The sequence below is a fragment of the Nocardioides sp. P4_G4 genome, from assembly GCF_056401085.1.
On the sequence record NZ_JBFUKA010000005.1, the window covers coordinates 1 to 56,500 of the forward strand.

54 protein-coding genes, 1 tRNA gene and 1 riboswitch (1 of these 56 cut by a window edge) are annotated in these 56,500 nt (G+C 72.6%); of the genes, 35 read left to right on the top strand and 20 right to left on the bottom strand.

The genetic code is table 11. The annotated features are described in order from the left end of the window. From AC1DQF_RS01985 to soxR, 3 genes are all read right to left on the bottom strand, one after another. A partial coding sequence (locus AC1DQF_RS01985) for a 2-C-methyl-D-erythritol 4-phosphate cytidylyltransferase (protein WP_477523532.1) occupies positions 1-328 on the bottom strand: 328 nt, incomplete at its 3' end. A 74-nt stretch (positions 329-402) separates the two neighbouring features. Next, on the bottom strand, positions 403-1,389 hold the full coding sequence (locus AC1DQF_RS01990; protein ID WP_477523533.1) for a cation diffusion facilitator family transporter: 987 nt from the start codon (positions 1,387-1,389) through the stop codon (positions 403-405). A 37-nt stretch (positions 1,390-1,426) separates the two neighbouring features. Continuing rightward, complete coding sequence (gene soxR, locus AC1DQF_RS01995; protein ID WP_477523534.1) at positions 1,427-1,897, bottom strand: redox-sensitive transcriptional activator SoxR; 471 nt, start codon at positions 1,895-1,897, stop codon at positions 1,427-1,429. 49 nt (positions 1,898-1,946) lie between these two features. Between soxR and AC1DQF_RS02000 the strand changes: the two genes are divergently transcribed. The 3 genes from AC1DQF_RS02000 to nirD all read left to right on the top strand — a co-directional run bounded on the left by AC1DQF_RS02000 (position 1,947) and on the right by nirD (position 4,212). Then, positions 1,947-2,633: an SDR family NAD(P)-dependent oxidoreductase gene (locus tag AC1DQF_RS02000; protein WP_477523535.1), complete on the top strand. Its 687-nt coding sequence runs from the start codon at positions 1,947-1,949 to the stop codon at positions 2,631-2,633. Then, the gene (locus AC1DQF_RS02005) at positions 2,630-3,697 is read left to right on the top strand and encodes an S-adenosylmethionine:tRNA ribosyltransferase-isomerase (protein WP_477523536.1); all 1,068 of its coding nucleotides are present in this window, start codon (positions 2,630-2,632) and stop codon (positions 3,695-3,697) included. Before AC1DQF_RS02000 ends, AC1DQF_RS02005 begins: the two co-directional genes overlap by 4 nt. Before the next feature lie 158 nt (positions 3,698-3,855). Beyond that, a complete protein-coding gene (gene nirD, locus AC1DQF_RS02010; RefSeq protein ID WP_477523537.1) occupies positions 3,856-4,212 on the top strand; it encodes a nitrite reductase small subunit NirD in 357 nt (118 codons plus the stop codon). Positions 4,213-4,331: 119 nt separating this feature from the next. Here nirD and ispF read toward each other — a convergent pair whose 3' ends face one another. Further along, entirely contained in the window at positions 4,332-4,811 is a 480-nt protein-coding gene (gene ispF, locus AC1DQF_RS02015; RefSeq protein WP_477523538.1) for a 2-C-methyl-D-erythritol 2,4-cyclodiphosphate synthase, read from the bottom strand. A gap of 66 nt (positions 4,812-4,877) precedes the next feature. Here ispF and AC1DQF_RS02020 point away from each other — a divergent pair, with 66 nt between their 5' ends. After that, positions 4,878-6,404 (top strand): molybdopterin-dependent oxidoreductase, encoded by a 1,527-nt coding sequence (locus AC1DQF_RS02020; RefSeq protein WP_477523539.1) that lies wholly within the window; start codon positions 4,878-4,880, stop codon positions 6,402-6,404. 15 nt (positions 6,405-6,419) lie between these two features. Here AC1DQF_RS02020 and AC1DQF_RS02025 read toward each other — a convergent pair whose 3' ends face one another. Then, the gene (locus AC1DQF_RS02025; RefSeq protein ID WP_477523540.1) at positions 6,420-7,661 is read right to left on the bottom strand and encodes a C39 family peptidase; all 1,242 of its coding nucleotides are present in this window, start codon (positions 7,659-7,661) and stop codon (positions 6,420-6,422) included. 94 nt (positions 7,662-7,755) lie between these two features. Between AC1DQF_RS02025 and cysS the strand changes: the two genes are divergently transcribed. From cysS to AC1DQF_RS02040, 3 genes are read left to right on the top strand one after another with little or no spacing between them, the layout of a single operon-like run. After that, on the top strand, positions 7,756-9,168 hold the full coding sequence (gene cysS / locus AC1DQF_RS02030) for a cysteine--tRNA ligase (protein WP_477523541.1): 1,413 nt from the start codon (positions 7,756-7,758) through the stop codon (positions 9,166-9,168). A gap of 2 nt (positions 9,169-9,170) precedes the next feature. Continuing rightward, positions 9,171-10,124: a 23S rRNA (guanosine(2251)-2'-O)-methyltransferase RlmB gene (gene rlmB / locus AC1DQF_RS02035; protein WP_477523542.1), complete on the top strand. Its 954-nt coding sequence runs from the start codon at positions 9,171-9,173 to the stop codon at positions 10,122-10,124. Next, positions 10,121-11,617, top strand: a complete 1,497-nt coding sequence (locus AC1DQF_RS02040) for a metallophosphoesterase (protein WP_477523543.1) — start codon at positions 10,121-10,123, stop codon at positions 11,615-11,617. Before rlmB ends, AC1DQF_RS02040 begins: the two co-directional genes overlap by 4 nt. 27 nt (positions 11,618-11,644) lie before the next feature. Here AC1DQF_RS02040 and AC1DQF_RS02045 read toward each other — a convergent pair whose 3' ends face one another. Further along, a complete protein-coding gene (locus tag AC1DQF_RS02045; RefSeq protein WP_477523544.1) occupies positions 11,645-12,766 on the bottom strand; it encodes an NPCBM/NEW2 domain-containing protein in 1,122 nt (373 codons plus the stop codon). Positions 12,767-12,923: 157 nt separating this feature from the next. On the opposite strand from AC1DQF_RS02045, the gene AC1DQF_RS02050 reads away from it, so the two are divergent. Further along, entirely contained in the window at positions 12,924-14,429 is a 1,506-nt protein-coding gene (locus AC1DQF_RS02050; protein WP_477523545.1) for a hypothetical protein, read from the top strand. Positions 14,430-14,433: 4 nt separating this feature from the next. On the opposite strand, the gene AC1DQF_RS02055 is transcribed toward AC1DQF_RS02050, so the two are convergent. Then, the gene (locus tag AC1DQF_RS02055) at positions 14,434-15,660 is read right to left on the bottom strand and encodes a GNAT family N-acetyltransferase (RefSeq protein ID WP_477523546.1); all 1,227 of its coding nucleotides are present in this window, start codon (positions 15,658-15,660) and stop codon (positions 14,434-14,436) included. A 94-nt stretch (positions 15,661-15,754) separates the two neighbouring features. Here AC1DQF_RS02055 and AC1DQF_RS02060 point away from each other — a divergent pair, with 94 nt between their 5' ends. Continuing rightward, positions 15,755-16,618 carry a hypothetical protein gene (locus tag AC1DQF_RS02060; protein WP_477523547.1) on the top strand — a complete coding sequence of 288 codons (864 nt, stop codon included), beginning with the start codon at positions 15,755-15,757 and terminating at the stop codon, positions 16,616-16,618. A gap of 7 nt (positions 16,619-16,625) precedes the next feature. On the opposite strand, the gene AC1DQF_RS02065 is transcribed toward AC1DQF_RS02060, so the two are convergent. Together AC1DQF_RS02065 and AC1DQF_RS02070 are read right to left on the bottom strand one after the other, a co-directional pair. Continuing rightward, positions 16,626-17,852: a DUF4032 domain-containing protein gene (locus tag AC1DQF_RS02065; RefSeq protein ID WP_477523548.1), complete on the bottom strand. Its 1,227-nt coding sequence runs from the start codon at positions 17,850-17,852 to the stop codon at positions 16,626-16,628. 40 nt (positions 17,853-17,892) lie between these two features. Then, complete coding sequence (locus AC1DQF_RS02070; protein ID WP_477523549.1) at positions 17,893-19,734, bottom strand: glycoside hydrolase family 13 protein; 1,842 nt, start codon at positions 19,732-19,734, stop codon at positions 17,893-17,895. Positions 19,735-19,793: 59 nt separating this feature from the next. Between AC1DQF_RS02070 and AC1DQF_RS02075 the strand changes: the two genes are divergently transcribed. The 3 genes from AC1DQF_RS02075 (at position 19,794) to AC1DQF_RS02085 (ending at position 21,242) form a co-directional block, all read left to right on the top strand. Next, positions 19,794-19,868, top strand: a tRNA-Thr gene (locus AC1DQF_RS02075). Positions 19,869-19,918: 50 nt separating this feature from the next. Continuing rightward, on the top strand, positions 19,919-20,299 hold the full coding sequence (locus AC1DQF_RS02080; RefSeq protein WP_477523550.1) for an HNH endonuclease signature motif containing protein: 381 nt from the start codon (positions 19,919-19,921) through the stop codon (positions 20,297-20,299). A gap of 46 nt (positions 20,300-20,345) precedes the next feature. After that, the gene (locus AC1DQF_RS02085) at positions 20,346-21,242 is read left to right on the top strand and encodes a class I SAM-dependent methyltransferase (protein ID WP_477523551.1); all 897 of its coding nucleotides are present in this window, start codon (positions 20,346-20,348) and stop codon (positions 21,240-21,242) included. Between the two features lie 28 nt (positions 21,243-21,270). Here AC1DQF_RS02085 and pdxY read toward each other — a convergent pair whose 3' ends face one another. The 6 genes from pdxY to AC1DQF_RS02115 form a co-directional block, all read right to left on the bottom strand. Then, a complete protein-coding gene (pdxY, locus tag AC1DQF_RS02090; protein ID WP_477523552.1) occupies positions 21,271-22,122 on the bottom strand; it encodes a pyridoxal kinase PdxY in 852 nt (283 codons plus the stop codon). A gap of 58 nt (positions 22,123-22,180) precedes the next feature. Further along, the gene (locus AC1DQF_RS02095; RefSeq protein ID WP_477523553.1) at positions 22,181-22,954 is read right to left on the bottom strand and encodes a dioxygenase family protein; all 774 of its coding nucleotides are present in this window, start codon (positions 22,952-22,954) and stop codon (positions 22,181-22,183) included. Positions 22,955-23,067: 113 nt separating this feature from the next. Continuing rightward, complete coding sequence (locus tag AC1DQF_RS02100; RefSeq protein ID WP_477523554.1) at positions 23,068-23,769, bottom strand: uracil-DNA glycosylase; 702 nt, start codon at positions 23,767-23,769, stop codon at positions 23,068-23,070. A gap of 36 nt (positions 23,770-23,805) precedes the next feature. Continuing rightward, the gene (locus AC1DQF_RS02105; protein WP_477523555.1) at positions 23,806-25,239 is read right to left on the bottom strand and encodes a pyridoxal phosphate-dependent decarboxylase family protein; all 1,434 of its coding nucleotides are present in this window, start codon (positions 25,237-25,239) and stop codon (positions 23,806-23,808) included. Next, positions 25,236-26,579, bottom strand: coding sequence for an MFS transporter (locus AC1DQF_RS02110; protein ID WP_477523556.1), 1,344 nt, complete (start codon positions 26,577-26,579; stop codon positions 25,236-25,238). The genes AC1DQF_RS02105 and AC1DQF_RS02110 overlap by 4 nt, the downstream gene beginning before the upstream one ends. 27 nt (positions 26,580-26,606) lie before the next feature. Next, a complete protein-coding gene (locus AC1DQF_RS02115) occupies positions 26,607-27,887 on the bottom strand; it encodes an alpha/beta fold hydrolase (RefSeq protein ID WP_477523557.1) in 1,281 nt (426 codons plus the stop codon). A 75-nt stretch (positions 27,888-27,962) separates the two neighbouring features. Between AC1DQF_RS02115 and AC1DQF_RS02120 the strand changes: the two genes are divergently transcribed. Next, positions 27,963-29,519 carry an FMN-binding glutamate synthase family protein gene (locus AC1DQF_RS02120; RefSeq protein ID WP_477523558.1) on the top strand — a complete coding sequence of 519 codons (1,557 nt, stop codon included), beginning with the start codon at positions 27,963-27,965 and terminating at the stop codon, positions 29,517-29,519. Positions 29,520-29,553: 34 nt separating this feature from the next. On the opposite strand, the gene AC1DQF_RS02125 is transcribed toward AC1DQF_RS02120, so the two are convergent. Then, positions 29,554-30,993, bottom strand: a complete 1,440-nt coding sequence (locus AC1DQF_RS02125) for an alpha,alpha-trehalose-phosphate synthase (UDP-forming) (protein ID WP_477523559.1) — start codon at positions 30,991-30,993, stop codon at positions 29,554-29,556. A gap of 152 nt (positions 30,994-31,145) precedes the next feature. Here AC1DQF_RS02125 and AC1DQF_RS02130 point away from each other — a divergent pair, with 152 nt between their 5' ends. The 6 genes from AC1DQF_RS02130 (at position 31,146) to AC1DQF_RS02155 (ending at position 35,268) form a co-directional block, all read left to right on the top strand. Further along, positions 31,146-31,454: a DUF3263 domain-containing protein gene (locus tag AC1DQF_RS02130; RefSeq protein WP_477523560.1), complete on the top strand. Its 309-nt coding sequence runs from the start codon at positions 31,146-31,148 to the stop codon at positions 31,452-31,454. Between the two features lie 7 nt (positions 31,455-31,461). Next, positions 31,462-32,004: a LytR C-terminal domain-containing protein gene (locus tag AC1DQF_RS02135; protein WP_477523561.1), complete on the top strand. Its 543-nt coding sequence runs from the start codon at positions 31,462-31,464 to the stop codon at positions 32,002-32,004. Positions 32,005-32,074: 70 nt separating this feature from the next. Beyond that, complete coding sequence (gene otsB, locus AC1DQF_RS02140; RefSeq protein ID WP_477523562.1) at positions 32,075-32,920, top strand: trehalose-phosphatase; 846 nt, start codon at positions 32,075-32,077, stop codon at positions 32,918-32,920. A 71-nt stretch (positions 32,921-32,991) separates the two neighbouring features. Further along, a riboswitch (SAM riboswitch) is annotated at positions 32,992-33,124 on the top strand. Between the two features lie 10 nt (positions 33,125-33,134). Then, positions 33,135-34,412 carry a threonine synthase gene (gene thrC / locus AC1DQF_RS02145; RefSeq protein WP_477523563.1) on the top strand — a complete coding sequence of 426 codons (1,278 nt, stop codon included), beginning with the start codon at positions 33,135-33,137 and terminating at the stop codon, positions 34,410-34,412. A 27-nt stretch (positions 34,413-34,439) separates the two neighbouring features. Beyond that, complete coding sequence (locus AC1DQF_RS02150; protein ID WP_477523564.1) at positions 34,440-34,715, top strand: MoaD/ThiS family protein; 276 nt, start codon at positions 34,440-34,442, stop codon at positions 34,713-34,715. Positions 34,716-34,764: 49 nt separating this feature from the next. Continuing rightward, positions 34,765-35,268, top strand: a complete 504-nt coding sequence (locus AC1DQF_RS02155) for a DUF6174 domain-containing protein (RefSeq protein ID WP_477523565.1) — start codon at positions 34,765-34,767, stop codon at positions 35,266-35,268. 1 nt (position 35,269) lies between these two features. Here AC1DQF_RS02155 and AC1DQF_RS02160 read toward each other — a convergent pair whose 3' ends face one another. The 4 genes from AC1DQF_RS02160 to AC1DQF_RS02175 form a co-directional block, all read right to left on the bottom strand. After that, positions 35,270-35,773, bottom strand: a complete 504-nt coding sequence (locus AC1DQF_RS02160) for a GDYXXLXY domain-containing protein (protein ID WP_477523566.1) — start codon at positions 35,771-35,773, stop codon at positions 35,270-35,272. 3 nt (positions 35,774-35,776) lie between these two features. Beyond that, on the bottom strand, positions 35,777-36,979 hold the full coding sequence (locus AC1DQF_RS02165) for a DUF2157 domain-containing protein (protein ID WP_477523567.1): 1,203 nt from the start codon (positions 36,977-36,979) through the stop codon (positions 35,777-35,779). Between the two features lie 107 nt (positions 36,980-37,086). Continuing rightward, entirely contained in the window at positions 37,087-37,626 is a 540-nt protein-coding gene (locus AC1DQF_RS02170; protein ID WP_477523568.1) for a DUF5994 family protein, read from the bottom strand. A 99-nt stretch (positions 37,627-37,725) separates the two neighbouring features. Then, a complete protein-coding gene (locus AC1DQF_RS02175; RefSeq protein ID WP_477523569.1) occupies positions 37,726-39,093 on the bottom strand; it encodes a rhodanese-like domain-containing protein in 1,368 nt (455 codons plus the stop codon). A 162-nt stretch (positions 39,094-39,255) separates the two neighbouring features. Here AC1DQF_RS02175 and AC1DQF_RS02180 point away from each other — a divergent pair, with 162 nt between their 5' ends. The 16 genes from AC1DQF_RS02180 to AC1DQF_RS02255 all read left to right on the top strand — a co-directional run. Beyond that, positions 39,256-39,864: a LysE/ArgO family amino acid transporter gene (locus AC1DQF_RS02180; protein ID WP_477523570.1), complete on the top strand. Its 609-nt coding sequence runs from the start codon at positions 39,256-39,258 to the stop codon at positions 39,862-39,864. 29 nt (positions 39,865-39,893) lie between these two features. After that, positions 39,894-40,748, top strand: a complete 855-nt coding sequence (locus tag AC1DQF_RS02185) for a hypothetical protein (protein WP_477523571.1) — start codon at positions 39,894-39,896, stop codon at positions 40,746-40,748. Further along, entirely contained in the window at positions 40,745-41,605 is an 861-nt protein-coding gene (locus AC1DQF_RS02190) for an ATP-grasp domain-containing protein (protein ID WP_477523572.1), read from the top strand. The genes AC1DQF_RS02185 and AC1DQF_RS02190 overlap by 4 nt, the downstream gene beginning before the upstream one ends. Positions 41,606-41,610: 5 nt before the next feature. Then, entirely contained in the window at positions 41,611-42,075 is a 465-nt protein-coding gene (locus AC1DQF_RS02195) for an OsmC family protein (RefSeq protein ID WP_477523573.1), read from the top strand. 216 nt (positions 42,076-42,291) lie between these two features. After that, positions 42,292-43,929 (top strand): chaperonin GroEL, encoded by a 1,638-nt coding sequence (groL, locus tag AC1DQF_RS02200; protein ID WP_477523574.1) that lies wholly within the window; start codon positions 42,292-42,294, stop codon positions 43,927-43,929. A 140-nt stretch (positions 43,930-44,069) separates the two neighbouring features. After that, positions 44,070-44,465, top strand: a complete 396-nt coding sequence (locus tag AC1DQF_RS02205; RefSeq protein ID WP_477523575.1) for a RidA family protein — start codon at positions 44,070-44,072, stop codon at positions 44,463-44,465. Between the two features lie 126 nt (positions 44,466-44,591). Continuing rightward, positions 44,592-45,821: an MFS transporter gene (locus AC1DQF_RS02210; protein ID WP_477523576.1), complete on the top strand. Its 1,230-nt coding sequence runs from the start codon at positions 44,592-44,594 to the stop codon at positions 45,819-45,821. Next, positions 45,818-49,543 carry a nitrate reductase subunit alpha gene (locus AC1DQF_RS02215; protein ID WP_477523577.1) on the top strand — a complete coding sequence of 1,242 codons (3,726 nt, stop codon included), beginning with the start codon at positions 45,818-45,820 and terminating at the stop codon, positions 49,541-49,543. Before AC1DQF_RS02210 ends, AC1DQF_RS02215 begins: the two co-directional genes overlap by 4 nt. 1 nt (position 49,544) lies before the next feature. After that, on the top strand, positions 49,545-51,191 hold the full coding sequence (gene narH, locus AC1DQF_RS02220) for a nitrate reductase subunit beta (protein WP_477523578.1): 1,647 nt from the start codon (positions 49,545-49,547) through the stop codon (positions 51,189-51,191). Then, positions 51,191-51,868: a nitrate reductase molybdenum cofactor assembly chaperone gene (narJ, locus tag AC1DQF_RS02225; RefSeq protein WP_477523579.1), complete on the top strand. Its 678-nt coding sequence runs from the start codon at positions 51,191-51,193 to the stop codon at positions 51,866-51,868. The genes narH and narJ overlap by 1 nt, the downstream gene beginning before the upstream one ends. Continuing rightward, positions 51,865-52,596, top strand: a complete 732-nt coding sequence (gene narI / locus AC1DQF_RS02230; RefSeq protein ID WP_477523580.1) for a respiratory nitrate reductase subunit gamma — start codon at positions 51,865-51,867, stop codon at positions 52,594-52,596. The genes narJ and narI overlap by 4 nt, the downstream gene beginning before the upstream one ends. 17 nt (positions 52,597-52,613) lie before the next feature. Continuing rightward, positions 52,614-52,946, top strand: coding sequence for a cupin domain-containing protein (locus tag AC1DQF_RS02235; RefSeq protein WP_477523581.1), 333 nt, complete (start codon positions 52,614-52,616; stop codon positions 52,944-52,946). Between the two features lie 13 nt (positions 52,947-52,959). Beyond that, positions 52,960-53,511, top strand: a complete 552-nt coding sequence (locus tag AC1DQF_RS02240; RefSeq protein ID WP_477523582.1) for a nucleotidyltransferase family protein — start codon at positions 52,960-52,962, stop codon at positions 53,509-53,511. 14 nt (positions 53,512-53,525) lie between these two features. Further along, the gene (locus AC1DQF_RS02245) at positions 53,526-54,449 is read left to right on the top strand and encodes an aminoglycoside phosphotransferase family protein (RefSeq protein ID WP_477523583.1); all 924 of its coding nucleotides are present in this window, start codon (positions 53,526-53,528) and stop codon (positions 54,447-54,449) included. Between the two features lie 113 nt (positions 54,450-54,562). Next, the gene (locus AC1DQF_RS02250; RefSeq protein WP_477523584.1) at positions 54,563-55,498 is read left to right on the top strand and encodes an AAA family ATPase; all 936 of its coding nucleotides are present in this window, start codon (positions 54,563-54,565) and stop codon (positions 55,496-55,498) included. Next, positions 55,495-56,500: the 5' portion of a vWA domain-containing protein gene (locus tag AC1DQF_RS02255; RefSeq protein ID WP_477523585.1), read on the top strand. Its footprint extends 137 nt past the window's final position; 1,006 of the gene's 1,143 nt are visible here — the first part of the coding sequence; it begins with the start codon at positions 55,495-55,497; the stop codon falls past the right edge of the window. The genes AC1DQF_RS02250 and AC1DQF_RS02255 overlap by 4 nt, the downstream gene beginning before the upstream one ends.

A 56,500-nucleotide genomic window follows, 5' to 3' on the forward strand; every position in this document is an offset into this window, starting at 1 on the left:
CGTGGACGGCCACCACGTCGACCCGGCCGTCCGCGACCTCCCGGGCGAGGACGCGCAGGGCCATCTCCTCGGACCGGTGGCGGGTGGTGCCGCCCGCGACCACGAGCACCTCGTGCTCCTCCAGGTAGGGCGTGAGTGCCCGCGCGACGGCGTCCTGCTCGCCGTCGCGCACTACCACCACGACGCGGGCCACGTCGTCGAGGGCGAGCGCGTCGCGGACCGACCAGGCCAGCACGGGGACGCCGGCGAGGGGCAGCAGGACCTTGTTGACCTCGGCGCCGACGCGGGTCCCGGACCCGGCGGCGAGGATCACGACGGCGGCGGGCATGGGGGAGATCGTAGGTGCCCCGTGAGGTCGTGAGGACACGTTGACCGTCGGTGGTCCCGGTCCCCGGATGAGGGTCACTCGACGGCGAGCGTCTCGTCCTCGGGGACCGACAGGGTGAGGACAGCACGCTCGACGTGCTCGCGCTCCTCGATCCGCGCGGTGACCGCGTGCAGGCGTTGCGCGACCTCGGGCTCGGGGGCGTCGCCGGTCAGGTCGACGGCCGCCACCAGGAACACCTTCCCGGGTCCGACGAACTCGAGGTGGAGGAACGTCACGCGCTGCACGTCGGGGTCGTCCTGGAGGGCCTGGAGACCGTCGTTGCGCAGGGCCGGGGAGACGGCCTGGCCGATCAGGAAGTCCCGGTTGCGGCTGATGAGGAAGACCGCCACGCAACCGAGGAGCACGCCGACGAGCACCGACCCCGCGGCGTCCCAGCGGGCGTCGCCCGTGACCTGGTGCAGGCCGATGCCGGCCGCGGCCAGCAGGATCCCGACGAGGGCTGCCGCGTCCTCGGCGTAGACGGCTCGCAGGGTGGGGTTGGAGGTGCGCGCGAGGAAGCGCAACGGGTGCAGCCCCGCGCTCCGGGCCGCGGAGTGCGTCTGCCGGCGGGCCTGCATGAAGGAGATGCCCTCGAGGACGAAGGCGAGCGCGAGGACGGCGTACGCCCAGGTGTAGTCGACGTCCTCGCCCCCGGCGCTCCAGCTCGTGATGCCGTGCCAGATCGACACGACCGCCCCGGCCGTGAACAGGCCGAAGGCCGCGAACATGGACCAGACGTAGGCCTCGCGCCCGTACCCGAGCGGGTGGGAGTCGTCGGGGTCCTGGTCCGCCCGCCGCTCGGCGACCAGGAGGAACACCTCGTTGCCGGCGTCGGACCACGAGTGGGCCGCCTCGGCGACCATCGACGCCGACCCGGTCACCACCGCCACCACCGACTTGGCCAGTGCGATGAGGACGTTGGCGCCCAGGGCGACGAGCACGGTCAGCAGGCTCTCGCTCCCGGTGGACGATGCCGTCGCCTCGTCGGCGGCGGGCTCGGGCGTCACGCTGGATTCGGCCATGGGCACAGTCTGTCCCCCGGAGGCGGACGGCGTGCGGTCAGTGTCGGGTCGGGTGCGGCCTGCGGAGCGTGTCGGGGAGCAGGCCGGCCCCGGGACCGCGCCGGTCGAGCACGTCCCCGGGGTTGGAGAAGGCACAGCTGCGCAGGCTCAGGCAGCCACAGCCGATGCACCCGTCGAGCCCGCTCTTGAGCCGCTCGAGCGCGGCGATCTGGTCGTCGAGCCGCTGCCGCCAGTGGCGCGAGATGCGGTGCCAGTCGGCCTTCGTGGGTGTCCGGTTGTCGGGCAGGCGGGAGAGCTCGTCGCGGATCTCGCCGATGGTGAGGCCCACGTTGGACGCGGCGCGGATGAAGGCCAGCCGCCGCAGCACGCTGCGCTCGAACCGTCGCTGGCCGCCGGAGGAGCGGTCGGCCTCGATCAGGCCCTCCGCCTCGTAGTAGCGGATCGCCGACGCCGCGAAGCCGCTGCGGCGGGTGATCTCGCCCATCGGGAGCAGGTCCCTGGAATCCATCCGTCACACCCCTTGAACTCAAGTTCACTTCAACTTTAACCATAGTGTCGTGGACAACGAGACGCATGTACGGGTGGCGCTGGTCACCGGAGGAACGGCAGGGCTCGGCCTCGCCCTGGTCCGCGCCCTGGYGGCCGAGGGCTGGCAGGTGGTCACCGACGGGAGGAGCAGGGAGCGGATCGCCGCGGCCGGGCCGGCGACCGGGGTCACCGTCGTCGCGGGGGACGTCACCGACGACGTGCACCGCTCGGAGCTCGTGGCTGCCGTCGAGAAGGTGGGACGGCTCGACCTGCTCGTGCACAACGCCAGCACCCTGGGACCGTTGCCGATGCGTCCGCTCGCCGAGGCGACGGTCGCGGACCTCCAGCAGGTATGGCGCACCAACATCGGCGCACCGCTGGTGCTGACCGGCGCCCTGCTGCCGTGGCTGCGCGAGGCCGGCGGGGTGATCCTCTCGCTGAGCTCGGACGCGGCGGTGCAGCACTACGAGACCTGGGGCCTGTACGGCGCGAGCAAGGCCGCCCTGGACCACGTCACCCTCACCTACGGCGCGGAGACGGGGCTGGCGGCGTACGCCGTGGACCCCGGCGACATGCGCACCGGGATGCACCAGGACGCCTTCCCCGGCGAGGACATCTCCGACCGCCCGCTGCCCGGGACGGTGGTGCCGCGCCTGCTGCGCCTGCTGGCGCAGCGTCCGGAGTCCGGACGCTACCGGGCGGAGGACCTCGGATGACGCTGCTGACCGAGACCTCGTCCATCACCTTCGCCGCGTCGAAGCTCGCGCCGCGACCGGCCGAGGCCCGTGGGCTGGCCCGCGACGAGGTGCGCCTGCTGGTCGGGACCCCGGACGGCATCGACCACGTGCGGTTCCGGGACCTGCCCGACCACCTGCGCGCCGGGGACGTGCTGGTCGTCAACGACACGGCGACCGTCGCCGGCGAGGTCGACGCGACCCTGCGCGGCGCGGCGGTCGTCCTGCACGTGGCGGCCCGGCTCGACGACGGCGAACGGGTGGTCGAGGTGCGGTCGGCCCCCGACGCGGCCCGTGCCCTCCTCGATGCCGAGGCCGGGGACGTGGTCCACGTGGGCGGCGCTCGCCTCACCCTCGCGGCGCCCTGGCCCACGGGCGAGGCGTCGTCCCCGACGGGCCGGGGCAACAGGCTGTGGCGGGCCCGCGTCCGGGGTCCCCTCGACGGTGTCCTCGCCCGGCGAGGCCGTCCGATCGCCTACGGCCACCTCGACCGCCGCTACCCGCTGGCGGCGTACCAGACTGTCTTCGCCCGGCGTCCGGGCAGCGCGGAGATGGCCTCCGCCGGCCGACCGTTCACCGACGCGCTGGTGACCCGGCTGGTCTCCTCCGGCGTGCTGGTCGCCCCGATCACCCTGCACACGGGGGTCTCCTCCCAGGAGGCGGGCGAGGCCCCCGGACCGGAGTGGTTCGAGGTGTCGGCCACCACGGCTCGGCTCGTCGAGGCGGCCCGGACCGGCGGCGGACGCGTCATCGCGGTGGGGACCACGGCCACTCGGGCGATCGAGTCGGCGGTGGTCGACGGCGTCCTGACCCCGTCGAGCGGCTGGACGACGCGCGTGGTCACCCCGGGCGACCCGCCCCGGGTGGTCGACGGCCTCGTCACGGGGTGGCACGACCCCCACGCCTCCCACCTGCTGCTCGTGGAGGCGGTGGCCGGGCGCGACCTCACCCAGGCGGCGTACGACGCGGCGGTGACCCGCGGCTACCTCTGGCACGAGTTCGGGGACGCGGCGCTCCTGCTGCGGCGGCCCGCACCGGGGTTGTGAGGGACGTGAGTGAGGGTTTTCCTCCCCGAAACATGACGTAACACCCACCACAACATCGCGAACCTAGCGTGCGTGGGCATGACGTACCTGCGATGCACTCTCGTCGTCCTCCGCGCCCCGATCCCGGTGGGCGCGCCGGACGTCGCGGGAGCGGCCCGATGACCACCCAGGAGGGAGCCCAGTGGGAGCGGGTCTGCCCGGTCGGTGACCTGGAGGTCGAGCGCGGGGTGACGGCCCTGGTCCACGGGCAGGCGATCGCCATCTTCCGAACCCACGACGACGAGATCCACGCGCTGGGCAACTACGACCCGTTCGCCCGCGCCTCGGTGCTGGCTCGCGGCATCGTCGGCACGCGCGCCGGGGTCCCGTTCGTGGCCAGCCCGATRCACAAGCACGCCTTCGACCTGCGCACGGGGCGCTGCCTCGACGACGAGACCCACAGCGTCCCGGTGTACGACGTCGTGGTCGAGGACGGCATGGTCCTGGTCGGCCGGCGCAGGCAGGACGTCGCGTGACGGTGRCTGCCGCGGAGAACGCAGGACCCCGACCAGGTCGACGACGCCGAGCCGCGGGCGGCCCGTGACCTCGTCGTGACCTCCGGGTGACCCTTCCGTGACGGTCGTGGTCCGCCGCGTCAGCCTCGGGCGACGACCAGCGCGGTCGCGATCGCCGCGACGCCCTCGCCCCGACCCGTGAGCCCGAGGCCGTCGGTGGTGGTCGCCGACACCGACACCGGTGCCCCGGCCGCCCCGGTGAGGGCGGCCTCGGCCTCCGCGCGGCGCGGACCGAGCCGCGGGGCGTTGCCGACGACCTGGACGGCGACGTTGCCGATCTCGAAGCCGGCCTCGCGCACGCGCCGGGCCGCCTCCGCGAGCAGGGTGGTCCCGGACGCCCCGGACCACTCGGGCTCGGACGTCCCGAAGTGCGAGCCGAGGTCCCCGATGCCGGCCGCGGAGAAGAGGGCGTCGCACGCGGCGTGCGCGGCCACGTCGGCGTCGGAGTGGCCCTCGAGCCCGCGCGGCTCGTCCGGCCAGGCCAGCCCGGCGAGGTGCATCGGGACGCCCTCGAGAAGTCGGTGGACGTCGGTGCCGATGCCGGTGCGGGGGAGGATCACGGCGCCCATCATGCCGGTTCGGCGACCAGCGGGGGTCCGTGCGGTGGCGTCGGTCAGAATGGCTGCATGCGTCCCTCGTCCCGCCTGCCCTGGGCGATCGCCGGCATCGTCACGGGTGTCGCCGGCCTGGCGACGAGCTATGCGCTGGCGATGATGCTCACCATCCGCGAGTCGCCCGTGGTGGCGGTCGCCGAGCTGGTCATCCGGCTCACCCCGGGCGCGGTCGCCGAGCGGATCATCGGCGTCGTCGGTCAGCGCGACAAGCCGCTGCTGGTCGCCGGGATCCTGCTCTTCCTGCTGGCGATGTTCGCCCTGGCCGGACTGCTGGCGCGTACGTCGTGGGTCCGGTCGCAGCTGGTCTGGCTCGGCCTCGCGACGGTCGGCGTGGTGGCCGTCCTGACGCAGCGCGGTGCCGGTGCCGTCGACGTGCTGCCCGTCCTCGTCGGGCTCCTCACCTGGGTCGCGCTGCTGCCCGCCCTGACCGCGCCGCTGCGGATGGGGATCGACCACCCCGAGCTGGAGTCGCGCGAGCGCCGCGTCTTCCTGATGGTGGCCGGGGTGCTCGGTCTGGCCGCCGTCGGGGTGGGCGTCGCGGGTCGCGTGGTCGGCGCGGGTCGCCGCCACGTGGTGGAGAGCCGGCGGCTGCTGCGCCTCGACGAGGTCACCCTCCCCGACCCGCCGCCCGCCGCCTCGGTGGGGCTCGCCGACGTCAGCCCCTGGCAGACGCCCAACGACGACTTCTACCTGATCGACACCGCCATCGCGGTCCCCGCGGTCGAGCCCAAGGACTGGCGGCTGCGGATCCACGGCATGGTCGACCGCGAGCTGGTGCTCACCTACGACAACCTCATCGCCCGGGGGCTCAGCGAGGCGTGGGTGACGCTCAACTGCGTGAGCAACGAGGTCGGCGGCGGACTCGTCGGCAACGCCTGGTGGAGCGGCGTGCGGATCGCCGACCTGCTGGCCGAGGTGGGGGTCGGCGCCGACGCCGACTGCGTGCTGCAGACCTCCGAGGACGGCTGGACCTGCGCCACCCCGCTCACCGCGCTCACCGACGACCGGGACGCGATGCTGGCGGTCGCCATGAACGGCCGGCCGCTGCCCCTCGAGCACGGCTTCCCGGTCCGCTCCATCGTCCCGGGGCTCTACGGCTACGTGTCGGCGACCAAGTGGGTCGTGGACTACGAGGTGACCCGTTTCGCCGACGTCGCCGCCTTCTGGACCCAGCGGGGCTGGTCCGAGCAGGGACCGGTCAAGATCGCGTCCCGCATCGACGTGCCCCGCTCGGGGGCCGACGTCGACCCCGGCACCCTCGACGTCGGCGGCCTGGCCTGGAAGCAGCACACCGGCATCTCCGCCGTCGAGATCGCGCTCGACGGCGGAGCCTGGGAGCGGGTCCGGCTCGCCGGGACGCCCTCCGACGACACCTGGGTGCAGTGGGCGGGCACCCTCGACGTCACCCCCGGCGACCACACCCTGCGGGTGCGGGCGATCGGCCGCGACGGCGACGTGCAGACCGGCGCGATCGCGGACGTCGTACCGGACGGGGCGACGGGGTGGCACACCGTGGAGTTCAGCGTCCGCGACGCCTGAGCCGGCCGGAGGGCGTCAGCGGTTGATGACGTACGCCGTGCCCCCGCTGGCGTTGATCCACACGTCCTCGAGCTCGTCGCGGTCGTAGACGCGGCGCACGGCGCCGTTGCTCGCGCCCGCCGGGTCGTTGACGACCACGTCGCCGTCGGCCTCGAAGCCCACGATCACCAGGAGGTGGCCGTTGCTCGCCGAGATGGGCGCCCCGGTGAGCTGGCGGGCGCCGAAGGCCACCGAGATGACCAGCGGGACGCCGGCCACGATGTAGTCCTCGGCCTCGCGCAGGCTGCGCAGCCGCGTCACGTAGGCGTCGCCCGAGGTGAGCGTCGAGGCGTAGGCGGTGTTGAAGGCCCAGTTGCCGGTGCCGCCGTAGCGGTGGTCGTAGACCATCCGCGCGGTGTGGTCGACCTGGGCGTCCGCGTGCCCGGCGGTGATGTCGGTGAAGGGACCGGGCTGGAGGCCGTAGTAGCCCAGCACCATCGCCGTCGAGGTGGGCGAGCACCAGGCCTCGCCGCCGCCGCCCCACTGCGGGTAGTGCCCGCCGTGGGTCATCTGGGAGTACGTCGGGACGTCGAGCACGGTGCCCGCCGCCGGGCCGGGGGTCGAGGTCGGCGTGGTGCCGCGCGGGACGATCGCGCTGGCCACCGCCCCGATCCGGTCGACGCGCACGAGCGGCCTGGTGGCGGCGCTGCGGTAGAGCGTCACGCGGACCTGCCACTCGGTGACGGGGGCGGCCGCGACCCAGGTGTCGACGTTGACGCGACCCAGGTCGTCGGACTGCGAGGCCAGCGACTGGCGGCGGACGGCGGGGTTGTCGAGCGCCCACTCGGCCATCGAGTCCCAGCTGGAGGTGCGGCCGTCGGCGGTCCGGGCCCGGACGGCGACCTTGACGACGCTGTCGCCGGTCGTCACGGCCTCCCAGGACGGGATCAGCTCGGTGGCGCCGAAGCCGGGTGCCGCCCACGGTGAGGTCCAGCTGCCGGCCTGGTACGTGCGGCCGTGGAGCTTGCCGGTGCGCGGCTTCTTGAGCAGCAGCGAGCCCTTCGCGGTGCGGACGCCGCTCATGGTGCCGGCGCGCCAGTCACGTCCCCGGCTCCACGAGGTGTGCTGGATGCCGGACGTCGCGCGCCGCTCCGAGGCCGCCGGTGCGCCCGGATCGGCGAGCGCCGTCGCCGGCGCGAGGGCGGCCACGACCAGCCCCACGGACAGGGCGAGCGCCGGGAGGGCGGTGAGCGGGCGTCGTACGAGGGAGGCGGCCACCCGACCACGCTAACCCGCAGACACCCCACCTGTCCCACGAGTCACAGCGCTCGGTCGAATCGTTGTGCGGCCCGCCCGCCCCTAGACTTGCCGGGTGAATCTGAGGCTCCACGACACTGCGACCCGCGAGGTCCGTGACTTCGTTCCCCTCGAGGAGGGGAAGGCGGGTATCTACGTCTGTGGGCTCACCGTGCAGTCGGAGCCCCACGTGGGCCACGTGCGTTCGGCCGTCAACTTCGACGTGCTGCGCCGCTGGCTCACCGCGAGCGGCTACGACGTGCACTTCATCCGCAACGTCACGGACATCGACGACAAGATCCTCACCAAGTCGGCCGAGCAGGGCCGGCCCTGGTACAACCTCGCCTACGCCATGCACGCCGAGCTGACCCGGGCGCTGGCCAGCATCAACGTGCTGCCCCCGACGTACGAGCCCTCCGCGACCGGCACCGTCCCGGAGATGGTCGAGCTCATCGAGACGCTCATCGAGCGTGGCCACGCGTACGCCGCCGAGGACGGGTCCGGGGACGTCTACTTCGACGTGCGCTCCTGGCCGTCGTACGGCGAGCTGACCCGGCAGGGCATCGACGACATGGAGCCCGCGGGCGACGCGGACCCGCGCGGCAAGCGCGACCCGCGCGACTTCGCCCTGTGGAAGGGCTGGAAGACCTCCGAGCCCGAGTCCGCCGCGTGGCCGGCCCCGTGGGGTCGTGGACGCCCCGGCTGGCACATCGAGTGCTCGGCCATGGCCGGCAAGTACCTCGGCCCGGCCTTCGACATCCACGGCGGCGGCGTCGACCTGCGGTTCCCGCACCACGAGAACGAGCTCGCCCAGTCCCGGGCGGCGGGCCAGCCGTTCGCGTCGTACTGGCTGCACAACGCCTGGATCACCACGGCCGGCGAGAAGATGAGCAAGTCTCTCGGCAACTCGCTGCTGGTGCCGTCCGTGCTCGAGAGGGTCCGCGGGATCGAGCTGCGCTTCTACATGGTCAGCGCGCACTACCGCTCGCACGTGGAGTTCAGCTTCGAGGCGCTCGACGAGGCCGCCGTCGGCTTCCGGCGGATCGAGTCGTTCCTCGAGCGGGCGGCCGGCGTCCTGGGGGACCAGGTGCCGGACGGCGGCATGTACTGCGCCGAGTTCGTGGCCGCGATGGACGACGACCTCGGCACGCCCGCCGCCGTCGCCGCGATCCACGACGCGGTCCGCGAGGGCAACAAGCTGCTGGCCGACGGGGCGTCCGACGCGCTCCGCGGCAACGCCGCGTCCGTGCGCGCCATGCTGGGCGTCCTCGGTCTCGACCCCGTCGACCCCGGCTGGGCGGACGGCGGCGACGCCGAGGCCGAGCAGCTGCGTGGCGCCGTCGACGTACTCATCACCGCACTGCTCGAGGACCGGGCCCAGGCGCGAGCCGACAAGGACTGGGGTCGCGCCGACGCGATCCGGGACCGGATCAAGGCCGCCGGCATCGAGATCGAAGACACGCCCTCCGGGCCGAAGTGGAGCATCTGAACATGCCAGGTAACAGCCAGCGCAAGGGCGCGATCCGCAAGACCGGCAAGGGGCCGACCGCCGGGTCGGGCGGCCGCGTCAAGCGGGGTCTCGAGGGCAAGGGCCCCACGCCCAAGGCCAAGGACCGTCCCTACCACCAGGCGCACAAGGCCGCGAAGCGCGCCGAGCGCGCCGACACGACCCGCCCCAAGCGCCGGACGGTCAAGTCGACCGAGGCCGAGTGGGTCGCCGGGCGCAACTCGGTCGTGGAGGCGCTGCGCGCCGGCATCCCGATCACGGCGGTGTACGTCGCCGAGGGCGCCGAGCGCGACGGCCGGTTGCGCGAGGCCTTCAAGATCGCCGCCGAGCAGGGCTACTCCATGATGGAGGTGACCCGCGGCGAGATGGACCGGATGACCGGTGGCGCGGTGCACCAGGGTCTCGCGGCCCGCCTGCCCTCCTACGAGTACGCCCACCCGGACGACCTGCTCGACCGGGCCGCCGAGATGGGGGAGAAGCCCCTCATCGTGGCCCTCGACTCGGTCACCGACCCGCGCAACCTCGGTGCGGTCATCCGTTCCGCCGCCGGCTTCGGCGCGCACGGCGTGCTGATCCCGGAGCGTCGCGCGGCCGGCATGACCGCGTCGGCCTGGAAGACCAGCGCCGGCGCCGCGGCCCGGATCCCCGTCGCGCAGACGGTCAACCTCACTCGCCAGCTCAAGGCCTACCAGGACGCGGGCTGCATGGTGATCGGCCTCGCCGCCGACGGTGACGTCGCGCTGCCGGACCTCGCGCTCGCCGACGGCCCGCTCGTGGTCGTCGTCGGCTCCGAAGGCAAGGGTCTCGGCCGCCTCGTCACCGAGACCTGCGACCAGCTCGTCTCGATCCCGATGGGCAACCAGCTCGAGTCCCTCAACGCCGGGGTGGCCGCCTCGGTGACGCTCTACTCGATCGCGCAGGCACGCGCCCGGGCGTGAGTCGCGTCCCGCGGTTCTCCACCGTCGCGGTGGCGGTGGGTTGCCTCGCCGTCGCCGTGGTGGCCACGATCGCCCTGTTCCTCTCCGGGAGCAGGACGATCGTCCTGGCCAGCCACGACGCCACCGTGCGGCCGACCCTCGACGGGGACGTGGTGGTCCGCACCGGGCCGCTGCTGCCCGACGTACGCCGTCGCGGTGGCGGACCGATCGGCGTCGACATCGTCCTGGGCAAGACCGAGGCCGGGTCGGCCGACGAGCTGATCTCCCGCTACGCCTTCATCGCCAGCCAGCCCGAGGCGCAGGTCGCCAAGGTGGAGGAGGCGGTGCGCGACATCGCGGTCTCGGCCGCCGTGCGCGGCGTCGCCCTCGGACTGGTGCCGCTCGCCGTGTGGCTGCTGCTCGGCCCGCACCGCCGCGGTGAGCTGTTCCGCGGCCTGCGCACCCGCCGGGGTGCGGTGGGCGGCGTGCTGCTCGTCGCCCTGCCGCTCGCGCTGTGGCAGCCGTGGGACCGCGAGGCGGAGACCCAGGAGGCCGAGCAGGACTGGATCACGCTGGGCACCTTCCTCGGCGGGGCGGTGCCGCTGCCCGCGGAGGCCGACGGGATCGAGGTCCGCACGGGGCCGACGACCACCGAGACGCGCCGCCTCATCGCCAGCGCGGTGAGCACCTACGACAAGAGCAAGGCGTTCTACGCCGCTGCCGTGGAGGCGGCGGCGGGGCTGCCGCTGCGCGAGCCCGAGGAGGGCGAGACGGTCGCCCTGCTGGTGAGCGACCGCCACGACAACATCGGCATGGACCCGGTCGCGCGGGCGATCGGCGACGCGGCCGGGGCCACCGTGGTGCTGGACGCGGGGGACGACACGTCGACCGGCCAGCCGTGGGAGGCCTTCAGCCTCGACTCGCTGGACCGCGCCTTCGACGACCTCGACCGCTACGCCATCGCTGGCAACCACGACAACGGCACCTTCGTCACCGGCTACCTCCACGACCTGGGCTGGACGACCCTCGTCGGTGAGCCGGTCGAGGGGCCCGGCGGCGGGCTGGTCCTCGGCGTGGACGACCCCCGCGCCAGCGGGCTCGGCGACTGGCGCGACGAGACCGGCCTGAGCTTCACCGAGGTGGGGCAGCGGCTCGCCGACGCGGCCTGCGACTCCGACGAGCGGATCGCCACCCTGCTCGTCCACGACGCCAACCTGGGCCGCGAGGCCCTCGCCCGCGGCTGCGTCGACCTGGTGGTCGGCGGCCACACCCACGTGCAGAGCGGCCCAGAGGCGGTCATCGGCGAGGACGGGCGGACCGGGTGGACCTACACCAACGGCACGACCGGCGGCGCGGCCTACGCCATCGCGGTCGGCAGCAAGCCGCGGCGCGACGCCGGCGTCAGCCTGGTGACGTACGACGAGCAGGGTCGGCCGGTCGGCGTCCAGGCCGTCCGGTTGCAGACCGACGGCTCCTTCGTCGTCAGTGGCTACGCCTCGCTCGACCCGGGCTGAGCCCCCTGTGCCCAGCCCGGGTCGACGTCAGAAGGCGCAGAGCACCCGCGCGTCGCCGAAGACGAGGGCGCCGCTGCCCGAGGTCGTCTCGGTGTTCTCCAGCCGCAGGCGGAGGCCGCCGGAGATGTCGAGCGTGGTCGGGTAGGCGCCGCCGAGCTGGATGCCGGACTGGGTCCACTTCGTCACGCTGTCGACGATGATCCGCGCCGTCGTCCGGGTGACCGTGTTCGACTCGTCCTGGAGGCCGTTGACCGACGCGAACCGGATGCAGCCTCGTCCGAGGTTGTACTCCACGTAGGTCGTGTAGCTCGTGTATCCGTCCAGGCTGACCGACTTGGAGTACCCGACGCCGTTGACGGTGAAGGGGCCGTAGTCCTCGTCGTAGGAGCTGGCGACCTCGGTGACCGGCCCGTCGTACTCCGTGTCGTAGAGGTAGTACCAGCCGAAGACGGTGATCGGCGTCTCGTTGCTGGCCGCGGCCGCGAGCCCCGCGCCGCCGGGGAAGAACGCCCGGACCGGCACCGCGCGGCCGGCCGTGCTGACGGACGCGGTGGCGACCCATTGCCCGTTGCTGACCACGGCGGACCCGATCGAGCCCCACGACGTCGAGCCGGCGTCGTACGCCTGGACCTGCACGGTCTGGCCGTCGAGACGGACCGCCGTGCCGGCCACCGTGAACGGCGCCCCGGCCTCGACGCTGCTGGCGCTCGTGGTCGACAGCCCGATCGAGGTGGGCTGCGCCGGCGGCGGGGGCGGTGTCCCCATGCGCACCGTCACCTCCTGGCTGCAGCGTCCCTTCGCGCAGGCCTTGTACATGCGGTGGCCGGTGAGGATGTCCTCCGAGTGCCGGAACGCTCCCTTGCGGGTGGTCCGCTTGCGGGCCTCGACGTTCCAGCCAGAACCCGGCCGGAGCTTCTTCTGGAAGATCGTCACGGTGGTCCGGCCGCGCGTCCCGCGCACCTTCCCGGTCAGCGTGACGTCGTCGCCCTTGCGGACCCACGCGGCGCTCGCGCTGAGCGAGATCCGGACGCGCTGCTCGCGAGCCTGGGCTCCCGCGGGTGCGTCCGCGGGGTCGGGGGCGGCGGTCGCGGTCGCGGTGAGTGCCGCCGGCAACAGGGCCAGCGAGAGCAGGAAGGGGGCCAGGCGCATGATCGATCTCCTCGAGGGCAGTCCGCCGTTTCGCCGATCGTCGCTCGCGCGGAGCCGGTTGCGGCCGTGTTTCACGATGTCGTCCCGCTGAAAACTTTGCCGACACCTTGCCGACACCTGGTGGCCGTGCTCGACCGCCCGTGGCGATACTCGGACCGTGGCCGGCACTCGGATGATCACCGTCGACGACGCGACGGCCCTCGACGGGGTCGAGATCGACGTCGCCGCGCGGGTGGCCTGGGTGCTCCGGATGGCCCGCACGACCACCGGCGGCCCGCCCGGCACCGGCACGAGGCTGCGGGCACTGGCCGAGCGGATGGGCTCCAGCGCCGCCCGGCTCTCGCGCATCGAGACCGGTCAGCTCCGCGACGGCCGGATCGTCGACGGCTACGAGGCCACCCTCGGCCTCCCCGAGGGCTCGCTGCGCGCGCCGATCGACGTCCTGTGCCGCACCTTCCCCGGCAACAGCCCCCGTGACGCCGACCCCGGCAGCCGGATCGAGGACGTGCGCGAGCTGTCCCTGCTCACCGAGAGGCTGCAGGAGGGGGCACCCGTCACGGGTGGGCAGTGGCTGCGCTGGGCGCGCGCGACGGCGGCGCCGGGCAACATCGGCCTGCCCGAGCAGCAGTGCCGCGACCTCCTCGTCCGACTCGTCTCCGAGCTCGCCCGCGCGGTGTCCCACGGGTACCCGTCGCGCTACGAGGCGCTGGCACTCCTCCGCTGCAGCCCGTACGGGCACCTGGTGCTGTCGGTGGCCCAGGAGGAGCTGCGCCGACCCCACGCCCAGGGCCTCGGGGACCTGATGAGCGCCGTCGGTGAGGCCGTCACCGATGATGCCCTGGACTGGTGCCTGGACCTGCTGCTCGACGAGCGGGAGTACGCCGCGCGGTGCGGTGCACTGGCGCTCGAGAACATGGGCCAGATCAGCGGCGGTGACTTCTGGGCGGCGGTGGCACCGCGGCTCCTCACGGCCCTCGACGCGACGACGGTCGGCTCCACCCAGGAGGAGTGGGTCACCCACCTCGTCCGGCTCGTGCCCCGTCAGGTCTGGCGCGACACCGGCCTGCTCCCGTCCCGTCCGCTACCGCCTGCAGCGCAGCTGCCCACCACGAGCCGGGACGCCTCCAACGTGCTCTGGCAGCGGTGCGTGGTCGCCGCACGGGAGGTCGGCGACGAGACGGGGGTGGGGGAGCAGCCCATGCTCGCCCGGCTGGTCTACGACATCTGCTTCGGGCACTGGGAGACCCGCGCCGTCACGGGGTACATGCTCCTGAGCGGGCTCCCGGTGATCGCCCGGGCGGCCGGGCCCCGCGTGGCCGGGCTCGTCGAGGGCGCCGAGGATCCTCGCATCCGCGCGCGCGGCGCACGACGTCTCCTGGGCGTGCTCCACGGGCACGACATCCCGCCGGTGCAGCGTTGGCTCACCGACCCCGACCCGGCCCTGCGCGGATCCGCGCTGGCCGTCACGGGGGCGGCCGGTCGCCGGGTCCCGGCGGACGTCCTGCGCGCCGGCCTCGACGATTCGGAGACGAGCCGTCTCGCGATCTACTCGGCGGGCATGAGCGCCCACCCCGCGCTCGAGGAGATCGCCGATGCGGCGGACCCGGACGTCCGCAACGCCGCCCTGTGGTGGCTCGACCACGGCGGACGGGTCGCGGAGTGAGGGCTCAGAAGTAGTCGCGCACGTGCACGCGGCGCCCGCCGAACAGCGTGTCGAGCGTGGCGTCGGACGAGAGGTCCCCGCCCATCAGGCCTGCGGCGCGGATGTCGGAGCACGACTGGGCACCCGACACCAGGAGCGCGAGGCCGCGCGGCGCCAGCACCGGGGCGGCGTGGACGTCCCGGGGCCCGGCCGGGACGCAGGTCGAGACGCCGTCGGTGGTGGTGAGCAGCCAGCGGCCGTTGCTCGTGCCCAGCAGGTCGCCCTCGACGGCGAGCCGCACCTCGGCGTCCAGCGGGCCGAGGCGGAGCCCGGTCAGCGCACCGGCCACGTCGTGCACGCGCAGCATGTACGGCACCTGCTTGGTCACCGTCCACTCGGCGAAGGGCAGCGCGAACCGCACCGGATCCTCCCCGGACGTGCTCAGCCGGACCCGGCCGGTGACGGAGGCGTGGCTGCCGAGCATCGCCCACAGGGACCGGGTGGCGCCCGCGTGCAGGGAGACCAGGTCGTCGACCGTGATGGTCGCGCTGTCGTCGTACCCGGTGCCGCGGTGCCAGCTGGCGAAGCCGACGACCTCGCCCGCGGCGAAGCCGTCGACCGCGTCGGTGAGCACGGCGAGGGTGACGGCCGTGAAGGACGAGATCAGCTCGTCGTCGCCGGTGGGGAAGGAGGGACCGGTACGGGTCAGCGGGCCGTTGTGGGTCGCGGCCCAGGTCGTGTAGACGCGGCGTACGTCGTCCGCGTCGGCGGCCGTGGCCCGGCGGAGGGTGACGCCGGGGTCGGCGGTGACCCGGGCGAGGCGCGCGGTCGCCAGCTCGACCTCGAGGAGGCTGGTCACGACCTCGAAGCCGTAGCGGCGGTAGATGCCGGGCGCGGTCGGGTAGAGCGTGGAGAGCACCTCGCCCCGCTCGCGCAGTCCCTCGTCGAGGACGGCCGCCATCAGGTCGTCGAGGAGGCCCGAGCCGCGGTGCTCGGCGGCCACCGCGACCCCGGCGATGCCGCAGGTCGGCACCTGCCGGCCGTGCCACCAGGAGTGGTACTCCCGGCCCATCACGCGGGCCGCCAGACGGTCGCCGTCCCAGGTGCCCCAGGAATGACGGCCGGGCGGCGGCCACGACTCCGGGGTCGGCGGGGTGAAGCCGGCGGGCAGGTCTCCGAAGGCCTCCGCGCTGAGGGTGACCGAGGCGGCGATGTCGTCGGGCCCGAGGGGGCGCGGGGCGGGGCTCGTCATGCGAGCAGGGTAGGTCCGTGCAACCGATCCGCGGTCCGCAGGCGTCCCAGCAGCAGGACCACCCGCCGGTGGTCGAGCCGACCCAGGGGGAACCATGACCACTCGCTCGTCGATCGCCTCACTCGCACTGGCGTGCTCTGCCGTCCTGGTGGTCGCCCCGGCTCCGACCGGCGCCGCGGCGCCGGATGCCGGCGAGCGGCCCGCCACCCGCATCGACTACCCGGGGCACGGCGTCGAGGTCAGGCGCGGCAGTGGCGACGAGCGGCGCCTCCGGGGCACGCCGGTCGACCTCCGCAGGTTCGTGCGGGCCCGGCTCGACGTGCTCTTCCGCGACGCCGGGAGCCGGCCCCGCTGCGCCACGTCCCCGACCGTGGTCGTGCAGCGGTTCCAGGGCTCCCGCTCCGGCGCGGGCTCGGGCTGGGCGTCGGCCGGCGAGGGCTGGTACAGCCCCTGCCCGGGTGGTGGCTACGCGGTGCTCTACGAGAAGGTCGGATCGCACTGGCGGGCGATCCTCGGCACCCAGGAGGCCCGCTTCTGCCAGGACCTCGCGTGGTACGGCGTCCCCGGCTTCGTCGCGGGCGCCCGCTGCCTCACCGAGGACCTCCGGGAGGTCGGCTACCGCACGCACGACGACGTCGGCGCGAGCGCCGAGGCCACCGCCAGGCGGGCCGTCTCGGCCGCGGGGGGCAACCGCATCGTGCCGTCGAGCCACGTGACCACACCCGCCGTCCGCGAGCGGCTGCGGGGGCTCGTGGACCACGGCGCCTACCTCGCCGTCGACCGGTGCGTGAGTGCCGGCGACGACGACCCGCTGGCGGCGCACCTCGGGGACGCACCGTACGGGTGCGGTGTGACGGCGACGCACCGGCGGCGACCGGACGCGCCGTTCCTGCTGCGGATGGAGCCCGCCGGCGGCGACGTCGTGGCCACCGAGGTGGTCCCGGTCGGCGGCCAGTGACCTCCGGTCAGGCCTCGCCGGCCACGTCGGTGTCCGCGGCGATGAGCTCGTCGGGCTTCTTGGTCAGCACGTTGTCGATGTAGTCGCGGGCGGTCTCGAAGATGCCGATCTCGTGCCCGGCGCGCTCCGAGAGGTACCAGCGGTGCACGAGGATCTCGTGGTAGATCTCGGCCGGCTCGAGCTTGCCGCGTGCCTCGCGGGGGATCATCTCCATGATCGGCTCGTAGATCTGGGTCATCCAGCGACCGGCCACGAGGTGCCGGTCCTCTCGCCCGAGGTCGTAGTGGGCGGTGAAGGACGCCAGGTCGTTGAGCAGCCGCCTGGCCTGGTTGTCCTCCACGTTCATGCCGGTGAGGGACTGCAGCTCGCGGCGGTGGTGGCCGAGCTCGACGACCTTGGGCTGGATCCGCACCCGGTCGCCGTCGAAGTCGGTGATGATGTCCAGCTCGTCGACGTCGAAGCCCATGTCGTTGAGCCGCCCGATCCGGCTCTCGATGCGCCACATCTCGTCGGCGGTGAACTCCTCCTCGCTGGTCAGCTCGCCCCAGAGGTTGTCGTACTGCTCGCGGAGGCGGGAGATGATCGCGAAGCCGTCGATCTCCTCGCCCACCGTTCCGCTGGCCTGGAGGTCCATGAGCTCGGCGAAGATGTTCTCGGAACCGATGGTGAGGTCGTGGTCGCGCATCCGGGCGCTCACGTCGTCGTGCAGCTCGCCGGTCTCGGCGTCCACGAGGTACGCCGCGAAGTCGCCCGCGGCGCGCCGGAACAGCACGTTGGAGAGCGAGACGTCGCCCCAGTAGAAGCCCGACAGGTGCAGCCGGACCAGCAGCACCACGATCGCGTCGATGAGGCTGGGCAGGTTGTCGGCGGTCATGCCGTGCGAGAAGAGGCTGCGGTAGGGGAGCGAGAAGCGCAGGTGCTCGGTCATCAGGGCCGCCGGCAGCTCCTCGCCGTCCTCGTCCACCCGGCCGGCGACGACGCCCTGCGGCATCACCGCGGGCAGTCCCTCCCGCTGGAGGTCGCGCAGCAGGCGGTACTCGCGGAAGGCGATGGCCTCCTGGGTCTCCTTCACCGCGTAGGTGCGCGCCCCGAGGCGGACGATGCGGACGACGTGGCGGCTCAGGCCGCGCGGCAGGGGGACGACGTACTCGTCGGTCCACTCCTCCAGGGGTGTCGACCACGGCAGCTTCACGATCGCCGGGTCGGGACGACTCGCCACGATGCGCAGGGCCATGGACCCACAACCTACTCCCCGCGGGCCGTGTCGCACCCGGTCAGCTGTCGAGCAGCCAGACGTCCACCCGCGCCGTGGCGGCCTCGGGCACCGTGATCCCTCCGGTGCCCGCCTCGAGGTCGGACCCGCCGGGCTCGCTGCCGAGCAAGTGGGTACCGCGGGCGGCTCCGGGGAGTGAGAAGGCCGGACCGGCGGCACGCCGGGCGACGACCAGCAGCCGCTGGTCGGCCAGCTCGCGCACGTAGGCGATCGTGTCGTCGTCGACGTGCGCCCAGCGCAGGCTGCCGCGACGCAGGGCGGCGTACGAACGGCGGATGCGGGCCAGCTCGGAGTACGTCGTCAGCGTCGCGGTGTCCCACTCGGCCCGGCGGTCCCACGGCATGGTGCGGCGCGCGTCCTCGCCGTTGACGCCCTCGAGCCCGATCTCGTCACCCGCGAACACCATCGGCACGCCGGGCAGCGTGAACTGGAGCCCGGCCGCGACGCGGTGCACCTCCGGCGACCCGACCAGGGTGCGGATCCGGGCCGAGTCGTGGGAGCCGAGGATGTTCCACGACTGGTTGGTGGCCCGCCAGCCGAAGGAGGCGTGCCAGGCCCGGAAGGTGGCCACGACCGTGCCGCCGTCGCGGCGGGGGACCTGCACCGGGCGCCCGAAGGCGCGCGCCGGGGAGGCCGGGTCGCGCAGCCAGGACCAGACCGGCCAGGAGAAGCCGGAGTAGTTCATGGTCCCGTGCCAGCCGTCGCCGTCCAGGTCACCGGTGGCGTCGTGGTTGTGCTCGCCGATGACCAGCGGGTCGTCGCGGAGGCCGGCGGCCGTGCGCCGGGTGGCGCGGGCCACCTCGTGCGCCACGTCGAGGGCGCCGAGCCGCCCGGTCATGTTGGCCACGTCGATGCGCCAGCCGTCGACGTCGTACGGCGGACGCAGCCAGCGCCCGACCACCGAGTCGGGGCCCTCGACCATGGCGGCCCGCAGGTCCGGGTCGCCGTGGTTGACCTTGGGGAGCGTGTGGTGGCCCATCCAGCTCGCGTAGGAGCCGTCGGACTCGAAGTAGTAGTAGGACCGCGTCGGGCCGGTCGGGTCGGTGGCCGCCTGCGTGAACCACTCGTGGGTGTCGCCGGTGTGGTTGGTCGTGAGGTCGCCGAGGATCCGCCAGCCGCGGTCGTGCACGGCCGTGGAGAGCCGCTCGTAGGCCTCGTCCCCGCCGAGCAGCGGGTCGACGTGGTCGAAGGTCGTCGCGTTGTAGCGGTGGTTGCTCTCGCCGGGGAAGACCGGTGTCGTGTAGACGATGTCGGCGCCCACCTCCGCCACGTGGTCGAGGTGCTCGGTGAGCCCGTCCAGGTCGCCGCCGAAGAGTTGGAGGGGGGTGTGCGGGTCGCGACCCTCGAAGACCACCTCGTCGTCCCAGTCGGCGGCCACCGCCCACGGCGGAGTGGGCCGGTCGGCCGCGGCGGCCGAGCGCGCGAAGCGGTCGGGGAACACCTGGTAGACGACGCCGTCGCGACCCCAGTCGGGTGCCGCGGCATACGCGGTGAGGACGTGGTCGGTGGCGTCCGGGAGGTCGATGTCGACCACCCCGGCGGCGGTGAGCCACTCCTGCTCGCCCTGCCCGCTGCCGCCCGAGCGCACGAGCAGGAAGCGGTAGTGCGTGACCGGGTTGTGCACCGGCAGCTCGCCCGACCACCAGGTCACGTCGCCCTCGGTCGTGGCGRCCATCGGGTGGTAGACCGGCTCGGCGTCGTACGTCGTCCGCAGCCACACCTCGTCGACCGGGTCGCTCGCGCTGGTCCGCACCCGGACGGTGACCATGTCGCCGAGGCGCGGCGACTCGTCGGACACGAAGAGCGGGGAGCCGTCGTGGTGCGGCTGGTCGAGCAGGGACATGCCCGCATTCTCGCAGCAGTCGTCCGTCTAGGATTGCCCGCGCTGCGTCACGGCAGCAGGCCGCGTTAGCTCAGGGGTAGAGCACCAATCTTGTAAATTGGGTTGCGAGAGTTCGAATCTCTCACGCGGCTCCACTGTCGGTGGTGGCACCTACCGTCGGGCCATGTCCTGTCTCGGATGCGGGGTGGAGCTCACGAAGCGCCACCAGAAGGTCTTCTGCAGCAATCGGTGCCAGCGCGCCGCCGAGCGGGCGGTCAACGTGGCCCGCTGGCTCGAGACGGGGGTGGGCATTCCTTCCTCCGGCCGAGGTCACTACATCCGGGACCACATCGTCCGAGAGCAGGGCGGTCTTTGCGCTGTCTGCGGCGGCGCATCCGTCTGGCGGGGCCTCCCGTTGCGATTGGTGCTCGACCATGTGGACGGGGACTCGGGCAACAACGCGAGGTCCAACCTGCGGCTGGTCTGTCCCAACTGTGACTCGCAGCTACCCACCTTCAAGGCGCGCAACCGCGGGAAGGGGCGCGCGTCGCGACGTCAGCGATACGCCGACGGGAAGTCCTACTGAGCACAATCCGGTTGCAGTCCGTGCCTCGCGTCAGAAGGCTGGCAGGGTGACCACCATCTTCCAGCACCCGCTCGCCTACCTCCTCGGCATCGAGGGCGCCGCCCTGATGCGCGCCTTCGCCGGCGAGCACGACCGCGACTTCACCGCGGCCCGGATCGCCGAGGTGCGGAGCCTGCTCGACCGCGCCGACGAGCTGGGGGAGGGCGTCGAGGTGCGAGCCATCTCGTCCGTCGAGGGGTACGCCGCCTGGGCCGGTCGCTACGACGGTCCCGGCAACCCGTTCTTCGCCCTCGACGAGGGCGTGCTGCTGCCGTGGCTCGACGAGGTCGCGCCGGGGGTCGCCGTGGACGCCGCGTGCGGGACCGGCCGCTACACCGGCCACCTCGTTGCGCGTGGTCACTCAGTCGTTGGCTGCGACACCTCGCCCGAGATGCTCGCCCGTGCCCGGGAGGCCCTTCCGCACGTGCGGTTCGAGGAGGCCGACATGGCCCGGCTCCCGGTGGGGGACGGGTCCGTCGACGTGGTGGTCAACGCGCTGGCGATGGCACACGTGGAGGACCTCGGCCCGGTGTTCGCCGAGGCGGCGCGGGTGCTACGTCCCGGCGGTCGGTTCCTGGTGTCCGACGTGCGCGGCTACTTCCCGGGGAGCTCGCTGTCACCGATCCTCGAGGAGGCCGCCGACGGGACGATCGGGTTCATCCCCTCGTGGGACCACGCGACCTCCTCCCACCTGCGCGCCGCCCTCGACGCCGGCTTCACCGTCCGCGACTGCCGCGAGCTCGTCGCCGAGGTGAGCCCGGACGAGAACGTGGGTGAGACCGCTCCTGCCACGCCCGGCGAACCGATGAGCATCTGGGAGCTCCACCCCTGGGTGGCGGCGGCCGCGCACGCCGTCCGCGACGACCGCCGGTGCCTGATCACCTGGGACCTCGAGCTGCGTTGAGCCGTTGCGCGCCCCGAGGGCCCGCCGCTCAGCGGACCTGCGTGACCTCGAACTGCAGGCGCGGGTGCGCGAAGGCGTCCTGGGCCTGGATCAGCCGCAGCTCGCGCTCCCCGGAGTCGAGCGTGGCCTGCAGCAGGTCGAAGACGGAGCTCACGGTCGCGGCAAGGGCCTGCGCCGGCGAGCCGGTGGTGTGCAGGTGTGCGGTGAAGAGCGCGGCCGTCACATCTCCGGAGCCGTTGGCCTTCATCGGCAGGCGCGGGGTCTGCACGATCCAGGCACCCTCACGGGTCACCGCCATCATCTCGATGGTGTCGGCCGGGGCGTCCGGTCGCTCGACGCTGGTGACGAGCACGGTCGAGGGACCCATCGCCATCGCGAGGTCCGCCGAGTCCAGCGTCTCCTCGAGGGTGCGCGGCTCGGTGTCGGTCAGGAAGCCGAGCTCGAACTGGTTGGGCGTGATCACGTCGGCCGCCGGGACCACCCGCTCGCGGATGATCGGGGGGATGGCCGGGTCGACGAAGCAGCCCGACGTGGCGTTGCCCATCACCGGGTCGCAGGTGTACGTCGCCGCCGGGTTGGCCGCCTTGACCCGCGCGACCGCGTCGAGGATGACGTCGGYGATGCCGGCCCCGCCCTGGTAGCCCGACAGCACCGCGTCGACGTCACCCAGCACGCCCCGGTCCTCGATGCCGGTGATGACGTCGGCGACGTCGGTGGGCGCGAGCAGCGGTCCGCGCCACGCGCCGTACCCGGTGTGGTTGGAGAAGACGACGGTGGACACCGGCCACACCTCGTGGCCGAGTCGCTGCAGCGGGAAGACCGCCGCGGAGTTGCCGACGTGGCCGTAGGCGACCGAGGACTGGATCGAGAGGACCTTCATCCCAGTGAGACTAGTGACCGCGACCTGTGACGCCGCCCCGTGGGCCGCGAGGGGCCGGTCAGGCGACCTGCAGCGACCGCTTGGACAGGCCCATCCAGTAGCCGTCGATGACCTGGGTGCCGGGCTCGTCGGGCGTCGTCGCGGCGCCGAGGGTGACGAAGAGCGGCGTGTAGTGCTCGACCGTCGGGTGGGCGTACGGCATCCCCGGGGCCCTCGACGCGTACGCCGCGAGCTCGTCGACGTCGCCGCGGGCCAGCGCGTCGGCGGCCCAGAGGTCGAAGTCGACCGACCAGCCGGGCGCCGTCGCGTCCAGGCTCCAGTCGGTGAGGAACGGCAGGCCGTGGGTGAGGAAGCCGGAGCCGATGATGAGCACGCCCTCGTCGCGCAGCGGCCGGAGCCGCTCACCCAGCCTCATCAACCGGACCGGGTCCTGGGTCGGCAGCGACATCTGCAGGACGGGGACGTCGCCCGCGGGGTACATGATCCGCAGCGGCACCCACGCCCCGTGGTCCAGGCCGCGCTCGGCGTGCTGGTGGACCGGCTCGCTGCGGGGCATCAGGCCCGCGATGCGCCGGGCCAGCGCGGTGGCGTCGGGGGTCTCGTACGTCATCCGGTAGTACTTCGCGTCGAAGCCGCCGAAGTCGTAGACCAGCGGTGCTCCACTCGCGCTGAGGCTGACGGGTGCGGACTCCCAGTGCGCGCTGACGATCAGGATCGCGGTCGGGCGCGGGAGGTCGCTCGCCCACGCCGCGAGCTGCCCCGACCAGGTGGGGTCGTCGAGCAGCGGGGGAGCGCCGTGGCCGATGTACAGGGCGGGCATCCGGGTCGTCATGTCGTCCATAGTAGTTCAACTTTCAAATAGTTTCCATCCCCGCGGGGTAGTCCGTGACGGTCGGACCTCGATCCTGCCCCCGGAGGCGTCCGTTCGTCACGGACTACCCAGGGCTACCCCGGGGGTTGCGCCGGGAGCCGCCAGTCCACGGCAGACCCGCCCTGCTCCTCGAGCAGCCGGTCGACGCGCGAGAACGGCCGCGAGCCGAAGAAGCCGCGGGACGCCGACAGCGGGGACGGGTGGGCCGACTCGACCCACGGGATCGGTCCCAGCATCGGCTTGAGCGACTGGGCGTCGCGGCCCCACAGGATGGCCGCGCACGGCCCGCCCCGGTCGGCCAGCACGTGGATCGCCCGCTCGGTGACCTCCTCCCAGCCGCGACCGCGGTGCGACGCGGCCTGGCCGGGGGCCACGGTGAGGACCCGGTTGAGCAGCATCACGCCCTGGTCGGCCCAGGCGGTGAGGTCGCCGTGCGCCGCCTTCGCGATCCCGAGGTCGGCCTCGAGCTCGGTGTAGATGTTGGCCAGCGACCGCGGCACCGGGCGCACGTCGGGCGCCACGGCGAAGGACAGCCCGATCGGGTGGCCCGGCGTCGGGTAGGGGTCCTGGCCGACCACCAGCACCCGTACGTCGGCCAGCGGTCGCTGGAAGGCCCGCAGCACGTGGTCGCCGTCCGGAAGGTAGCCGCGACCCGCCGCGATCTCGTCGCGCAGGAAGCGGCCCATGGCCTCGATCCTCGACTCCACCGGCGCCAGGGCCTGCGCCCAGTCGGCCGCCACGAGTCCGGAGTCCACGAGTGCCTGCAACGTCGTCACGCCGCCGACGCTAGCCGGTGAGCGGGACGGGCAGGCTCAGCGCACCGGTCGCGACAGCCGGTCCAGGAAGGCGACGAGCAGCGCCTCGCGCATGGCCGGGGACGCCACGTCGAGCATCGCGTTGACCGCCGCCATCCGCTCCGGCAGGGCGAGCGACCCGTCGGCGGACTCGCCCACCAGCCCGGACGCGGCCAGCAGGCCGTCGAAGTCCTCGTCGCCCAGCGTCGCGGGATCCAGCGACTCGATGAAGGCCACCACCCCCTCGTCGACCGCGACCGGACCGGCCGCCTGGGCGGCGGCGACCGACCCCCGCAGCGCGGTCGTGAAGTCGTCGAGGCCGGCGAGCGTGGCCGCGCTCACCGAGAGGTGCACGCTGGCCGGTCGGCCGCCGTACGACAGCTGTGGCTGGACGTACCAGCCTCGCGCGACCATCTCGTCGGTGAGCGTGAAGGGGTCGCACGAGCCGTCGGTGGCCAGCGCCACCAACGTGGACTCGGGCGGTACGACGACGCGCAGCGCGGGCACCTCCTCGATCACGGCGACGATCCGGTCGACGGCCTCGAAGACCTGGTCCGCCAGTCGCAGGTAGCCGTCGTCTCCGATCGCGGTGACCACCGCCCAGGTGCCGGCGATCGGTCCTCCGGAGCGGGTGGACTGGGTCGTCTGGTTGAGCATCGTGTAGCCGGGCCACGCGGCCGAGGCGAAGAACTGCGGCTTGCGCAGCGACGCGTCGCGGTGCAGCAGCAGCGAGGTGCCCTTGGGGGCGTACGCGTACTTGTGGGTGTCCACGCTGATCGAGGTGACGCCCTCGACGGCGAACGTCCACGGCGTCACCGGCCGCCCCAGCCGGGCGGCGTACGGCAGCACCCAGCCGCCGATGCAGGCGTCGACGTGGCAGCGCACGCCGGCCGCGCGGGCGGCCGCGGCGATCTCCGTCACCGGGTCCACGACCCCGTGGGCGTACGACGGCGCGCTGGCCACCACGAGCACCGTGCGCTCGTCGATGGCCGCGGCCGTCGCGACCGGGTCGGCGCGGAAGTCCTCGCCCACCGGGACCAGCACGGCCTCGACACCGAAGTAGTGCGCCGCCTTGTGGAACGCCGCGTGCGCCGTGGCGGGCAGCACCATCGTCGGCCGCTCGATCCCGGGCCGCGAGTCGCGGGCGCCCTGCACCGCCAGCAGGATCGACTCGGTGCCCCCGGACGTCACCGTCCCCACGGCCGACCCGGGGGCGTCGAGCAGCCCGCAGGCGACGCCGACGAGCTCGTTCTCCATCTGCAGCAGGCTGGGGAAGGCGGTCGGGTCGAGGGCGTTGGACCCGGCGTACGCCGCGACCGCGTCCCGGCCGATCCGGTCCACCTCGGCGTCGCCGCCGTCGTACACGTAGGCGAGGGTGCGGCCGCCGTGGACGGGCAGGTCGCCCGCCTGCATCGCGCCCAGGCGCTCGCGGATCTCGTCGAAGGGACTCATGCGGGGGCCTCCGTGGTCGCGCGGGCGACGGCGTCCGCATCGAGGGTGTAGCGCCGCAGCCAGAGCAGGCTGAGCAGGGTCAGGGCGGCGGGCAGCAGCGAGAACCCGAGGGTGATCGCGGTGACCGCGGAGTCGGGCTGGGTGACGTCGCCGCCCTCGGAGGAGACGTAGCCGCCGAGGGCCAGCACGACCGCGAAGACGGCCGGACCCATCGCGAGCCCGAGGGTCTCCCCGGCGGTCCAGACCCCGGTGTAGACGCCGGCGCGGTTCTCGCCGGTCCGGGCGGCGTCGGTCGCGGCGGCGTCCGGCAGCATCGCCATCGGGAAGACCTGGCAGCCGGCGTAGCCCACGCCGACGAGTCCGGTCGCCGCGAACGTCACCGCAGGAGGTGCGACCGGTGCCAGCACGGCGAGGGCCGCCCCGGTGGCCAGGAGCAGCGACGAGACGACGTACCCGCGCTGCTTGCCGACCCGGGCGCCGTACCGCGCCCAGAGGGGGGTGAGCACGAGCGCGGGGCCGACGAAGCAGACGAAGAGGATCGTCGAGGCGCCGGTCCGCCCGAGCACGTCGGTGGCGAGGTAGTCGACGCCGGCGAGCATGCAGCCCGTCGCCAGTGCCTGGAGGACGAAGGTCGTCAGCAGCCGCCGGAAGTCGCGGGCCCTGCCCACGATCCGCAGCTGCTCACGCAGCGAGCCGGCACCCGCCGCGACCGCCCCGATCGGCGCGCGCCGCGTCCCGACGTACGCCGCGATGACGCCGACGGCGATGAGGACCGCCATCACCACGCCCATCACCCGGTAGCCGTCCCGGCCGCCGACGGCGTCGCGGATCACCGGCGCGGTCGCCCCGGCCAGCATGATCGTGAAGGCGAGGATCGCGACGCGGGCGGTCATCAGCCGCGTCCGCTCGTCGTACGACGACGTGATCTCGGCCGGCATCGCGACGTACGGCACCTGGAAGAAGGCGTACGCCGTCGCGGCCAGCACGAAGAAGACCAGCACCCAGCCGGCCTCGAGCACCCGCGAGTCCAGGTCGGGTCCGGCGAAGATCAGCGCGAACGCGCCCGCGAGCATCACCCCGGCCCGCAGCAACCAGGGCCGGCGCGGCCCCGCAGGGTCGACGGTGCGGTCGCTGATCCGTCCGGCGACCGGGTTGAGCAGCACGTCCCAGGCCTTGGGGGCGAAGACGATCAGGCCCGCCCAGAGCGCTGCGATGCCGAGCGTGTCGGTGAGGTAGGGCAGCAGCATCAGGCCGGGCACGGTGCCGAAGGCGCCGGTGGCGACCGAGCCGGACCCGTAGCCCCAGCGCACGCTGCGCGGCAGGGCGCGGGTCTCTTCCATGGCGCGACTCTAGGGCCGCCGCGCCGTTCAGGTGCCGAGCGAGCGCGACCCGGACGATCCGTAGCGGCGGTCCGGGTTGGCGCCGATGGCGTCGGAGGAGGGGGTGACGCCACGGAAGGGGGGCCGGCGGGTCGTGGTCTTGCGGATCGCGGGCGGCTTCTTGGGGGCGGTGGTCCGCTTGCTGGCCAGGCTCTTCGTGGCGGACTGCTTCTTCCTCGTCCCCCGCGCGGGCGGCTCGTCGCTCGACCACTGCTCGATCCACTCCTCCATCACCCGCCAGGTCGAGCCCCGCGCGGCGCGTCCGGTGAGCATGCCGAGGTGTCCGCCGGGGACGATCTCGAAGCGCACCTCCTGCGAGCCGCTGAGGAGCGGCAGCACCGGGCGTACTGCGGCCACGGGCGCGATGCCGTCGTTGGCGCCGCCGAAGACCAGGACCGGCGCGGTGATCGCCGACAGCTCGATGCTCCGGTCGCCGAGCTGCATGGCCCCGCGGGCGAGCGAGTTGTTCTTGACGAAGCGGTGGTAGAGCTGACCGAAGGTCCGGCCGGGGTAGGCGATCATGTTGGACATGAAGCGGTCCACCGCCTCGAGCTGCGCCAGGTAGTCGGCGTCGTCGAGGTGCGTCAGCACCGCGATCGGCTTGGTGACGACCTTCTGCGCCGACGCGGCGGTGAAGACCCAGTTGACCAGCGGCTGCGGGACCCCGCCCAGCGCGCGGTAGCTGCGCGTGAGCAGGCCGCGGCCGTCGGTGAAGTTGAGCAGTGGTCGCACCGGCGCCACCAGCGGAACCTTCTTCACGTCGACGGGGGAGCCGAGGACGGTGAGGGAGGCGATGGGGAGGTCGGGCTGGTCGGCCGCGGTGAGCATGGCGAAGATGCCGCCCAGGCTCCAGCCGACCACGTGCACCGGTCGCCCACCGGCGTGCGCCGAGACCTCCTGGATCGCGCGGGGGAGGACCTCGTCGACCCAGTGCTCCATGCCGAGGGTGCGGTTGCGGAACGAGACCTGGCCGTACTCCACGAGGTAGGTGCGCCGGCCGAGGGAGATGAAGTGCTCCACCAGGGAGCAGCCCCGCCTCAGGTCGTAGCAGAGTGCGGGCGCCGCCAGCGGCGTCACGAGCAGGACCGGGTCGCCGGACTCACGGACCGCGGCCGCCGGTCGGTAGTGGTAGACCTCGCGCAGCTCTCCGTCGTCGATCAGCGTGCGCGGCATCGGCCGCAGGTCGGCGAGTCCGCCGTACAGCACCTTGTGGGCGATGTTGCCCGCCGCCGCGACCAGCTGGTCGGGCTTCGGTGGGAGGAGGTCCATGGGGCGAAAGATACGCCGGGTCACCACGCCCCGGGGGATGTTGCCCCGGGGGCGGCGTCCGGCTAGACACGACCCATGAAGTGGAACCTCGCCGCCCTCGGGGCGGCCGCCGTCGCCGRCACGGTCGTGCACGACGTCACCCAGCGCCGTCACGCCATCCTCCGCAACTTCCCGGTCGTGGGTCACCTGCGCTTCTTCCTCGAGCGCTTCGGACCCGAGCTGCGGCAGTACATCGTCACCAGCAACGACGAGGAGCGGCCCTTCAGCCGCGACCAGCGCAGCTGGATCTACGCCAGCTCCAAGCTGGAGAACAACTACTTCGGGTTCGGCACCGACAACGACATGGAGCACGTCGAGGGCTACCCGATCATCAAGCACCGCACCTTCATGGGTCCGGGCGCGGCGACCCTGCCCCACGCCGACGACGAGATCGCGCTGCCGAGCGCCAAGGTGATGGGCGCCGCCCGGGGGCGCCGCCACGCCTTCCGCCCGGCCTCGGTGGTCAACATCTCGGGGATGAGCTTCGGCTCGTTGTCCGGCAAGGCGATCGAGTCGCTCAACAAGGGCGCGGCCATGGCGGGCTGCCTGCAGAACACCGGCGAGGGCGCCCTGTCGTCGTACCACCGCAACGGCGGGGACATCGTCTTCCAGATCGGCACCAGCTACTTCGGCTGCCGCGACGACCGGGGTCGCTTCGAGCTGTCGCGCCTGGTCGACCTGGTGCAGTCGGCCCCGGTGCGCGCCATCGAGATCAAGCTCTCCCAGGGCGCCAAGCCCGGGCTCGGCGGGATGCTGCCGGGGGAGAAGGTCAGCGCCGAGATCGCCGAGATCCGCGGCATCCCGGAGGGCAAGGACTGCGCCTCGCCGAGCCGCCACGAGGTCTTCGACGACGTCGACTCGATGCTCGACTTCGTCGAGACCGTCGCCGACGCCACCGGGCTGCCCGTGGGCGTGAAGTCGGCGGTCGGCAACATGACGCTCTGGGACCAGCTGGTCGAGGCGATGGCCGCCGGCGGGCGGGGCGTCGACTTCGTCAACATCGACGGTGGCGAGGGCGGTACCGGCGCGGCGCCGATGATCTTCGCGGACTCGGTGGCCTACCCGTTCCGGATCGCGTTCAGCGAGGTCTACCGGCGCTTCGCCGCCGCCGGCCTCACCGACGACGTCACCTTCATCGGCGCCGGCAAGCTCGGCGTCCCCGAGAACGCCGTGGTCGCGTTCGCGCTCGGCGCCGACATGGTCAACGTGGGGCGCGAGGCGATGATGGCGATCGGCTGCATCCAGGCCCAGAAGTGCCACACCGACCACTGCCCGGTCGGGATCGCCACCCAGAACCCTCGTTACACCTTCGGCCTCGACGTCGAGCTCAAGAGCGTGCGTGCCGCCAACTACATCCGCTCGCTGAGGCGCGACCTGCTCAAGGTGTCCGAGGCCGTGGGTGTCGTGCACCCCGGCCTGATCACGCCGTGGGACGTCGACATCCTCGCCGGTCAGCGCTCGACCGAGCAGCTCCACGACGTCTACGGGTACGAGGACGACTGGGGCGCCATCGGTCCCGACCTGCGCGCCACGATCGAGGAGATCATGACCTCGCAGGGCCAGTCGCCGCTGCCGCACCCGACCACCCGTTGAGCCGATCGCGTGGGGGTCGCCCGGCCGGGGCGGGTCAGCTCCGGCGGGCGGGCCGCACGCTCTTGTCGTGCTCGAGCTGTCCTGCGGCCAGCTCGTCGAGGAACTTCCCGGCCCACGAGGAGACGTCGTGCTCGACGACCGTCTTGCGCATGGCCCGCATCCGTCGGGTCGTCTCCTTCGGCTCGGCGTGGAACGCGTCGAGGAGTGCCTGCTTGATGCCGTTGATGTCGTAGGGGTTGACCAGCCAGGCCTGCCGCAGCTCGTCGGCGGCGCCGGCGAACTCGGAGAGCACCAGGGCGCCGTCGGAGTCGTAGCGGCACGCGACGTACTCCTTGGCGACGAGGTTCATGCCGTCGCGGAAGGGCGTGACGACCATGATGTCGGCCGCCCGGTAGAGCGCGGCCATCTCCTCGCGCGGGTAGGAGGAGTGGAGGTAGGAGATCGCCGGCTTGCCGATCTGGCCGAGGTCGCCGTTGAGGCGGCCCACCAGCCGGTCGATGTCGTCGCGCAGGATCCGGTACTGCTCCACTCGCTCGCGCGACGGCGTGGCGACCTGCACGAACACCGCGTCCTCGACGTCGAGCTTGCCCTCGGCGATCAGCTCGCCGAACGCGCGGAGGCGGGCCACGATGCCCTTGGTGTAGTCGAGGCGGTCGATGCCGAGGAAGACCTTGCGGGGGTTGCCGAGGGCCTCGCGGATCTCGGCCGCCCGCTCCTGGACGCCCTCGGACCGGGCGAGCTCCTCGAACCCGGCGGTGTCGATGGAGATCGGGAACGCCGCGGCCTTCACGCTCCGGCCGTCGGGCAGGTAGACGAGGTCGCGGTGGGTCTTGTGGCCGACCCGGTGGCGGACCAGGCGCACGAAGTTGCCCGCTCCGCCGGCGAGCTGGAAGCCGATGAGGTCGGCGCCGAGCAGCCCCTCGAGGATCTGGCGACGCCACGGCAGCTGGCTGAAGAGCTCGGCCGGCGGGAACGGGATGTGGAGGTAGAAGCCGATGCGCAGGTCCGGTCGCAGGTCGCGCAGCATCTGCGGCACCAGCTGGAGCTGGTAGTCCTGGATCCAGACCGTGGCGCCCTCGGCGGCCACCGCGGCGCTCTTCTCGGCGAAGCGCCGGTTGACCGTCACGTAGGAGTCCCACCACTCGCGGTGGAACTCCGGCTTGGCGACCACGTCGTGGTAGAGCGGCCACAGGGTGCCGTTGGAGAACCCCTCGTAGAACTCCTCGATCTCGCGGGCGCTCAGGTGCACCGGCACCAGCTGGAGGCCGTCCTCGACGAAGGGCTCGAGGTCGTCGTCCGGGGAGCCCGGCCAGCCGATCCAGGCGCCGTCGTTGGCGCGCATCACCGGCTCGAGGGCGGTCACCAGACCGCCGGGGGACCGTCGCCAGCCGGTGCTGCCGTCGGGGTTGGTCACGCGGTCGACGGGGAGCCTGTTGGCGACGATCACGAGGTCGGCGCGGCCTGGAGTGGTCACACCGCTCACCCTAGCGAGCCGCGCAGCACCCCTCCGGGGGGTCGTTACTGCACCGCAGCGCCGCAAGCCGGCGCGACTCGCCGCGAGCGAATGACATCGCTGTGGTTCGTCACCTACAGTGGTGTCACAGCAGTCCTTCGAAGGAGACCGACATGGCCGACGCCGTCCAGCAGCCCGGCGCGCACGAGCCGGGTCGCGAGCAGAGCGCCCCGGGCCTGACCCAGCGCGACAGCGACATCCTCGAGTTCGAGCGGCACTGGTGGAAGTACGCCGGCGCCAAGGAGCAGGCCGTCCGCGAGAAGTTCGACATGTCCTCGACGCGCTACTACCAGGTGCTCAACGCCCTCATCGACCGGCCCGAGGCCCTCGAGGCCGACCCGCTGCTGGTCCGCCGGCTCCGTCGCCTCCGCGCCTCCCGCCAGCGCCAGCGCTCGGCCCGACGCCTCGGCTTCGAGCTCTGATCCAGCGATGACCGCCTCTTCCCCGTCCCGGTCTCCTCGCTCCTCGGCCCGCCTGCGTCGCGACGAGCGCGGCGTGGCCTTCCCCTCGCCCCTGGTGATGCTGAGCATCATCGCCGTGGCGATGGCCGGTTTCGCCTTCGTCGCCACCTCCGACCAGGAGCCGACGGAGGAGAAGGTCACCACCGCCTCGGCCCCCGTCACCGAGACGCCCGCTCCCGAGGTGGTCCCGCCGGCTCCGGCGCCCACCCCCACCAAGAAGCCCAAGCCGCAGGTCAAGCGGGGCGAGGTCTACGTCGAGGTCTACAACAACTCGGGCATCAGGGGGCTCGCGGCCGGCACCGCCGCCAAGGCCACCCAGGTCGGCTGGCAGGTCGTCGGTGAGGACAACTGGCAGGGCATCATCCCGGCCTCCACGGTCTACTACCCGGCGCGCCTCGAGGCCGCCGCCAAGCTGCTCGCCCTCGACCTGGGCATCCAGCGGACCGCTCCCGCGGTCGAGCCGATGCGCATGGACCGGCTGACCATCATCCTCACCGCCGACGCGGCCTGACGCGGGTCGTCCACCCCGACGGGTCGATCGGGTTGTCCCTGGTTCAACGATCCGTGGTTGGCTGAGGACCATGGAGTTCACCTCCCCCGCAGCACGTGACCGGTACGACGCCCTGGTGGCCGCCGCCGACCAGGTCGTGGTCGGCCTCGACTTCGACGGCGTGCTGTYGCCGATCGTGGACGAGCCGAGCGAGGCCCACATCCACCCCGACGCGCCCGAGGTCCTGGTCGCGCTGAGCGACGTCGTGCGCGCCATCGCGGTGGTCACCGGTCGCCCGGCCCGCCAGGCGCTGGCCCTCGGCGGCCTCGACGAGGTGGGCGACGCGATCGCCGACCACGGCAAGCAGCTCTTCCTGTTCGGCCAGTACGGCAACGAGCGCTGGTCCTCGACCAGCCGCCGCGTCATCTCGCCCCGACCGCCGCACGGGCTCTCCACCTTCGAGCGCGAGCTCCCGGGCCTGCTGCGTCGGGCCGACGCCGGCGGGGCCCACGTGGAGGAGAAGGGCCTGGCCGTCGCGGTGCACACCCGCCGGCTCGAGGACGCCTCGGCGGCCTTCGAGCGCCTCCTGCCGCCCATGCGCGAGCTCGCGGCCGAGCACGGTCTGGTCGTGGAGCCCGGCCGCAACGTCATCGAGGTGCGCTCCGACGGGATGCACAAGGGGCACGCGGTCGAGACCCTCGTGCGCGAGCAGTCGGCCGGCGGGTTCCTCTTCGCCGGGGACGACCTGGGCGACGTGGAAGCCTTCGAGGCCGTCACCGCCCTGCGTGAGCAGGGCCTGCCGACGCTGCTGGTGGCCGCCGCGTCGGACGAGCAGTCGGCCCTGGTGCCGCTGGCCGACGTCGTCGTACCGGGCCCGGACGGGGTGCTCGACCTGTTGCGCCAGCTCACCGCGGACGTGTCCGCGCTCGCCGTCTGAGGCGATCCCCCCACCCGCTCCAGCATGTGGACTCGATGTGCACATGCTGAGACGCCGTGTCTAACCTAGAGACCTCATCACGAGGGACTGAGGGAACGGCCCTACGACGTCCCGGCAACCGCCGCGAACCTCCTGCCACAGCGGCAGTCGCGGAAACGGTGCCAATTCCGTCCCGGTGCGAAAGCCGCCCGGGGTCGATGAGAAGGAGGACGTCATGACTGCTGTCGCGGAAAACACCGCCACCACCGGCCACACGCTGCGCGAGGGGGCCTTCGGCAACGCCCGGGCCCTCGCCTGCCGCGAGTGCGGCCACGAGGTCGAGCTCGGTCCGTTCTACGCCTGTCCGGAGTGCTTCGGCCCCCTCGAGGTCTCCTACGACTTCCCCACGGTCACCCGCGAGGAGATCGCCGCCGGGCCGCGCAACATCTGGCGCTACAAGGCGCTGCTGCCGGTGCCCGACGACATCGAGCAGAGCAGGAACACCGAGCCCGGCTTCACCCGGCTCCTCAAGGCCGACAACCTCGGCCGCGAGCTCGGCATCGACAACCTGTGGGTCAAGGACGACTCGACCAACCCGACCAACTCGTTCAAGGACCGCGTCGTGGCCTGCGCCCTGAGCGCGGCCATCGAGCTGGACGCCAAGGTCTTCGCCTGCCCCTCCACCGGCAACCTGGCCAACGCCGTCGCCGCCGCCGGTGCCCGCGCCGGGATCAAGACCGTGGTCTTCATCCCGAGCAACCTCGAGAAGCCCAAGCAGGTCAACTCGGCCGTCTACACCGACAACCTCGTCGCGGTGAACGGCAACTACGACGACGTCAACAAGCTCGCCTCCGAGATCGCCGGCGAGGAGGAGGGCTGGGCGTTCGTGAACGTCAACGTCCGTCCCTTCTACGCCGAGGGCTCCAAGACGCTGGGCTACGAGATCGCCGAGCAGCTCGGCTGGCGGCTGCCCGAGCAGATCGTCATCCCGGTCGCCTCCGGGTCCCAGCTCACCAAGGTGCACAAGGCCTTCCAGGAGCTCMTCACCCTCGGGCTGGTCGAGGACACGCCCTACAAGGTGTACGGCGCCCAGGCGACCGGCTGCTCGCCGGTCTCGGTGGCCTACAAGGCCGGCGTGGACGCGATCCGCCCGGTCAAGCCGGRCACCATCGCCAAGAGCCTCGCGATCGGCAACCCCGCCGACGGCATCTACGTCCTCGACATCTGCCGCGCCACCGGTGGCGCGGTGGAGGACATCAGCGACGACGAAGTGCGCGAGGGGATCCTGCTCCTGGCCCGCACCGAGGGGATCTTCACCGAGACCGCCGGCGGCACGACGGTCGGGGTGCTCAAGAAGCTCGTCGAGAGCGGCCAGCTCGACCCGAGCCTGGAGACCGTCGTCATCAACACCGGCATGGGCCTCAAGACCCTCGACGCGGTCGCCGACCACGTGGGTCCCCGCGCCACCATCGACCCGTCGTACGGTGCCTTCACGGCCGCCGGCATCGTCTGACCCGCACCCCACGAGGAGATCCCACCCGTGAGCGTTTCCGTCCGCATCCCCACCATCCTGCGCACCTACACCGGCGGCGAGTCCGAGGTGAGCGCCTCGGGCGCGACCCTGGCCGAGGTGCTCGACGACCTCGACGCCCGCTACGCGGGGATCAGGGGCCGCATCCTCGACGAGGCGGGCGCCCTGCGCCGGTTCGTCAACGTCTACGTCGGCAACGACGACGTGCGCTTCCTCGACAACCTCGACACGGCGACGCCCGACGGCACCCAGGTCTCGGTCATCCCGGCCGTCGCCGGCGGCTGACCGAGATGTCGTTCGGAACCGGCCACGGGGTCGGGCACGTCGGAGCACCATGATCCTGACGACCCGAGGCCTGACCACGGGCGGTGCCGCTGCGGTGCTGCTGGCCAGCGTCCTGACCCTGACCCCCGCGACGGCCCGTGCGGGCGCGGACGCCGACCCGGTGCCGATCCCGGTCGAGCCCTTCGTCCCGCGCGCCGGCGACGACACCCAGCTCGTGCGCGCGTGGGAGCGGTGGCGGTCGCGCGGCATCGAGGAGTACGTGACCCGGGTGAGCATCTCCTGCTTCTGTGCGCCGCGACCGGCGCTGCGGACCGAGGTGTACGACGACGGCACCCAGCTGGTGACCACGATCGAGGACGACCCGCAGGTGCGCCGGGTCAAGGGCTACGGCGCCGACCGGCTCTTCCGGATGCTGCGCCAGGCACAGGCGCGGGCCGACTCCGTGGAGGTGACCTGGACGAGGCAGGGGCTCCCGCGGGAGATCACGGTCGACAACGTCGCCGGTGCCGTGGACGACGAGGTGACGTACCGGGTCCGGTTCTCGGCCCGCTGAGTCACTCCGCGCGGACGTCCATGAGCGCGGCGTGGCCACGGGAGTCGATCCGCACCTCGGCCACCGCCCCGTCCCGGAGCGCCTGCTGCATCGCGGCGGCCTCGTCCTGCGGCAGGAACCAGCTCTCGATGCCGCAGCGGAGCTGCCAGCCGGAGTCGTCGCAGGTCAGGTAGTCGCCCGAGTCCGGCCGCTCCCGCAGGTAGTCCCGGGCGACGCTGTGCCCGTCCTTCTCGGCGAGCGTGACGTAGACGGTGCCGCTCTCCCCGTCGTCCAGGGCCCCCTGGCCGCCCTGGTCGCCCCGGCCGCTCGACGACGGGTCGGGCGCCAGGTCGGGGTAGCCGAGGGTGACGTAGGCCCCGCGGAAGGGATCGATCGGGTCGACGGGCTCGACGCGGAAGGTGTGCGTCTCGCCGGTGGTCCGGGCCGAGATCTGCGGTGCGACGGCCACGGCGACCAGGAGGGCCTGGCTGGCAGCGACGACGGCGACGGTGAGCACGCGGTTCATGACTCAGGCTCCTTCGAGGTTGGCGGAGATCCCGCGACGGGCGCGGTCGAAGAGGAACCCGGTGCCCAGGAACACCAGGCCGAGGACGACGAAGAGCCAGGCGCCCTGGATGATCGCGGCGAAGACCGCGAAGCTCTGGAAGGTCGTGAAGACGACGAGCGCGATCATGGCGATCACGGTCAGCACGGGGTTGTCGCGCAGGGTGCCGAGGACGGCGAGCCCGACGGCGACCACGACGTACGCCGCTACGCCGACCGCCGCGTGGGCCCAGTCCTCGGGACCCACGGTCGAGGTGTCGGTCCCGGTGTCCCACAGCACCATCAGCACCGAGAAGACCAGGATGCCGACTGCTGCGAGCGGCTCCCAGCGGGCGTTCCCCCGGGCGAGGACGACAGCGCCGGCGGTGGCCACGCCGGCTGCGGCCAGCTCGAGGACCAGCCACAGGTTCCACTCGAAGCCGTCGGTGGTGGTGAAGGGGATCGCTGCCGCAAAGAGGGTGACCATGACCAGGGCGCAGCCCACGGTGCGCCAGACGGACGCGAACCGGAGCAGCCCGCGGTCGTGCACGACGGCCAGCGACACGGCCAGCACCGATGCCGTCCCCATGGCCAGCACGGCGCCGGCCCCGCTCCCGGAGTGCACGAGGGGCTGCCAGATCCACCACACCAGACCGGTGGAGATGCCGACGACGAGGGGCATCACGGCCCGGGTGAGGTAGGCGTGCAGGAGCGTGCCCGCCGACCACAGCCCGAGCAGCAGCGGCTCGTAGGCCGGCACCTGCATCGACTGGGCGGCCTGGAAGATGGTCGCGCCGAAGGTCAGGGCGGCCAGCAGGCGCACCGCACCGAGCACGGCGGGGGACTGTCGGGGTCCGAGCAGCTCACCGCCCACGAGGAAGGCCAGCCAGAAGGCGGCCACGACCGCGAAGCGCAGCAGGGGCGGCAGCTCGTCGAGGTTGGCCGCGACCAGCCAGATGAGTCCGACGCCGACGAAGACGGCGCCGAGCGCGAGGAGGAGACGTCCGAGCGAGAAGCGCCGGGTCGCCGCGACCGTGCGGTAGCGACCGGAGATGGCGGCCGCCTGGTCGGCGTCCACGATGCCGGCGGCCTGCCAGTCGTCCAGCTCCCGGTGAAGCCAGCCGAGCTGGACCGGGGTCGCGTCGCGACGGTGGTCGTGGGGTTCCCGCTGCGGGGTCGAGGTGGTCATGGCCCCAGCATGGTCGCGTCGGAGCGCCCGCACATGAGTACGAGGTCCCAGTTGGGCGGTCCCATCGGGCCATCCGTCGACGCGAGCACCGGCCTCAGGTCATCGGGTCAGCGAGCGTCGCCCCAGCCGGCCGTGCCGTCGTGACGCCAGTGGTCACGCGGGTCGACGTCGGCCTCGTCGGTGACGGCCTTCAGCAGGTCGCGGGCAGAGTGGTTGTTCCCGGGGGTGGCGGCGGCGAGCAGCGCCTCCTCGCCGTCCGCGTCGTTGAAGCCGGGCGGGACCACCAGCAGGCGCAGCGTCGTCCGCTCCGTCGCCAGGTCGACGTGGTGGGTGTCGTGGGGCCGGGAGACGACCGTCACCGTCCGTCCGCCCACCGGGACCCGCTCCACGGTGCCGTCCCAGTCCGACCCGGAGCACTGCACGTGGGTGAGGCGGCCGAGGTGGGCAGGAAGGTGGTCGGCGAGGTCGACGAGCTCCGTGGCCAGGTCGCGACTGCGGGGCCACCAGCCCCCGTCGAGGTTGCCCGGCCTCGTGGTGGTCACGAGGCGAAGCCGCACCGAGCCTCGTACGACGGGGGGCGCGGTCTGCGGTGCGGCGGCCCGCGCAGGTGGTGCGACGGTGGGAAGGGGCGGGATGGGCGTCGACATGGCGACCGCCTTCTCGACCGGTGGCCGGGCTCCGGCGGAGGCGGTGGACGGGTCGTCCCTGCCCACCCTACGGCCCGGTGGCGCGACGGCGCGCCGCGATCAGGCCGCCGGACGGCCCGCGACGGTCGGGAGGCCGGTCGAGGTGATCTCGGCCCAGTCGTCGGTCACCAGCACGACGTCGCGGCCGCGGCGGGCCAGCAGGCTGGCCGCGATGGCGGCCCGGAACCCACTGCGGCAGTGCACCCAGACCTGGCCCGACGGCAGGCGCGGGATCGCTGCGTCGAGGTCGTGCAGCGGGACGTGCAACGAGTCGGGCAGGTGGGAGGCGTGGTACTCGGCGTCGAGGCGCACGTCGAGCGTCACCGTGCTGTCGGCCCCTCGGGTCGCCAGGCTGCGGGCGTACGTCGCCCAGTCGGCGACGCGGTAGTCGGTGCTGTCGGCCCATCCGGTGACCGGTCCGAGCAGGTGCGTGGCCCGCACGGGCACGCCGATCTGCGCCAGGTCGTGCACCCCGGCGGAGAGGTCGTCGGGGGAGTCGCTGACCAGCACGACGTCGGCGCCCCAGGGCACCAGCCACCCGGCGTACGTCGCGAACTGGGGGCAGTCCTCGATGTTGACCGACCCGGTGAGGTGCGCGCGGGCGAAGGCGTGGCGCGGTCGCAGGTCGATGACCCAGGACCCGCCGTGCACCGCCTCGTGGACCGCGTCCTCGTCGACCTCCGCGGGCGGCAGGACCGGAGTCGCGCCGRCGCCGGCCCGGTTGAGTGCTGCCATGTGGCGGTAGTAGCGCGGGATCGGCCCGAAGCCGGCGACCAGGGTCTCCACCCACGAGTCGCGCGGGGTCCAGAGCACCGGGTTGACGTCGCGCTCGTCGCCGATCGTGCCGTGCACGCTGTCGGTCGGGGTGGCGGCCGCGCAGAAGCTGCCGAAGCCGTGGGTCGGGTGCAGCCCCACGACGTCGTCGAGGGCACCGAGCTGGCGGGCGCTCTCCCACTGGGCCCGCCCCATCATCCGGCTCAGCAGCGGATCGACGAGGTCGGTACGGCCCACGGTGCCGTGCAGCAGGCTGCCGCCGGAGAAGACGGTGCGGGCCCCCGTCTCGGGGTCGGTCACCAGGAAGGACTGGTGGTGCAGCGTGTGGCCCGGGGTCGAGAGCACCTGGACCACCAGGTCGCCGACCCCGAGGATGTCGCCGCCGCGCACCCCGGTGCGGTCGACGTGCACGCGCTCGTCGGCCGAGAGCCAGTACTCCGCGCCGTGGCGCCGGGCCAGGCCCGGACCGCCCGAGACGTAGTCGTTGTGCACGTGGGTGTCGGCGACGGCAGTGATGCGGACGCCGGCCTCCTCCGCGGCCAGCTCGAGCGGGCGGACGTCCCGCGGCGGGTCCACGACCAGGGCGTGGCGCCCGTCGTGGACCAGGTGTGCGTGGTTCCCGAGCTCCGGGACCTCGACGACGACGACCTCCATGGTGCTGCCCCCTGTACTTCCGAAGATGCGCGTGCTTCCTCTGCTGCGCTGATTCCCACCGTGGTGCGTGATTCCCACCGCGGTGCGTGCTTCGCATGCTACCTAAAGTTTATCAACACACTTATATTAAATGGGCGTGGGCTGGACCTCTAGCCTCGGCCCGTGCTCACCACCGCCCTCGCCGGCCTGCTCGCCGGGCTGTCCCTCATCGTCGCCATCGGCGCGCAGAACGCGTTCGTGCTGCGGCAGGGGATCCGCCGCGAGCACGTGGGGGCGGTCGCGCTCCTGTGCTCCGTCGCCGACGCGGTGCTGATCGTCGCGGGGGTGACCGGCATCGGCAGGCTCGTGGAGCGGTCGCCGGTGGTGCTCGACGTGGTGCGGTGGGCCGGGGCGGCGTTCCTCCTCGCCTACGCCGTGCTCGCGCTGCGGCGGGCCGTGCGCCCCGGCGAGCTGCACGCGGCGACAGGCGGCGCGCGGGTCGGGCTCCGACCGGTGCTGACCACCGCAGCGGCACTGACCTTCCTCAACCCGCACGTCTATCTCGACACCGTGCTGCTGCTCGGCTCCCTCGCCAACCAGCACGGCGACGACGGCCGCTGGGCCTTCGCCCTGGGGGCCGTCCTCGGCAGCTTCCTGTGGTTCTTCGGCCTGGCGTACGGCGCGCGCCGGCTCGCTCCGCTCTTCGCCCGGCCCGCTGCGTGGCGGGTGCTCGACGGCCTGATCGCCCTGGTGATGACGGCGATCGCGCTCTCGCTCCTGCTGGGCGGCTGAGCGGGGGAGCGGGTCGTTAGGGTTCCGTCGTGGTCTCCCTCTCCCCGCGCCAGGTCGTCTCCGCCGTGCGCCGCCGCGTGGGCGGTGGTGCCGCCGGGCCCGTCGTGCCCCCCGCCGAGCCGACGCCCCAGCAGCGCCGCCGTGAGCGGCGGCAGCGGCTGCGGGCGATGAGCCTGACCGAGCTCGCCGAGGAGTTCGGCACCGACAAGTGGGGCGTGCACCGCTACACCCCGCACTACGAGCGGCACCTCGAGCACCTGCGTCGCCGCGAGTTCACGCTGCTGGAGATCGGCGTGGGCGGCTACACCCGGCGCAAGCGCAGCGGTGCCTCGCTGAAGATGTGGCGCTGGTTCTTCCCCCGGGCCACGATCGTGGGCCTGGACATCGAGGACAAGTCGTTCATCGACCAGGGCCCGATCGTGACCTACCGGGGCGACCAGACGGACCCCGACGTCTTCCGGCGGATCTTCGCCGAGCGGGGGGTGCCGCTGGTGGTGGTCGACGACGGCAGCCACGTGCCGGCCCACGTGCGGGAGACCTTCGCGATCGTCTTCCCGTTGCTCCCGGACGGGGCGATCTACTGCATCGAGGACACCCAGACGTCGTACTGGCCGGCGTGGGGTGGTCAGCTCGACCCGCGCGCGTCTGGCACGTCGATGGACATGGTGAAGGACCTCGTGGACGGCCTCAACCACGAGGAGCTCCTCGTGGAGGGCTACGAGCCGAGCTACACCGACACGCACGTGCGGGCCGTGCACTGCTACCACAACCTCGTCGTCATCGAGAAGGGTGACAACCGCGAGGGGACCAACCGCGACACCAGCTCGGGGCACTTCCACGGCACCTCGCCGGACCCCGCGGCCGACCCGAAGGAGACCCGATGACCATGCTGCTCGCCACCAGCTCCGACTGGCCGGCCGGTGAGCCGGGCGGACCTGCCCTCGAGTCGGCCCTCGCCGAGCGGGGTGTCGAGGCCCGCTGGGCGGTCTGGGACGACGCGGACGTCGACTGGGCCGGCGCCGACCTCGTCGCCGTGCGGTCGACGTGGGACTACATCGACCGGCCCGGGGAGTTCCTCGACTGGGCGCGCTCGCTGGAGCAGTCCCGGCTGCTCAACGGTGCCGACGTCTTCGGCTGGAACGTCGACAAGGCCTACCTGACCCGGCTCTCCGGGGTCCCGGTGGTGCCCACCGTCACCGCCGACGACCGGGACGCCCTCGCGGACGCCGTACGCCGCTTCGGCCGCACCGTCGTCAAGCCGCGGGTGGGTGCCGGCGGGGCCGGCGTCCTCGTGGTCGACGACCCGGACGACGAGCGGCTCGGCCGCGACTTCGTCGACCATCCCGAGCTGCCGATGGCCCGCGGCCCCTGGATCGCCCAGCCGCTCGTCGAGTCCGTGCGCACGGTGGGGGAGACCTCGGTCTTCGTCCTCGACGGCGTGGCCGTCTCCCAGGTCGACAAGGTGCCGGGCGGCGACGAGATCCGGGTCCACGAGCACTTCGGCGGGGAGTCCGCCCCGGTGGCGCTGCGGCCCGAGCTGGCGGAGCTCGCCACCGCCGCGATGCTGGCGGCCGCCGACTTCACCGGCCGGCCGCTCGACTACGGACGCGTCGACCTGCTCCACCACGAGGGGCAGTGGTGCGTGAGTGAGCTCGAGGTCACCGAGCCCGGGCTCTACCTCGACGTGCTGCCCGCCAACGCTGCCCCCTTTGCCGACCTCGTCGTCGCCCGGCTGGGCTGAGCCGCATGGACCACACCTACGCGCTGGACCTGGAGTGGAGGGGCAATCGCGGCAGCGGCACCAGCGGCTACCGCGACTACGCCCGCGACGTCGTGCTGCGGGCGTCCGGCAAGCCTGAGCTCGAGGGGTCGGCGGACCCGACCTTCCGTGGCGACGCCGCCCGGTGGAACCCCGAGGAGCTGCTCGTCGCCGCGCTCGCGCAGTGCCACCTGCTGTCCTACCTCCACATGGCGGTCACCCACGGCGTCGTCGTCACGGCGTACGCCGACTCACCCGTCGGCACCATGGCGCAGCACGGGATCGGTGGCCACTTCACCCGCGTCCTGCTGCGGCCGGTGGTGACAGTGGCCGACTCCTCGCAGGTCGAGACCGCCCTGCGCATCCACCGGGAGGCGGGCGAGGCCTGCTTCATCGCGTCCTCGGTGAACTTCCCCGTGGAGCACGAGCCGACCGTCCGCGTCGGCCCCTGAGGCGGGTCCACCGTCGCACGAGATCGTTTGCACTCGACGGGGCCGAGTGCTAAACATGACGCTGGCACTCTCATCAGGAGAGTGACAACTCGGCATCGGTGACGCTGAGGTCCGTGCGTCGACGGGAATGGTCCGTCGAGCCGTGCGGGTCGTCCGTCGCGGGCAGCCCACCGACGCCACACACCACAGACTCATTCCGAAGGAAATCGCTGAGTTATGGCCAAGCTGATTGCTTTCAACGAGGAAGCCCGCCGCGGCCTCGAGCGGGGTATGAACACCCTCGCCGACGCGGTCAAGGTGACCCTGGGCCCCAAGGGCCGCAACGTCGTGCTGGAGAAGAAGTGGGGCGCCCCCACGATCACCAACGACGGTGTCTCGATCGCCAAGGAGATCGAGCTCGAGGACCCCTACGAGAAGATCGGCGCCGAGCTGGTCAAGGAGGTCGCCAAGAAGACCGACGACGTCGCCGGTGACGGCACGACGACGGCCACCGTCCTGGCCCAGGCCATGGTCCGCGAGGGCCTGCGCAACGTCGCGGCCGGCGCCAACCCGATGGGCCTCAAGCGCGGCATCGAGGCTGCGGTGACCGCGGTCTCCGAGCAGCTGCTCTCCATGGCCAAGGAGGTCGAGACCCGCGAGCAGATCGCGGCCACGGCCACCATCTCCGCCGGTGGCGACACCACCGTCGGTGACGCCATCGCCGAGGCGATGGACAAGGTCGGCAAGGAAGGCGTCATCACCGTCGAGGAGTCGAACACCTTCGGCATCGACCTCGAGCTGACCGAGGGCATGCGCTTCGACAAGGGCTACATCTCGGCCTACTTCGCCACCGACCTCGAGCGCATGGAGGCGGTGCTGGAGGACCCCTACATCCTCATCGCCAACTCCAAGGTCTCCACGGTCAAGGACCTCCTCCCGCTGCTGGAGAAGGTCATGCAGTCCGGCAAGCCGCTGCTGATCATCGCCGAGGACGTCGACGGCGAGGCGCTGTCGACCCTGGTCGTCAACAAGATCAAGGGCACCTTCAAGTCCGTGGCCGTCAAGGCCCCCGGCTTCGGTGACCGCCGCAAGGCCATGCTCCAGGACATCGCCATCCTCACCGGTGGCCAGGTCATCTCCGAGGAGGTCGGCCTCAAGCTCGAGTCGGCCGGCATCGAGCTCCTCGGCCAGGCCCGCAAGGTCGTCATCACCAAGGACGAGACCACCATCGTCGAGGGCGCCGGCGACCAGGGCCAGATCGAGGGACGGGTCAACCAGATCCGCGCCGAGATCGAGAAGTCGGACTCCGACTACGACCGCGAGAAGCTGCAGGAGCGCCTGGCCAAGCTGGCCGGCGGTGTCGCGGTGATCAAGGTCGGCGCGGCCACCGAGGTCGAGCTCAAGGAGCGCAAGCACCGCATCGAGGACGCTGTCCGCAACGCCAAGGCTGCGGTCGAGGAGGGCATCGTCGCCGGCGGCGGCGTCGCGCTCGTCCAGGCCGGCACCGAGGCCTTCGGCAAGCTCGACCTGTCGGGTGACGAGGCCACCGGCGCCAACATCGTCAAGGTCGCCATCGAGGCCCCGCTCAAGCAGATCGCGATCAACGCCGGTCTCGAGGGTGGCGTCGTCTCGGAGAAGGTGCGCAACCTGACCCCGGGCCACGGCCTCAACGCGGCCACCGGCGACTACGTCGACATGATCGCCGAGGGCATCATCGACCCCGCCAAGGTGACCCGCTCGGCCCTGCAGAACGCCGCCTCCATCGCGGCGCTGTTCCTCACCACCGAGGCCGTCGTGGCCGACAAGCCCGAGAAGGCTCCCGCCATGGGCGGCGGCGGTGGCGACATGGGTGGCATGGGCGGCATGGACTTCTGATCTGACGATCGGACCCACCGCTCCACCCAGCTCCACCAGCTCCACCAGCTCCACCAGCGTCACCAGCAAGGCCCTCACCTCCGGGTGGGGGCCTTGTTCCGTCTCCGCCGCACGGGCCAGGAGGGTGGCAGAGTGCCGCCATGAGCCCCGTCGAGCTGCTCCGGTCCCCGACCCTCGCCGACTCCGCGCCGTACGCCTACGCCTCCCGCGTGGGCGAGCTGGTGTTCACCGCCGGGGCCTGTCCGCTGGACGAGGCGGGCGAGGTCGTGGCCCCCGGCGACGTGGCGGCGCAGGCCACGCGGGTGATGGCGAACCTCGTCACCACCCTGGCCGACGCCGGCTGCGGGCTCGAGGACGTGGCTCGCACCGCGGTGTACGTCGCCTCGTCCGACCGCGCCGACCTGGTGGCCGMGTGGGAGGTCGTGCGTGCCGCCTTCGGGGACCACGACGCGCCCAGCACCCTGCTCGGCGTGGCGCTGCTCGGCTACCCCGACCAGCTCGTCGAGGTCGAGGCGATCGCACTCGCCCGGCGGTGACGTCGGCACGCCGGGCTGGTCGCAGCGACGGGCGGGACGAAAGGCCCTGTCCCGTGCCGTGCTCGGTGCTCGATGGTGGACACCGGGCGCACCAGGCGCTGGCGGTGGACCACGGGGAGGCGCCAGATGGACTCACGACGCGACACGGGGACGGCGCAGGAGACGGGCGGGCCCTGGCTGATGCTGGCCGTGGCCACCCTGGGGTTCGCCGTGAACTTCTGGGCGTGGGCACTCATCAGCCCGCTCGGCCCGATGTTCCGCAAGACCGGGGCGCTGGGCCAGCTCTCCGAGTCGGACGTCGCCCTGCTCGTGGCGGTGCCGGTCATCGTCGGGTCCCTGGGCCGGATCGTCGTCGGCGCGCTGACAGACCGCTACGGCGGGCGGTTGATGTTCCCGCTGGTCTCCGCTGCCACGGTCGTCCCGGTGCTCTTCATCGGGTTCGTGGCCATCGACTCGTACGCCTTGCTGCTGGTGGGCGGGTTCTTCCTCGGGATCGGTGGCACGGCCTTCGCTGTGGGTGTCCCGTTCGTCAACGCGTGGTTCCCGCCGGAGCGGCGCGGGCTCGCGATCGGCATCTTCGGGGCGGGCATGGGTGGCACGGCCATCAGCGCCCTCACCACGGTCAAGCTCTTCGAGCGGGGTGAGACGCTGCCGTTCGTCCTCACCGCGGCCGTGCTCGCGACGTACGCCGTCGTGGCCTGGGTGCTGCTCCGTGACGCTCCGGGCCGGGTGGTCCCGACGACGAGCCTGGGGTCCCGCCTGGCCGCCAACAGCCGGCTGCCCATCACCTGGCAGGCCGGCATCCTGTACGCCGTCGCGTTCGGCGGCTACGTCGCGTTCTCGGTCTACCTCCCGGCGTACCTCATCAACGCCCACGGGCTGACCCCGGCCGACGCCGCCAACCGGATGGCGGGCTTCGTGGTCGTGGCGGTCGTGTGCCGGCCCCTCGGCGGGGCGGTGTCCGACCGGATCGGTCCCATCCCGGTGCTGGCCGCGGTCTACGGGCTGGTGACGCTGTGTGCCGCCGTGGCGGCCGGGACCCCACCGCTGGCGGGTCTCGGCACCGTGGCGTTCCTGGCCATGGCAGCGGCCCTCGGCGCCGGCAGCGGGGCCGTCTTCGCACTGATCGCCCAGGTGACGGAGCCGGCGCGCGTCGGCGGTGTGACCGGGCTCGTCGGAGCGGCCGGAGGGCTCGGCGGGTTCGTGCCCCCGCTGCTCATGGGCTACGTCTACGGCCAGACCGACTCCTACTCCATCGGCCTGTGGCTGCTGGCGATCACCGCCGCGCTGACGCTGGCGATGACGCTCACCGTCGTGCGCAGGACCGCCCAGACTCGCGAAGGAGCAGCCGTATGACGCCCACCGGGATGGACGGAGCACTCAGTGAGGCCCTCGTCGGCAGCCGACGCTTCTTCACCAAGGCTGAGGTCAGCGACGACCTGCGCTCGATGGTCAGGAAGGGCGGACGCGAGGGGGACGTGTTCTACCGGGACCGGTGGAGCCACGACAAGGTCGTCCGCTCGACGCACGGCGTCAACTGCACCGGCTCCTGCTCGTGGAAGGTCTACGTCAAGGACGGGATCATCACGTGGGAGGCGCAGCAGACCGACTACCCCTCGGCCGGCCCCGACAAGCCCGAGTACGAGCCACGTGGCTGCCCCCGCGGCGCCGCCTTCTCCTGGTACACCTACAGCCCGACGCGGGTGCGCTACCCCTACGTGCGCGGGGTGCTGCTGGAGCTGTTCCGCGCCGCGAAGCAGAGGTACGGCGACCCCGTGGTCGCCTGGGGGTCGATCGTCCAGGACGAGGAGCAGGCCAGGCTCTACAAGAAGGCGCGCGGCAAGGGCGGACTGGTCCGTGCCAGCTGGGACGAGGTGGCCGAGATCGTCGCCGCGGCGCACGTCTACACGATCAAGCGCTGGGGCCCCGACCGGATCGCCGGCTTCTCCCCGATCCCGGCGATGTCGCCGGTCTCCTACGCCTCGGGGTCGCGCTTCCTGGAGCTCATCGGCGCCCCGATGCTCTCCTTCTACGACTGGTACGCCGACCTCCCCAACGCCTCACCGCAGATGTTCGGCGACCAGACCGACGTGCCCGAGTCGGGGGACTGGTGGGACGCCGGCTACCTGATCATGTGGGGCTCCAACGTCCCGATGACCCGTACCCCGGACGCCCACTGGATGACCGAGGCCCGCTACCGCGGCCAGAAGGTGGTCGCCGTCGCACCCGACTACGCGGAGAACGTGAAGTTCGCCGACGAGTGGGTGACGACCGCCCCGGGGACCGACGGCGCACTCGCGATGGCGATGGGCCACGTGGTGCTCCGGGAGTTCTTCGCCGACCGGGACGTGCCGTTCTTCACCGACTACAACAAGCGCTACACCGACCTGCCGCACCTGATCTGCCTGGAACGGGTCGACGACGGCGGCGGCGCCGGTGTCTGGCGGCCCGGCAAGTACCTGGTGGCCGGCGACATCGACCACCCGGAGGGCGGCACCGAGAACGCGATGTGGAAGCCGGCGGTCATCGACGCCCGCACCGGCGAGGTCCGCATCCCCCAGGGCGCCATCGGCCACCGGTTCGGTGACGAGGGCCTGGGCCGGTGGAACCTCGAGCTGGGTGACATCGACCCGGCGCTGACGCTCTACCGCTCAGGGGTGGACGACGGCGTCCGCGAGGCCGTCGAGGTCGAGCTGCCGCGCTTCGACGACCCCGACGGCAAGGTCCGCCACCACCGCCGCGGCGTACCCGTGGCCAAGGTGGGGGACCGGCTGGTGACCACGGTCCTGGACCTGATGCTCGCCCAGTACGGCGTGGCCCGCGACGGCCTCCCGGGGGAGTGGCCGACGGGCTACGACGACCCCACGGACCCGGCGACCCCCGCCTGGCAGGAGACCCACACCGGCGTCCCGGCGGCCCAGGTCGAGCGCCTCGCCCGCGAGTGGGCGCAGAACGCGATCGACACCGAGGGCCGAGGCATGATCCTGATGGGGGCCGGGGTCAACCACTGGTTCCACTCCGACCAGATCTATCGCGCGATGCTGGTCCTCACCACCATCACCGGCTGCCAGGGCCGCAACGGCGGCGGCTGGGCGCACTACGTGGGCCAGGAGAAGATCCGCCCGATCATGGGCTTCCAGCACATGGCCTTCGCGCTCGACTGGCACCGTCCGCCACGGCACATGAACCAGACGGCGTACTGGTACGTCAACACCAGCCAGTACCGCTACGACACCTTCACCGCCGACGACCTCGACGCCGGAACGGGCATCTTCGCCGGGAGGACCGTCATGGACCTGTTGGCGCAGTCGGTGCGGCTGGGCTGGAGCCCGAGCTACCCGACGTTCGACCGCAGCTCGCTGGCGCTCGCCGACGACGCGGAAGCCGCGGGCATGGAGGCGCCGGCGTACGTCGCGCAGGAGCTCAAGGCGGGCACGCTGCGGTTCGCGGTGGAGGACCCCGAGGCCGAGGACAACCACCCGCGCATCCTGTCGCTGTGGCGCTCCAACCTGCTCGGCTCCTCGGCCAAGGGCAACGAGTACTTCCTGCGTCACCTGCTCGGCACCGACAGCGCGGCGACCGCGGTGGAGGCGCCACCCGAGATGCGGCCGACGGACGTCGTGTGGCCCGACGAGGCGGCCGAGGGGCGCCTGGACCTGCTCACCACGATCGACTTCCGGATGACCAGCAGCACGATCCTCAGCGACGTGGTCCTGCCTGCTGCCACCTGGTACGAGAAGCACGATCTGTCCACCACCGACATGCATCCGTTCATCCACTCGTTCAACCCCGCGATCGCCCCGCCGTGGCAGACGAAGTCGGACTGGGACACCTGGAAGGTCATCGCCGAGAAGTTCTCCGAGCTCGCGGTCACCCACCTCGGCACGCGCAGGGACGTGGTGGCCAAGCCGCTGTGGCACGACACCCCCGAGGCCATGGCCACCGAGCACGGGGTGGTCAAGGACTGGAAGCTCGGACCCGACCACCCGGACGGCTGCGACCCGGTGCCCGGGAAGACGATGCCCGTCATCGCGGTCGTCGAGCGCGACTACACCCAGGTCCACGAGAAGATGACCTCCATCGGCCCGCTGCTGGAGAAGGTCGGCATGCTGACCAAGGGCGTCGCGTACGACGTGAAGCGCGAGGTCGACGTCCTCCGGGCACGCAACGGGATCGTCCACGGTGGCGCCGGCGACGGCCAGCCCAAGGTCGAGACCGACGTGCAGATGGCTGATGCCATGCTCCACCTGGCCGGGGTGTCCAACGGGCACCTCGCCACCCAGGGCTTCCGGTTCCTCGAGAAGCGCACCGGCACCCGGCTGGCCGACCTCGCGGCCGAGCACGAGGGCAAGCAGATCACCTTCGCCGACACCCAGGTCGCGCCGGTTCCGGTGATCACCTCCCCCGAGTGGTCGGGCTCCGAGTCGGGCGGACGCCGGTATGCGCCCTTCACCATCAACATCGAGCGGCACAAGCCGTTCCACACCCTCACCGGCCGCCAGCAGTTCTACGTCGACCACGACTGGTTCCTGGGGATGGGCGAGATGCTGCCGGTCTACCGGCCGCCGCTCGACATGACCGCGCTGTTCGGGGAGGTGCCGATCGGCGAGCAGAACGAGCTGGGCGTGTCGGTCCGCTACCTGACGCCGCACAACAAGTGGTCGATCCACAGCGAGTACCAGGACAACCTGTTCATGCTGTCGCTCTCGCGCGGCGGCCAGTCGGTGTGGATGTCGGACCGCGACGCGGCCAAGGTCGGTATCAGGGACAACGACTGGATCGAGATGGTCAACCGCAACGGAGTCGTGGCGGCCCGGGCCATCGTCAGCCACCGGATGCCCGAGGGCACCGTCTACATGCACCACGCCCAGGACCGGCTCATCGACGTCCCGCGCACCGAGCGGGACGGCAAGCGCGGCGGCATCCACAACAGCCTCACCCGGATCCTGATGAAGCCCAACCACATGGTCGGCGGCTACGCCCAGCTGGCCTACTTCTTCAACTACATCGGCCCCATCGGCAACAACCGCGACGAGGTCACCATGATCCGCAGGCGGACCGCGAAGGTGGAGTACTGACATGAGGGTCATGGCTCAGATGGCGATGGTCATGAACCTCGACAAGTGCATCGGGTGCCACACCTGCTCGGTCACCTGCAAGCAGGCCTGGACCAACCGCTCGGGCACCGAGTACGTCTGGTTCAACAACGTCGAGACACGACCGGGCCTGGGCTACCCGCGCACCTACGAGGACCAGGAGGAGTGGCAGGGCGGTTGGGTGCGCAAGCCCGACGGGCGTATCGCACTGCGCTCCGGCGGCCGTCTCAAGAAGCTCCTCACGATCTTCTCCAACCCCAAGCTCCCGTCCATCCAGGACTACTACGAGCCATGGACCTACGACTACGAGACGCTGCTCGGCTCACCGCAGAGCGACACGTTCCCGGTCGCCCGGCCCAAGAGCCTCCTCACCGGCAAGGACATGTCCGTCGAGTGGTCGGCCAACTGGGACGACGACCTCGGCGGCAGCCGTGAGCACGCCGCCCGCGACGTGATGCTCCGGGGCATCGAGGACAAGGTGAGGCTCGAGTTCGAGCAGACCTTCATGTTCTACCTGCCGCGCATCTGCGAGCACTGCCTCAACCCGTCGTGCGCCGCCTCCTGCCCCTCCGGCGCGATCTACAAGCGCGAGGAGGACGGCATCGTCCTCGTCGACCAGGACCGGTGCCGCGGCTGGCGCATGTGCGTCTCGGGCTGCCCGTACAAGAAGGTCTACTTCAACCACAAGACCGGCAAGGCCGAGAAGTGCACGTTCTGCTACCCGCGCATCGAGGTCGGCATACCGACGGTGTGCGCGGAGACCTGCGTGGGCCGGCTGCGCTACATCGGACTGGTCCTGTACGACGCGGACAAGGTGCTCGAGGCCGCGTCGGTCCAGGACGAGCACGACCTGTACGACGCCCAGCGTGCCTGCTTCCTGGACCCCGACGATCCCGCCGTCCAGCGAGCGGCGCAGGAGGCCGGCATCCCGCGCGACTGGATCGAGGCTGCGGGCAGGTCGCCCGTCTGGGCGCTCATCAACCGGTTCCGGGTGGCGCTGCCGCTGCACCCGGAGTACCGCACGATGCCGATGGTCTGGTACATCCCGCCCCTCTCGCCGGTCGTCGACGTCATCCGGGACACCGGGGAGGACGCGGAGGACCGCGGCAACCTCTTCGCCGCGATCGACACCCTCCGGATCCCCGTCGAGTACCTCGCCAACCTGTTCACCGCCGGGGACACCGAGCCCGTGGACGCGGTCCTCAAGAAGCTCGCGGCGATGCGCTCCTACATGCGCGACATCAACCTGGGCCGGGATCCCGACGAGTCCATCCCCGCGGCCGTCGGCATGACGGGCGAGGAGGTGTACGACATGTTCCGGTTGCTCGCGATCGCCAAGTACGACGAGCGCTACGTGATCCCGTCCGCGCACGCCGAGCAGGCGCACGCCCTCGAGGAGCTCGCCACCGAGTGCCCCGTCTCGGAGCAGGGCGGCGGCCAGCAGGACCTCTTCGGCGAGGGCTCGGGATACCCGACGCCGGTCGCGGTGGAGAACTTCCGGATGCTCCAGGACCGGCAGACGTCCGACACCCTCGCCTCGCCCGGCGACAAGGCGTCGCGGGTCAACCTGCTCAACTGGGACGGCAAGGGCGCGCCCGCCGGCCTCTTCCCGGATCGCAAGGAGGACTGATGTTCGCCTTCACCCGGTCACGGCCCCGGCCCGACACCGTACGGCCGGTGTGGGCGGCGCTGTCGGTGCTGCTCGACTACCCGACCGCCGAGCTCGTGTCGTCCGTGGGTGCCCTGCAGGAGTTGGTCGAGGAGAACGCGCACCTCGAGCCCCTGCTGGCCCACCTGCGCGACACGGAGCTGCGCGTGCTGCAGCAGGAGTACGTCGCCACCTTCGACCACACCCGCAAGTGCGCGCTCTACCTCACCTACTTCGCCTACGGCGACACGCGGCGGCGCGGCATGGCACTGGTGCAGTTCAAGGAGGCCTATCGCGCGGCCGGCGTCGAGTGGGACCAGTCCACCGGGGAGCTGCCCGACCACCTCTGCGCGGTGCTGCAGTTCGGGGCGACCGTGGATGCCGAGGGCGCCCGGCGGCTGCTGGACGACCACCGCGCAGCCGTGGAGATGCTGCGCCTCGCGCTGACCGGCTGGCGCAACGACGACGGCTCGACCGGCTCACCGTGGGCCGGGGCACTGCTCGCCCTGTGCGACACCCTCCCTGCCCTCAAGGGCGACGAGGCCGACGCCGTACGCCGTCTCGTCGAGCAGGGTCCGCCAACCGAGGAGGTCGGCCTGCAGGGCTACGGCTCCCCGCTGATCTCGCCGGCCAGCATCCCGGTGGGGATCCCGCGATGAACACCTTCCTCTGGGTCATCGTCCCCTACCTCTGCCTCGCGGTCTTCGTCGTCGGGCACGCGTGGCGCTACCGCTACGACAAGTTCGGGTGGACCACGCGGTCCTCCCAGCTCTACGAGGACCGGCTGCTTCGACTGGGCTCACCACTGTTCCACTTCGGCATGCTCGGCGTCGTCGGCGGCCACGTCATCGGGCTGCTGGTCCCGCGTTCGTGGACCGCGGCGATCGGTGTCGACGACCACCTGTACCACTACGTCGCGGTGCTCGGGGGACTCGTCGCGGGCGTCATGGCGCTGGTGGGCATGACGATCCTGATCTACCGTCGACGCACCGTCGGACCCGTGTTCTCGGCCACGACGACGATGGACAAGGTGATGTACGCCTTCCTCGGCGCGGCGATCGTGCTGGGCATGTGGAACACGATCGCGGGCTCGGTCTTCAGCCTCGGCGGGGAGTACAACTACCGGGAGGGCGTGTCGGTCTGGTACCGCTCGTTCCTGGCCTTCCAGCCCGATGCCGAGCTGATGGCGGACGCCCCCATCGGCTTCCAGCTCCATGCGCTGGTGGCCTTCGGGCTCTTCGCGCTGTGGCCGTTCACCCGGCTCGTGCACGTCTTCAGCGCGCCGGTCGGCTACCTGACCCGGCCCTACATCGTCTACCGCAGCCGCGACGACGCCCAGCTCGGCAGCCACGGCCCGCGTCGCGGCTGGGACCGGGTCGACTCATGAACACCGAGGAGGCTCCGATGAGGTCCACGTCGCTCACCCGCCTGGCCGAGGAGCAGCTCGACCGGGCCCGTGCCGCCAGCAGCGGCCGGGCCGCCATCACGGTCCACGGCGGCCACGAGCACGACCTGCGGCAGACGCTCATCGCGCTGGCGGCCGGACGCACCCTGGGCGAGCACGACGCCCCGGGCGAGGCGACCCTCCAGGTCCTCGTCGGGACGGTGCGGCTCACCGCCGGTGCCGAGAGCTGGCACGGCGCTGCCGGCGACCACCTGGTGATCCCGCCGCTGCGCCACGACCTGCTCGCGGAGACGGACGCCGTGGTGCTGCTGACGGTCGCCACCCGGGCCTGACAGTCTGGGCGGCATGACCACCGCCGGCCTCCTCCTCGCGGCCGGCGCCGGACGCCGTATGGGCTCTCCCAAGGCACTCGTGCACGACCCCGACGGCACCTCGTGGCTGAGGCGCTCGGCGCGGGCGCTGCTCGACGGAGGCTGCTCTCCGGTGCGCGTGGTGCTGGGAGCATCCGCCGACGAGGCGCGGCACCTGCTCGCGGACCTCCCGGTCGAGGTCGTCGTCGCCGACGACTGGGACTCCGGGATGGGGGCCAGCCTGCGCGCGGGGCTGCTGGCGGTGGGGGATCGCGACGCCGTGCTCGTCTCGCTCGTCGACCTCCCGGACGTGGGCGCACCGGTCGTGGCCCGCGTGCTCGCGGCCGCGACCGGGCCCGCGACGCTCGCGCGGGCGGCGTACGACGGGGTGCCGGGTCACCCGGTCCTGCTCGGACGCGACCACCTCCCGGCCCTGGCGGCGACGCTGCACGGCGACGTCGGGGCCAAGGCGTACCTCGCTGCGCACGAGGTCGGCCTCGTCGAGTGCGGCGACCTGGCCACGGGCCGGGACCGGGACTCCCGGTGACGGACCGGGGGACGGTGGGCAGTCCGCGCCTGCAGCCGCTCACCCGCGCCAAGCTGGCAGGCCAGGGGGAGGCCGGCGCCGCCTGGCACCGCGAGCTCCCGGTCGTGCTCGGGGTCCTGGAGGAGCGGTGGGGGCTGCGGGCGGGACGTCCCCTGCCGGGCGGGAGCGAGGGCTACGTCTGCCGGGCGACGACCCACGACGGCGAGGAACGGGTGATCAAGGTGGCCCTGCCCGGCCACGACCTCCTCGCCGAGGCGCGGGTCCTCGAGGCGGCCGGCGGCCGCGGCTACGTCCGCCTGCACGGCCACGACCCGGAGCACGACGCGGTGCTGCTCGAGGCCCTCGGCCCGGCCCTTGCGCAGACGCCGTGCCCGCCCGAGCGGGCCATCACCCTGCTCGCCGACACCCTGCGCGAGGCCTGGCGACTGCCCCTCGAGGCGGTGCCGCCGGGGGAGGACAAGGCGGTCTCCCTGCGCGCGCTCGTCGTCGACCTCGACGAGCGCCTCGCACGGCCCACGGACCGGCGCGTGCTGCGTACCGCGCTCGACCACGCGGACGCCCTCGCCGACCACGACCCCGCGACCACCGTGGTCCTCCACGGCGACGCCCATCCGGGCAACACCCTGCCGGTTACCGCGCCCCGGGACGGAGCGCCGGTGGGGTACGTCCTCGTCGACCCGGATGGCTTCCGTGGCGACCCGGCCTACGACGCGGGCGTCGTGCTCCGCGACTGGTGCTCCCACCTCACCGGACCGGACGCCCGCACCCACCTCGAGGGCTGGTGCGACCTCGTCTCCGAGCGCACCGGCACCGATCCCGAGCGGGTGTGGGGGTGGGCGTTCCTCGAGCGGGTGTCGACGGGCCTCTACGTCACGTCGTTCGGCGCCGAGCGGGTGGGACGGCCGTTCCTCGCCACGGCCGAGCACCTGCTCGGGTAGCCGGACGGCTCAGCGGCGACGGATGCGGAGCTCGCCCTTCGGCGCCGAGCGCCCTCCGGGACCGGCCCGCCAGGCCAACGTCCGACCAACGTGGGGGTCGTAGCCTGAGTGACATGGACCACGGCCCGCGCTCTGCGAGCGACCTCAGCTCCGCCAACGCACTCAGCTCTGCGGGGGACCTCAGCTCTGCGGGGGACGTCGCCGCGCGCCTCGGCGCCACCGGCTACCTCGCGGACGAGGAGCTCGCCACCATCGTCTTCCTCGCCGCCCGGATGCAGCGCCCGCTGCTCCTGGAGGGCGAGCCCGGCACGGGCAAGACCGCGCTCGCCGAGGCCCTGGCCGCCACCCTGGACCTGCCGCTCGTCCGGCTCCAGTGCTACGAGGGGATCGACGCCACCCAGGCGCTCTACGACTGGGACTTCCCGCGCCAGATCCTGCACCTGCGCGCCCTCGAGGCCGCGGGCGCCGGCAGCAGCGCGGAGGACGCCGAGAAGAGCCTGTACGACGAGCGCTTCCTGCTCGCCCGCCCCGTCCTGGCCGCGCTCCAGCAGGCCCCTGCCGTCCTCCTCGTCGACGAGGTCGACCGCGCCGACGACGAGTTCGAGGCCTTCCTGCTCGAGGTGCTCTCCACCTGGCAGGTCACCATCCCCGAGCTCGGCACCGTGAGTGCCTCGACGCCGCCGTTCGTGGTGCTGACCTCGAACCGCACCCGCGAGCTGCACGACGCCCTCAAGCGCCGCTGCCTCTACCACTGGATCGACCACCCCGGCCTCGAGCGCGAGGTCGAGATCGTGCGGTCCCGGGCGCCCGAGGTCTCCGAGACGCTCGCGCGCCAGGTCGTCAACGTCGTCCAGCAGCTCCGCGACCGCGACGACCTGCTCAAGCCGCCAGGGGTCGCGGAGACCCTCGACTGGGCGCGGGCGCTCAACCACCTCGGCACCACCGACCTGGACCTGGCGACGGCCGCGGCGACCCTGGGTGCGCTCGTGAAGTACCGCGAGGACGGCGACCGGGTGCGCCAGGCCCTGGACCGGATGCTCGCGTCGTGACCTCGACCCTGCACTCCGCTGGTCCGCCCCACGACGGCCCGGGCGACGCGGTGCCCCTCCTGCTCGGCTTCACCCGGGCGCTCCGGGCGGCGGGCGTCCCCGTCACCCAGGACCGGTCCCACGGCTTCCTCGAGGCCACCGCGCTGGTCGGCCTCGACGACCGCCGCGCGACGTACTGGGCCGGACGCGCGACGCTGTGTGCCGGTCCCGACGACCTGGCGCGCTACGACCAGGTCTTCGAGGCGTGGTTCGACCCCCGCGGGGAGCTGCCGCGGCGGCGGGGGGACAGCGAGCCCGCCGTGCCGCCCTCGGCCGCCCTGCCGAGCCTCGATGCGCCGGGCGAGGGTGACACCTCCGACGACGAGGTGCTCCGCGCCAAGGCCACCACCACCGACGTCCTGCGCCACCGCGACGTGGCCACCCTCGACGCGCTGGAGCGACAGCGGCTCGCCACGATGTTCGCGAGCCTGCGGCCCACGGCGCCCACGCGTCGTACCGCCCGGCACGAGCCGTGGCACCGCGGCCGCCTCGACGCCTCACGCACCCTGCGCGACTCGCTGCGCCGGATGGGGGAGCCCGGCGACCTGGCGTGGCGGCGTCGGCGGGTCCGGCCCCGCCGGGTGGTGCTCCTGGTCGACGTGAGCGGGTCGATGAGCGGGTACGCCGACGCGCTCCTGCGCCTGGCCCACCGCTTCGTGAGCGCCCAGCCGCGGGTCGAGGTCTTCACCGTCGGCACCCGGCTCACCCACGTCACCCGCGCGCTCCACCACCGCGACCCCGACCGGGCGATCGTCGCCGCCGGTGAGGCCGTCCCCGACTGGTCGGGCGGCACCCGGCTGGGCGAGACGCTTCGGGTCTTCCTGGATCGCTTCGGCCAGCGCGGGATGGCCCGCGGCTCGGTAGTGGTGGTCTTCAGCGACGGCTGGGAGCGGGGGGACGCGGCCCTGCTGGGCGAGCAGATGGCCCGCCTGCACCGGATCGCGCACCGCGTCGTGTGGGTCA

Excerpts from the sequence above, each read along its gene's own strand:
- AC1DQF_RS01990 (WP_477523533.1), bottom strand. The coding sequence starts at position 1,389 with ATGGCCGAATCCAGCGTGACGCCCGAGCCCGCCGCCGACGAGGCGACG.
- soxR (WP_477523534.1), bottom strand. The coding sequence starts at position 1,897 with ATGGATTCCAGGGACCTGCTCCCGATGGGCGAGATCACCCGCCGCAGC.
- AC1DQF_RS02005 (WP_477523536.1), top strand. The coding sequence starts at position 2,630 with ATGACGCTGCTGACCGAGACCTCGTCCATCACCTTCGCCGCGTCGAAG.
- AC1DQF_RS02020 (WP_477523539.1), top strand. The coding sequence starts at position 4,878 with ATGCGTCCCTCGTCCCGCCTGCCCTGGGCGATCGCCGGCATCGTCACG.
- rlmB (WP_477523542.1), top strand. The coding sequence starts at position 9,171 with ATGCCAGGTAACAGCCAGCGCAAGGGCGCGATCCGCAAGACCGGCAAG.
- AC1DQF_RS02045 (WP_477523544.1), bottom strand. The coding sequence starts at position 12,766 with ATGCGCCTGGCCCCCTTCCTGCTCTCGCTGGCCCTGTTGCCGGCGGCA.
- AC1DQF_RS02055 (WP_477523546.1), bottom strand. The coding sequence starts at position 15,660 with ATGACGAGCCCCGCCCCGCGCCCCCTCGGGCCCGACGACATCGCCGCC.
- AC1DQF_RS02060 (WP_477523547.1), top strand. The coding sequence starts at position 15,755 with ATGACCACTCGCTCGTCGATCGCCTCACTCGCACTGGCGTGCTCTGCC.
- AC1DQF_RS02065 (WP_477523548.1), bottom strand. The coding sequence starts at position 17,852 with ATGGCCCTGCGCATCGTGGCGAGTCGTCCCGACCCGGCGATCGTGAAG.
- AC1DQF_RS02095 (WP_477523553.1), bottom strand. The coding sequence starts at position 22,954 with ATGACGACCCGGATGCCCGCCCTGTACATCGGCCACGGCGCTCCCCCG.
- AC1DQF_RS02105 (WP_477523555.1), bottom strand. The coding sequence starts at position 25,239 with ATGAGTCCCTTCGACGAGATCCGCGAGCGCCTGGGCGCGATGCAGGCG.
- AC1DQF_RS02110 (WP_477523556.1), bottom strand. The coding sequence starts at position 26,579 with ATGGAAGAGACCCGCGCCCTGCCGCGCAGCGTGCGCTGGGGCTACGGG.
- AC1DQF_RS02115 (WP_477523557.1), bottom strand. The coding sequence starts at position 27,887 with ATGGACCTCCTCCCACCGAAGCCCGACCAGCTGGTCGCGGCGGCGGGC.
- AC1DQF_RS02130 (WP_477523560.1), top strand. The coding sequence starts at position 31,146 with ATGGCCGACGCCGTCCAGCAGCCCGGCGCGCACGAGCCGGGTCGCGAG.
- AC1DQF_RS02135 (WP_477523561.1), top strand. The coding sequence starts at position 31,462 with ATGACCGCCTCTTCCCCGTCCCGGTCTCCTCGCTCCTCGGCCCGCCTG.
- AC1DQF_RS02155 (WP_477523565.1), top strand. The coding sequence starts at position 34,765 with ATGATCCTGACGACCCGAGGCCTGACCACGGGCGGTGCCGCTGCGGTG.
- AC1DQF_RS02160 (WP_477523566.1), bottom strand. The coding sequence starts at position 35,773 with ATGAACCGCGTGCTCACCGTCGCCGTCGTCGCTGCCAGCCAGGCCCTC.
- AC1DQF_RS02165 (WP_477523567.1), bottom strand. The coding sequence starts at position 36,979 with ATGACCACCTCGACCCCGCAGCGGGAACCCCACGACCACCGTCGCGAC.
- AC1DQF_RS02170 (WP_477523568.1), bottom strand. The coding sequence starts at position 37,626 with ATGTCGACGCCCATCCCGCCCCTTCCCACCGTCGCACCACCTGCGCGG.
- AC1DQF_RS02190 (WP_477523572.1), top strand. The coding sequence starts at position 40,745 with ATGACCATGCTGCTCGCCACCAGCTCCGACTGGCCGGCCGGTGAGCCG.
- AC1DQF_RS02195 (WP_477523573.1), top strand. The coding sequence starts at position 41,611 with ATGGACCACACCTACGCGCTGGACCTGGAGTGGAGGGGCAATCGCGGC.
- groL (WP_477523574.1), top strand. The coding sequence starts at position 42,292 with ATGGCCAAGCTGATTGCTTTCAACGAGGAAGCCCGCCGCGGCCTCGAG.
- AC1DQF_RS02210 (WP_477523576.1), top strand. The coding sequence starts at position 44,592 with ATGGACTCACGACGCGACACGGGGACGGCGCAGGAGACGGGCGGGCCC.
- AC1DQF_RS02215 (WP_477523577.1), top strand. The coding sequence starts at position 45,818 with ATGACGCCCACCGGGATGGACGGAGCACTCAGTGAGGCCCTCGTCGGC.
- narH (WP_477523578.1), top strand. The coding sequence starts at position 49,545 with ATGAGGGTCATGGCTCAGATGGCGATGGTCATGAACCTCGACAAGTGC.
- narJ (WP_477523579.1), top strand. The coding sequence starts at position 51,191 with ATGTTCGCCTTCACCCGGTCACGGCCCCGGCCCGACACCGTACGGCCG.
- narI (WP_477523580.1), top strand. The coding sequence starts at position 51,865 with ATGAACACCTTCCTCTGGGTCATCGTCCCCTACCTCTGCCTCGCGGTC.
- AC1DQF_RS02235 (WP_477523581.1), top strand. The coding sequence starts at position 52,614 with ATGAGGTCCACGTCGCTCACCCGCCTGGCCGAGGAGCAGCTCGACCGG.
- AC1DQF_RS02240 (WP_477523582.1), top strand. The coding sequence starts at position 52,960 with ATGACCACCGCCGGCCTCCTCCTCGCGGCCGGCGCCGGACGCCGTATG.
- AC1DQF_RS02250 (WP_477523584.1), top strand. The coding sequence starts at position 54,563 with ATGGACCACGGCCCGCGCTCTGCGAGCGACCTCAGCTCCGCCAACGCA.